Raw genomic sequence first — 56,679 nt, 5'->3', positions numbered from 1 at the left:
GCGGCAGCGCCGCCCAATGCCTGATCCGGAGCACCCCCGCATGTCCTCACTGGAACACAAGCGCCAGAAATCCTCTTTTTGGCTGTCCGCCAGCCGCGACCAGGCCCGGGACACCGGCATGGCCCTGACCCTGGTCGCGCTCATCGTCTTTTTCGTCACCCGGGAAATCCGCTATGTGACCATGGCCACGGCCATCCTGCTGCTGGACATGATCTGGCCTTCCTTTTTCAAACCCCTGGCCAAGGTCTGGTTCGGCCTGTCCCACGTGCTCGGCACGGTCATGTCCAAGGTGATCCTGACCCTGACGTTTTTTGTGGTGCTCACGCCCATGGGCCTGCTGCGTTCCCTGCTCGGCAAGGACCCCATGCAGGTACGCCAGTTCAAGCAGGGCACGGACTCCGTGTTCAGGGTCCGCGACCATACGTTTACGGCCGCCGACGTCGAACAGCCGTTTTAACCATCGGCCGAAGGCCGCTTTGACATCACTCCCGCGCCCCGCGCGGGTCCACCTGGAGGCGATATGGAATTTCTGCGTGAACTCTGGGGCTTTTTGCGTGTGCGCAAAAAATTCTGGCTGCTGCCCATCATCCTGGTGCTGCTGCTTTTTGGCGTGCTGGTGGTCCTGACCAGCGGCTCGGCCGTGGCCCCGTTCATCTATACGCTTTTCTAGAACCGACCCCGTGCCCACAACAGGGGCGTCAGGCTGCCCGCAAAACGCTCCAGGCGCTTTGCCATAACGCGACAATAGCCCCGGGAAGGGCCGCGCGCCGACGCACTCGGCCCTTCCCCGCGTCACTCCCATCCCCCTGGGCCGCCTGGCCGCCCCAGGGGACGCAACCCCGCCAGGACAGCACATGGCCGAATACATCCTGGGTTTATCCGCCTATTACCACGACTCCGCCGCGGCGCTGTTGCGCGACGGCGTGGTGGTCGCCGCCGCCCACGAAGAGCGGTTCACCCGCAAGAAGCACGACGCGGATTTTCCGCGCCAAGCCGCCGGCTACGTGCTGGCCGAGGCCGGCATCGAACTGGCCGACCTCTCGGCCGTGGCCTTTTACGACAAGCCCTATCTCAAGTTCGAGCGCCTGCTCGAAACCTACCACGGCTTTGCCCCAAGCGGCCTGCGCAGCTTTCTTTCGGCCATTCCGGTGTGGATCAAGGAAAAGCTGTTCATGAAAAGGATGCTGCGCGAGGAGCTGGCCAAGCTCGGTCCGGGCAAGCCGCGCATCCTTTTTCCCGAGCATCACCTCTCCCACGCCGCCTCGGCCTACTACCCCTCGCCCTTTGACGAGGCCGCCATCCTCACCATCGACGGCGTGGGCGAATGGTCCACCACCACCATCGGCGTCGGGCGCGGCAAGGACATCACCTTCCTGCGCGAACTCGACTTCCCCCATTCCGTGGGCCTGCTCTATTCCGCCTTCACCTACTACTGCGGCTTCAAGGTCAATTCCGGCGAATATAAGCTCATGGGCCTGGCCCCTTACGGCATCGAAGGCTCGGAGCGGGTCGAGGACTACAAGGCCAAGATTCTCGGCGAGCTGGTGGATCTGCGCGAGGACGGCTCCCTGCTCCTCAACATGGCCTATTTCAACTACGCCACCGGCCTGACCATGTGCCGCGACCGCAAGTGGGAGGCGCTTTTCGGCCTGCCTCGCCGGGCCGCCGAGACCGAACTCGGCCAGGAGCACATGGACATGGCCCTGGCCATCCAGCAGGTCACCGAAGAGGTGGTCCTGCGCCTGGCCAGAACCGCCCGCACGCTCACCGGCTGCGCCAACCTCGTCATGGCCGGCGGCGTGGCGCTCAACTGCGTGGCCAACGGCAAGCTGCTGCGCGAGAACATCTTCGACGACGTCTGGATTCAGCCGGCCGCCGGCGACGCCGGCGGAGCCCTCGGCGCGGCCCTGGCCGCCTGGCACATCCAGGGCGGCCACGAGCGCACGCCGCTGCCGGCCGGCTGCCGCGACCGCATGGAAGGCTCCTACCTCGGGCCGCGGTTCACCCGGGCCGACGCCCTACGCCTGGCCGCCCGCCGCGAAGCGCCCCACACGCTCTACGAGGATTTCGACGCCCTGTGCGTCCGGGTGGCCGACCTGCTGGCCGACGGCAAGGTCGTGGGCTGGTTCCAGGGCCGCATGGAATACGGCCCCCGGGCCCTTGGCGGCCGCTCCATCCTGGGCGATCCGCGCAATCCCGAAATGCAGAAAAAGCTCAACCTCAAGATCAAATACCGCGAAGGTTTCCGGCCCTTTGCCCCGTCGGTGCTGGCCGAGGCCGTGTCCGAATGCTTCATCCAGGACCGGCCCTCGCCCTACATGCTGCTGGTGGCCCCGATAGCGGAGAATCTGCGCCATCCCCTGCCTGACGGCTACTGGCAAAAGCCCATGTTCGACCGGCTCTACGTCAACCGCTCGACCCTGCCGGCCATCACCCACGTGGACTTCTCGGCCCGCATCCAGACCGTGCACAAGGACACCAACCCCCGCTACCACCGCCTCATCGAAACCTTCCGCGACCGCCACGGCTGCCCGGTGGTGGTCAACACCAGCTTCAACGTGCGCGGCGAACCCATCGTCTGCACCCCCGAGGACGCCTACCGCTGCTTTATGCGCACCGAAATGGACTACCTCGTGGTCGGCGACTGCCTGTTTGGCAAGGACGACCAGCCCGAATACGCCGAATCCGGCGACTGGCGCGGGGAATACGAGCTGGATTAAGGCGAGGACGAAGAGATAAAGAGGCCTCCGGCGGCCGGGGGGCTTAGCCCCCCGGACCCCTTGGCTGGACGCGGTCGGTCGGGTGGTGCCGCGTCGGCGGGCGGAAGAATAGGGCGGCTGGAATCAGGCTTGGTCTTGGGGCGGCTTCCGCCCCAAGACCAAGCCTGATTCCAGCCGCCAACTCGCCAAAAATGGCCCCGAAGCGGGGCCATTTTTTTTGGTTATGCCCCCCGTTGAAAGTTTTTGGGGAAGGAGGGGGCGCGGGGGAGGAAACCCCTTTTTGCAAAAAGGGGTTTCCTCCCCCGCATTCACGCGCCTACTTGCACAACCACAGGGCGGCGCGGTCGATGCCGCGCAGGATCTTGAGGCTGGTGGTGGCGAAGATGTGCTCCAGCGACGACGGCTTGTGGCTGGTGCGGCCGATGGCCACGGCGGCGTATTTGCCCTCGTTTGCCTCGGCAAGAATGGTGCGGGCCGGGTTGGCCGACGTCATCACCTTGATGGCAATGCGGCTGTCGTCCACGCCGTTAGCCTTGATCTCGGCCAGGGCGCGGCCGAAGATCTGTTCGGCGTCGATGCAGCGGTCGTCCGAGCAGACATGGAGCAGGGTGATGTTGTGGTCGGGTTCGTTGCGGACCATGAAGCCGGCGTGGTCGGCCACGCGCATGCACTCCTCGGAGCCGTCCACGCACACCAGCACGTTCTTGCGGCCTTTTTCCGGATTGCGGCAGATCCAGATGGGGAAGGTCAGCGATTCCCACAAAATGCGATGGGAGATGGAATCCGTGACCATCTCCTCGAACCAGGACAGGCCGCGCCGGCCGAGCACGGCCGCGTCGTAGAGCCCTTCCTCGGATTCGCGCACGATCTCCTTGACCGTGCCGAGCTTGCCGTTGGAAAATTTCACCGCCACCTGATCATCGCCAAATCCCATGGAGCGCAGCCATTCCTTGGCCTTGGCCATGGCCGGCACGCCGTGGACGGCCTTGTCGTGCTCGATGTGCACAATGGCCTCGGGATTGGCTTCGAGGTCGATGGGGTCAAGTCGCCAATCGGGCTTTCGCGGCACGACATAGAACAGCGTCAGCTTGAGTTCGCTGCGGTTGGTGAAGAAATGGTGCACGAAACGCAGGCTTTGCGACGTGTGGTACTCGTCGCTGACGGTCACCAGCAGATGTTTGTCCATGGCCTGCCCCCCTGGGCGGGATCGTGGGATACGGGTTGCGCCAAAACGGCCGGAGGCGTCCGCCGACGGTGACGAGGGCGAGCGGCTCATGGAATCCCGTCATGATTGCGGCGTGTTGCCTTCCCGTCCCGAAAGCCGTTTCCAGTGTTCCGGTTTGTGCAAAACACACGGGCGGTTATGATTTATGGCATAAAACATCTTGCGCCAGCTTGAAAAGGGGATATTCTACTCTTCGAGGTTGATTATCAACTTCAAGGAGAAGGCTGATGGATACGCTGATTGTTGTCGTGATCGTGGCCGTGGCGGCCTGGTACGTGGTGCGGAAGTTTTTCGGGAAAAAGGGCGGTTCGTGCGGTTGCGGCTGTTCCGGCGGCAACGGTTCCTGCGGCGGCGGGTCGGGGCCGGACAAGCCGTCGTGCTGCGAGCCGGGCAAACGGTTGTAGGTTGCGCCCGAGGATAGCCCCCTTTTTGACAGGGAAGGAGGCCTGAAGCGTTCGGCTCTTGCCTGATGCCGCCTCCTGATCGCCAATCCGAAGGCTGCCCCGGTGAGTCTGGCCTCTTGGCCGAGTCCGGGACAAAAGGCCCCTCTCTTCCCGTTTGGCCCGTTTCGGCGTGCCAGAGGCGCGGCGGTCCTCCCCGTCGTCTGTTACGGCCCGGCCTGAGGTTACGTCAGGCCGGGCCGCGCGTTTAGAAGCTCTCGAAATCGCTGTCCTGGCCCTTGTCGGCCAGTTCGATGCGCGCGCCCTGGGTGGCTTTCTTGCCCGGAGCCAGGGCAGGCTTGCCCCGGCCCGGCATGGCCCGGCGCGACGACGCGGGCGGAGCATGCCGGGGCAGGTCGATCTGGAAAAAGGCGATGGTGGCCCGGAGCTGTTCGGCCTGGCCGGAAAGCTCCTCGGCGGTGGAGGCCAGTTCCTCGGAGGCGCTGGCGTTTTGCTGCACGGTCTGGTCGAGCTGCTGCAAGGCTTTGTTGATCTGCACCACGCCGGAACTTTGCTCCTGGCTGGCGGCGCTGATTTCCTGGACCAGATCGGCGGTGCGTTGGATGTTGGGCACGAGCTGGGCTAAAAGGCCGTTGGCGGCCACGGCCACCTCGGTGCTGTCCTTGGCCAGATTGGTGATTTCCGAGGCGGCCTGCTGGCTGCGTTCGGCCAGCTTGCGCACCTCCGAGGCCACCACGGCGAAGCCGCGCCCATGCTCGCCGGCCCGGGCCGCTTCCACGGCGGCGTTTAAGGCGAGCAAGTCGGTTTGCCGGGCTATTTCCTCGATGATGTTGATCTTGCCGGCGATCTCCTTCATGGCGGCCATGGTCTGGGTCATGGCCTCGCCCGAGGCCTTGGCGTCCCGGGCGGCGGCGGCGGCGATGGCTTCGGTCTGCCGGGCGTTATCGGCGTTTTGCTGGATGCCGGCGCTCATTTCCTCCATGGACGAAGACGACTGTTCCACGGCGGCGGCCTGTTCGGTGGCCCCTTGGGAGATGGCCTCGGCCGAGGCCGAGAGTTCCTCGCTGCCGGCGGCCACGTTGTCGGCCCCGGCTTGGAGGTCCAGGGCGATGCCGGTCAGGGCGTCGATCATTTTGCCGAAGGCTTCAAGCAGGACGTCGTTCTCCGAACGCTTGGCCACGGCCACCCGCAGGTCGCCGTCGGCGATGCGGCCGGCCTGTTCGGCCACTTCCCGTTCCGAGGCGGCCAGTTTGGCCATGGAGATGAGCAGGCTGTCCTTGGGCCCGCGCGGGGAAAGATCAGCCGAGAGGTCGCCCCGGGCCATATGGCCGGCCTGTTCGGCCACTTGCCGTTCGGAGTCGGCCACCAGCCGCAGGGCATCGGCCAGCCGGCCCAGCTCGTCGCGCTGGCGCACCTCCAGGCTTTGTTCCAGATCGCCCTGGGCCAGGGCCTGGGCATAGGCGATGCCGGCGGCCAGGGGCTTGGTGATGCCCCGGGCGGTCAGCACGGAGACGATGAGCGCAAGCACGGTCCCCAGGGCGGTCAGGCCGATCAGCACGCGGGTGGCCATGGCGCGTTCGGCGTCAAAGGCCGCGTCGCCGGCCAGATTTTCCTTGGCCAGGGCTTCGGCGATGCCGGCCAAGGGCTTGAGGGTGGCCTCGCGCAGCTCGTCGGCCTGGTGGTCAAGCTCGCGCACTTCGGCTTCCAGGCTTTCAACAGATTCGTGCTTGACCTGGGCCTGTGCAATGGCTTCCAGTCGCGGCAGCATTTTTTTATCCAAAATATCAATATATTCTTTGTAGCTGTCCGAGAACTGGCTCGCAAGCTCCCGTTCCTCGGCCGTGTCGACCGAAGCCAGGACGGTTCGAATATCAGCCTTGCTTTGTTCCCGGACCCTAGTGAGATGCTTGTGAGTTTCAGCCAAATTGCGGTTGATCTGGGCATCGCCGATGACCGAGTAGAAATTGCTCACCCGCAGGGACACGTCCATGATGGCCTGGCTGTCTTTGGAGCGTCGCGCGCCCTCGTCCTGGATCACGCCCAGGTGTTCCATGGTCAGGGCTTGTTGCAGGGCCAGGGCGATGAAAATGGCGATGACCAGGGCAAAACCGCCGCCTAACTTGTAGCCCACTCTGACGTTTTTAAACATGCCGCCTCCTTTGCGCTGCTTACGGACCGGCTCTGGGAGCCATGAGCGTTTCGGGACAGAATCGAGTGAACAAGAAAAGAAACTGTTTCATAACTGCTATAAGAAACGTGCATCTTATCCAAGCCCTATCCGGTGATGACGGCGAGAATTTTGTGCTTCGTTCCGGTGCGAAAGCCACGGCCTGGCTGGGGCACAATCCGCCGTGGGGAAGCCGTGTTCCTGAAGCCCGCGGACAAACGGCGAAACCAGGGCGAAACCCACGGCAACAGGCGGTCTTTGGCGGGAAAGCCTGAGTCGCGGGCAAGGGGGATGGGGGGAAATCGTCCTGACGGCTGGTCGGGCCAGGTCGTTGGTCTGCAAAACGCCTTTTCCCGCAGGCGGGACCCAAGGCCCAGGCCTAGCAGGCGGTAAAAAACGCACACGCCGCCGGCCGGCCCGGGGCAGGGCCGGCGGCGCGCAGGCTCAGGCGTTGTGGCGGACCCAGGAGACGATGTCGGCGGCGCTTCGCGCTCCAGAGATCCGGGCTTTTTCGCGGCCGCCCTGGAACAGGGCCAGGGTCGGCACGCCCTGGATGCGCATCCGGGAAGCAATGGCCGTCTCGGCCTCGGTGTCGCACTTGGCCAGGATCACCCGGGGGTGGAGCATGGCCGCGGCCTGGTCGAAGGCCGGAGCCATGCCCCGGCAGGGGCCGCACCAGGGGGCCCAGAAATCCACCACCACCGGTAGATCGGACTTGGCCAGGAACACGTCGAAGTTGGCCGAAGTCAGGGTCACGGGATGGGGGGACAGGATGGGCGCGCGGCATTTGCCGCATACCGGCCCGCTGTCCAGGCGGCCGGTCTGCACCCGATTGACGGCCCGGCAGGCCGGGCACACGGCGTGGATGGCGTCGGCTTCAGACATGGCGTCCTCCGGCAGGGGCTTGGGTGTTGGCTTAAGCCCGCGTCCAACCAGACAAATAATGCGGCCGAAAGCGTTAGCAAGAGGCTCGGCGGCCTAATCGCTCATGGCGAAGTCCACGCGGATCTTGAACAGCCGGTCGGCGGGCAGATTGAGGATGGCCACGCCGGTTTGTTCGGTGATGGCGGCCAGGTCCTGGCGGATGGCTTCCCGGGAAGGGCCGATCATGGTGAACCAGATGTTGTAGCCATGGGCGCGCAGGTAGTTGTGGGTGACGCCGGGGTGTTCGTTGACGGCCTTGGTGAAGGCCTCGAACTTGTCCTCGGGCACGGCGGCGGCGCACAGGGTGGATTTGAAGCCGATTTTCGCCGACTGGAAGTTGGCCCCGATGCGGCGGATGATGCCCGAGGCCCGCAGGGCCCGCACCCGGGCCAGGGCTTCGGCTTCGGTCAGGCCCACCTGCTCGCCGATGGCGGCATAGGGGCGCGGGGCAATGGGGAATCCGGTCTGGATGAGGTCGAGAATGCGCTTGTCGGTGGCGTCCATGGTTACCGTACTTCGGTTTGCGGGGGCGCTTCGCGCTCCACCCGGTTGCGTCCGCCGTCCTTGGCCCGGTACAGGGCCGCGTCGGCGCGTTTGAGCAGATCCTCGGGGCTGTCGCCCGGCCGCCAGGCGGCCAGGCCGAAGCTGGCCGTCACCCGGCCGACCCCGGCAAAGGGTTCGTCGGCCACGGCCCGGCGCAGGCGCTCGGCCAGCTCGGCCGCGCCGGCCAGATCGATGCCCGGCGCGGCCACCACGAATTCCTCGCCGCCAAACCGGGCCAGCCGGTCCACCTGACGCAGGCTGGCCGTGAGACGCCGGGCCAGCTCCACCAGCACGGCGTCGCCGGCGTCGTGGCCGTGGCTATCGTTTATGTGCTTGAAGTGGTCGATGTCCAGCAGGGCCAGGGAGAACGGCGTGGCGTAGCGGGCGGCCCGGGCGGTCTCGGCCTCCAGGACGTCGCCGAGCTTGCGCCGGTTAAGGGTGCGGGTCAGGGGATCGCGGTTGGCCAGGTCGAGCAGTTCCCGGCGTTCCAGCTCCAGTTCGGTGACGTCGGCCAGCATGAGCAGGCATCGGCTGCGTCCGGGCAGGCGGCTGACGGCCGCCTGAAAGACGTGGGGCGCGGCGTCGGGCCGGTCGGGATGCACCAGATGCAGACGGTGGTCGCGGTCCAGGGCGTCGTCGGGCAGACGGCCGGCCCAGGCGGCCAGGCCTTCGGCCGGCGGCTCGGCCAGGAAACGTTCCAGGGGCGTCCCCTTGGCCTTGAATTCGCCAAGGCTCCCCACGCCGAGAAAGCGCAGGAAGGCCCGGTTGAGGCCAAGGAGTTCGCCGCCGGCGAAAATGGCCGAAAGATGGGGGATTTCGTCCAAAAGCCGCTTGGCCAGACGCCAGCCGTCCTCGGCGTGGCGGCGGGCAGCGATGTCGGCGGCGGCTTCGTCCAGGGCGGCCTCGGCCAGTCCCGGCGACAGCGGCAGGGGGAGCAGGCGCAGCCCGGGCAGGGCCACGGCGGCCAGGACCGCCGCGATGTCTCCGGGCGTGCCGGCCAGGAACACGGACGGAGGGCTCTCGCCGCCCACCAGGGAGGCCAAAAGCGGGGCCGTGGGGCCGTCTGGCAGCCGCGCGGACACCACGGCCAGATCGGGCCGGCCCAGGGCCAGGGCGGCTTTGGCCTCGGCCAGGGTCCGGGCCGTGACCAGGGCGGACCTGGGGCCAAGGGCCTCGGCCAAAAGCGCGGCCACGGCCGGATCGGCCTCGGCCACCAGGGCCGTGAGACGGCGGGAAGGAGCGCTTGGCGGACTGGGATGATGCGGCATGGGCCGGGCCTCCGTCATGAAACCATATGATGAATTACGCCCCTTGTCATCGCTGCGGGAATGGGACACAGTGGCATGGTCGGCAATGTCCGGCAAGGAGGCGAACCATGCGCGGTCATCGAGCCATTCTGGCGTTTGCCGCCCTGTGCTGTTGCCTGGCTCTCGGTTTGGCGGTCCGCGAGGCCGCGGCCCAACCGCCGCCGGTGGTGGTCTATCCCCCAGGCTACTATCCGCCCTATCCCGGCTATCCTCCCTATCCCCCTGCTCCCTATTATCCGTATCCGCCGCCGGCCGTCGTGCCGGGGCCGGGCATCGTCATCAATCCCTGGCCGTTTATCGTCGGTCCGGGACCGGGCTATGGCCCGCGTCCGGTGGGGCCGCCGCCGGTTCCTCTGCCCGGGCCGGGGTTTGGCCCCGGGCCGCGTCCCGGGCCGGGCATTGGTCCCATTGGCCCCATCGGCCCGGTGGGGCCGGGGCCGCGTCCCTTGGGGCCTGGCATGGGTCCGGGCATGGGGCCTGGACCGGGCCGGCCGGGCCGGTAGACGGCGCATTTCCGGGCGACGTCGCCCTGCCTTGGCCGCGAGGCGGGGCGATGGCCGGCCGGAGACGGGGCAAGAGCCGCCGGTTGGCGGCGAAACGGCGAGGGCACGGCGTCCGCGCCAGACAAGGAGTGTTCATGTTGCGTCTTATCCCGCTTCTTCTGGTCGGACTGCTCCTGGCCGGCTGCGCCGGCAAGGGAACCCAGCGCCCGGAACTGGCCGGCGCGCCCACGGTTTATGCCGATGTGGTCTCGCCGCCAAACCCCGTGCTCGTGGGCTGCTTCATGCGCTCGCGGCCTTCGGAATACACCCGGCCCAACAGCTACCGATATTGTCTGGTGGAGAAAAAGGGCAAGTGGGCCGTGTATTATGATTGGCGCGACGGCAAGTCCGGCGAGGAGCACAAGGGCTGGATGGCTTTCACCATCGAAGGGGATAAACTCATCAGCGGCACGGAACCGAGCAGTTATGTGGTCAAGGACGGCGCGGTCTGGCACAGCTACGGCGGCCGGGACACGTTGCACCGCATGTTGCCGGATTAACGCCCCGGCCGCCCGATTCGTCCAGCCTGGGCCGGCTTGCCGCGTGTTCCGAAGAGGAGGGTTTGATAAAGCCCGTGGGCCAGCCGCCACGCTCTCCTTTTCATGCCGAATCGACCGGCGAACCGTTGCGGCGTGTCGCGGGCGTGTCCCCGTTTCAGGATTTGCCTGGCGCTGAAAGCCCAAAAAACCTTTTCAGCATGTTCTATTTTTATTAATCTCAAGCAGTTTCCAGCCACGGCGTTGCAGGCGGCTGAACAGGCGTCGATGTTTGCAGGGGCGGCGCGGCGGCTACAGGCGGATGCGCGCGTGGCGCGGCGGCCAAGGTCGGGCTTGTGTGACGGCGACATGCAGCTTGGAGGAGAGACGTCATGGCGAACACCACAAAATTTTTCCAACGGGTCAGCGTCAAGCTGTCGATCAGCTACATTGTGCTGGTTGTCGCCCTGATCGCGGTGGGCTTTACCGGCTACTACGCAGCCAAGGTCATCAGCGGCAATCTGGAGACGCTTTTCACGCGGTTGTTGCCAAGCATCGACAAGCTTATCGAAGCGGACCGGGATCTGCATCAACTGCTCGTGGCCGAGCGCTCCATGCTCTTTACGGACACCAGCGACGAGCGCTTCAAGAAACTGCAGAAAGCCTACGCCGACAATCTCAAGCAGACCAAGGAGCGTTTCGGCGTATTCAAGTCCCTCATGACCACGCCCGAGGAAAAGCAGTTCGCCGCTGAGTTCGACCAGGCCCTGGCCAAGTGGGAGGCGACTTCCGCCAAGGTGGTCAAGGCCCGGCTGGCCGACACCGAGGCGTCCACGGCCGAGGCCATGGCCCTGTCCATGGGCCAGGCCGACGAGCAATTCGAATTCATGCGGGAGTTCATCAACAAACTGACCGAACTCAATTTGAATTACGCCGAGGTCCGCAACGCCGAATCCAAGGCGCTGTATGAAAAGACCGAGGTGATCATCGCCTCTCTTACCGGGGCCATGATCCTTTTCGCCGCCATCACCGGCCTGCTCATCACGCGGGGGCTGTTACGCCGTCTTGGCGGCGAGCCTGAGGAGATCGCGGCCATGGCCCGGCAGGTGGCCGTGGGCGACCTGTCCCTGACGTTTCATGACGGGGCGCACCCCCAGAGCATTTACGCGGCCATGCGGGCCATGGTGGCCTCCTCGGCCGAGGTGGCCCAGGCCGTGGCCAAGCTGGCCCAGGGCGACCTGGACGTGAACATCGCGCCGCGCTGCGAGGCCGACGGCCTCATGCGCTCCCTGGCCACGCTGATTGCCGCCGAGAAGGACATCGCCGATCTGGCCGGCAAGCTGGCCCTGGGCGACCTGGACGTGGCCGTGGCCAAACGTTCGGAAAACGACCGCCTGTTGGCCGCCATCGAGCGGCTGGTGGCCGCCGAAAAGGACATCGCCGCCATCATGGGCCGCTTAAGCAAGGGCGAGCTGGCCGTGGCCGTCACGCCGCGCGACCCGGCCGACCGGCTGCTCCATTCCCTACGCGGCATGATCACCCGGGTCAGCGCCGTCATCCGCGAGGTCCAGGACGGCTCGGTGAACGTGGCCTCAGGCAGCGAGCAGCTCTCGGCCTCGTCCTCGGCCCTGTCCCAAGGGTCCACCGAACAGGCCGCCGCCATTGAGGAATCCTCATCGGCCATGGAGCAGATGGCCTCCAGCATCGGCCAGACCGCCGACAACGCCAAACAGACCGAAGCCATCGCCGTCAAGGCCGCCCGGGACGCCAAGGCCTCGGGCGAGGCCGTGGTCCAGACCAAGTCCGCCATGAAGGCCATCACCGGCAAGATTTCCATCATCGAGGAGATCGCCCGGCAAACCGATCTGCTCGCCTTAAACGCCGCCGTGGAAGCGGCCCGGGCCGGCGAACATGGACGCGGCTTCGCCGTGGTGGCCTCGGAGGTGCGCAAGCTCGCCGAGCGCAGCCAGGCCGCCGCCGCCGAGATCACCAATCTGGCCGCCACCTCCACCGACATCGCCGAAACCGCCGGCCAACTGCTGGAAAAGCTCGTGCCCGACATCCAGCGCACGGCCGAGCTGGTCCAGGAAATAAACGCCGCCAGCCAGGAGCAAAGCCAGGGTGCCAGCCAGGTCAACCAGGCCCTGCAGCAGCTCGACCAGGTCATCCAGCAAAACGCCGCCGCCGCCGAGGAAATCGCCTCCACCTCGGAGGAACTCTCGGCCCAGGCCGCCCAGCTCCAGCAGACCAGCGCCTTTTTCCGGGTGGAGCGCGACGAGGACGAGGACAACCTCCGCCCGGCCGCCGCATCGGGCCGACGCGCCTTCATACCGCCGACCACGGCCGGCAAGGCCCTGCCGCGCCCGACCGGCGGCAAGACCGGCGGGTCGCTCATCAGTCTGGACGAGGAGGACCCGGCCGACAGCCGGTTCGAGCGCTACTAGGGGCCGGTTTCAGGGGGCTTCCGAGGCCTGATCATCGGGATAAACAACAAAGGGGCGGCTCACGGGAGCCGCCCCTTTGTTATGGCCAAGGGTCGGGCCACGCAGCGTCTCTCTGAATGCGATAAATCTGCCCGATCAAGAAGACCCCATGGAAAGTGACTTTCATCTTTCCTTTTTTCCGCAGTTGCCTTTATGCTGAAAAATGCTTTTTGAACCGTTGCATCATGGGGCATTCAATAAAGCACCTGTGCACGGTTATCTCGTGTTGAGGCCGTCCTGGCTTTGCTTGGCCTTGCGGGTTTGCGGGCGCAACTGACGGCGGGCCAATGCCGTCGGCGGCCAAGAGCAGGGTGTCCGCTCCCGGCCGCCGCCGTCCCTTCTTTTGATCGTTATGCCGGCGCGACGATGCCTGCCACGGCCTTGGCCAGGCCGTCTTTGCCCGAAACCGCCAGGGTCTGGTAGAGTTCCATCATGGTCGCCTGGGAAAACACGTAGTTGCGAAACGCGTTGAACCGGGACGACTTGTCGTCGGCGATGCCGTAGCGGTCCCGGGCCAGCTCGGCCAGGGCGGCGATGGACCATTTGCCGGCCGGCACGGACAGCACCCAGTCGTGGTCGCCCAGGTGGCAGACAAACCCTTCCATGCGCCGAGGCAGGGGCAACGTGTCGCCCGAAGGGGCGATAAGCCCGGCCTTGGCCGCATCGACTCCGGCCAGGACGGCCGCCGCCTTGAGCCAGGCCACAGGCTCGGCCTCGTCTTTTTCCGAGCCGGGGTGGTTGTGGGCGCAGGCCTGGGCCACCACGACCTCGGCGGGGATGCCGCGCACGATGGATTCGGCCACGCTTAGCACATGGTGTTCGCCCGTGCCGGCCAGGGACTGTTCGGGCCGCGACGCGCCGGCTTCGCTCCAGGCAAAGACCCAGGGCTTGTGCAGATCGTGGAGCATCTGGGAGACGACCACCGTGTCGCGGTCCAGGGCAAAGCCGTAGACGTCCTTGTAGGCGTCAAAAATCGCCAAGGTGATGCGCATGTTGACGGCCACGTGCACGGGCAGGCCGCCGGGATAGGCGTGGTGGCTCTGGTAGCCGCTGCCCGGGGCGCTGCGAAAGGGCTGGGGCGAGGCGGCCGGATCGGCCACGGGCGGCAGCAGGGTGTCGGCGGTCTGGCCCTTGAGCCAGCCCTTGGCGGCCAGCTCCTCGGCCACGGCGGCCCGGTGCTTGGGATCGGCCAGTCTGGCGGCCAGGGTCGGGGCGGGATTGTCGAGGACGGCCTCGACCTTGGCCCGCAGTTCCGGGTTGGCGATGGTTGCGGCCACGTCGCGCAGGTATTGCCAGGAGGCCCCCACCAGCGGCGAGGCGTCGGCCATCTCCAGCGGCGTCATGGCCGCGACGGCGGCAAGAGCCGCGGGGCCGGAAGCGGCGGCCCGAGCCAGGGTCGGAAAAGCGGCCCGGGCCACGGCCACGCCGCCGACGGCCAGACCAAGGCGCAAAAACGCCCGACGGTCAAATGACAGGTCCATGAGCATATCCCTCCAAGTTTTGCAGGGATATGGACCTGCCTCGTGTCCGGCCGGTAGACGCCGGACGACGATTGCGCGACAAGGAGGGCAACGGGTCCGAAACCGCCGGCCCTTAAGCTTGGGCCCAAGCGGCCGAAGGGATGGCAAGAGTCCAAACACCAGCCCGGGAGGGGCGCATGAAACGGCTTTTTCCCATCGTGCTCATGACAGCGCTGGCGCTGGCCGCCCTGCCCGGCCGGGCAGCGGCCTTTGACGAACAGTCCGTCATGATCTGCGCCTTCCGCCAGGCCCTGGCCATGCTCACCTGCAAAACGCCCGACAAGTACAGCTTCCTTGGCGTGCGCGACGGCGTCTTCGTGTTCAACAGCCACTTCGCCAAGGGCTTCGCCGACTTCTACGTGCAGCTAAACGGCGACCTGGCCATCTTTTCCAGCCGCGTCTGGCACGGCCGCATGCCCTCGGGGCGCATCGTCAAGGATTACGCCGCCGGCTGCGTCCAGGTCATCATCGACCCGCTGCCCTGCTCAAGCTTCCACACCGCCCGCTGCTGCGGCAGTCAGTAAGAAAAGAATGCCTCCAGCGGCCGGGGGCCTGAGGCCCCCGGACCCCCCGATGGAAGAAAAGGGTTAGGGCCTGGCCCCTCGTGTGGCGGCCCTTGAAAAATACGAGAGTATTTTTTAAGAAAAATCTATTATTTTAAGGCGTTGTTTAAGAAAAGCCCTCTGCGCGTTTCGTGAACGCGCCCCTAGGCCAGCCCGGCCATGGCCGCTGCTGTCTGGCTGGCGCTGCCGCCCTGGTCGTTGCCGGCCTGCTGCTTGGCCTTGTAATAGGCCGTCTGGGCTTCCAGCAGGGACAGGCGCAGCTCGGCCAGCTTGGCTTCCCGTTCCTCGCGGGGCGCGTCGTCCTCTTCCGTGGCCTTGATCTCCGCCTGAATCCGTTCGATCTGGGCCTTGAGCGCCTGCAAGGTCGCATCACTGTCGTCCTCGGCCTGCTTTTGGGCCTTGGCCGCCTCCGCACCGCCCTGGGCGACCCCGGCGTTGCTGGCCGTGGCGGCGTTGCTGGCCATGGCGGAAGCCTTGGCCAGGGCCTCGGCGGAAAAGGTCACGGTATCGCCCCGGGCGGCTGCAGATGCGTCGGTCCCGGCAGCTGAAGACCCGGACAGGCCGGAACCGCCGGCAGCGGCCGCCCCGGACAGGCCCGGGCTGGCGGCGTTGTCGAGCAGGGAAGGCAGAATGGTATCCATGGCAACCGACCCCCTTGTTTCAAGGTGTATCGGCGGCGCATAGGAAAACTTAATACGGCAAGGTGAAGCGACGGCCGGCCATGGCGCGCCAGCCAACCGCGAGCGTACGCTAGGTCGACGTTTCGCAGCGCGCGCTTTGGGGAAAACGGCTCCGAACGCCTCGCGTCAAACCCTTGGGGCGTAAGGGGCGCGGCCCCGGAGGGCGGCAAGGGCTTGGGCCGCCCGCCCGTTCAAAGCGGACAGCATCATTCGGGCCGGCCGCGGCAGGTTCACGCTCGGGCTTCGTTGCCCCGGCGGCCGGCCTGGGCGTCAGGCGGCCGCCCTCGGGAAACGCGACGGCCTTATGACGCGCCGCCGTAGGCCGTGGAAGCGGTGTTGCCGTTGCTGCTCGACGACGAGCTCGACTCGCTTTGCTCCTGCAGAGCCTGGGCGTACTGGGTCTGCAACTGGGCCAGCTCGTTTTGCAGCTGCATCTTCTTGGTGTCCTTTTCTTCCTCGGAAATGGCCTCGCTTTCGACCTTCTCGATTTCCTGCTGGAGCTGCTGGATCTGCTCCTTGAGGCTTTCCACCAGGTCGTCGGCGTCATCATCGTCGTCCTCTTCGTCGTCGGACGAACCGGAGGAGCCGGCCGAGCCGGCCTGCATGGCCCCGCCGCCGCCCTGGGCCGCGCCGGCGGACTGCGCCTGGCCGCCAGCGGCAGCGGTAGAAGCATCCTCGGTTTCGGTGGTCGCGGCCGCGCCCGTGCTGGCGGCGGTCCCGGCGTTGCTGGCGGTCTGGCCCGAGGCCAGGGCGGCGGCCAGGGACTTGGCCTCGTCGGAAATGGTCACGGTGTCGCCGCTGGCGGTAGTCGATGCGGTCGAAGCGCTGGCGCTCGTTTTCGTCGTGGCGGCAAGGCTCGATCCTGACGCTGTTTGCGTCGTATTGGCATAAAGAGTCAGGCTGGTATCTATGGCGGCCATGACAACCTCCTTGTGTATGCCCACTTATCGGACGCAAAATGCCCAGGTTTAGGCTGCATGGGCATTTATTATAAAATATATTTCAAGAAGAGATTGTATCTTTTGCAAAAGTTTTGCGTCTTCCAACAAGAAGTAATACAAATACACAAGAGCACTACGTCAACATAGCGCCCACATAACATTCGTCTTGCAGAATAAGGAGGATTGTCGCCGTGTCGTTCGGATGCCCCGGAAAGCGGCAGGCTCTTATAAGCTAAGACGCTGGCGCGGCGAAGCCGGTTACAACGACAACCGGTTTTCGAGGCGCGTCGAGGGCTCGCCACGCTGCGGCGGGCGGCGGCCGAACCAGTCGGCTGCGTCCAGGGTCGGGCAACGCGCCCCGGTTCGGCGGGAAGGTGGAGAAAGTAAACAGGCCCGACGCGTCGGCCCATGACCTGACAGGAGGCCACAGGCTCCGGGAGGCTGGGGAGACGGCAAGCAGGCCGCCGAGATCCAGAGCTTGTCCGCCTGGCCGCCAGGCGGCCTCTGGCGACAAGGAAAGGCGCGGGGCGTCTCGGCGTAGCGCGAGGCCTTGGCGCGGCAGGCGTCAGCAGCCCCGGCGCGGCGAACCCCGACAGCCGCAGCCAGGAGCCGGACAGCCTTTGAGGCCGGGGTCAGGCCGGGCCGCAGCCGCAGCCGCCGCCCAGGGCCGCGTGCAGCAGGGCCAGGGCCGCGTCCTTGTCCACCGGGCGCGAGAACATGAAGCCCTGGGCCTTGTCGCAGTCGGCGCTGCGCAGCTTGTCGAGCTGGTCCTGGTGCTCCACGCCCTCGGCGATGACGGTCAGCCCCAGGCTGCGGGCCAGGGCGATGATGGACTTGACGATCTCCTGGCTTTCGCCGTTGACGTCGTCGCCGCTGATGAACGACCGGTCGATCTTGAGGTGGTCGATGGGCAACTGGCGCAGGTAGGACAGGGAGGAATAGCCGGTGCCGAAGTCGTCGATGGCGATCTTGACGCCCAGGGCTTTGAGGCGGCTCAGCTCCCCGGCCGTGTGCTGGGCGTCGTGCATGAGCACGGATTCGGTGATTTCGAGCTTGAGGCAGGCCGGGTCCAGGCCGGTCGTCTCCAACACCCCGGCCACATGGTCCACCAAGCCCTCTTTCACGAACTGGCGGCAGGACACGTTGACGCTCACCGAGAGCTGTTCGGCCTCGGGCAGTTCCAACTGCCACTTGCGCAGCTGGCGGCAGGCCTCGGCGATGACGAACCGCCCGAGCGGCTGGATCAGGCCGGTTTCCTCGGCCAGGGGGATGAACTGCACCGGCGGCACCAGCCCCCGGTCGGGGTGGTCCCAGCGCACCAGGGCCTCGAAGCCCTCGATGCGCCCGGTCTGCACGTCCACGATGGGCTGGTAGTGCAGCAACAGCTCGCCGCGGTCCAGGGCGGCGCGCAGATCGGCCTCCAGGCTGATGGCGTCGAGGATCTCCTGGTGCATCCGCCGGTCGAAGATCATGGAGGGCCGGCCGGACTCCTTGGCCCGGTACATGGCGATGTCGGCGTCGCGCAAAATGTCCTCGGGCGACTGGTAGTCCCGGGTGCGCAGCACGATGCCGACGCTGGCCCCGGGAGTCACCGTCGTGCCGCACAACATGCAGGGCTTGCCAAGCGCCGCGCCGATGCGGTCCACCACGGCCATGACTTCCTTTTTCGACTTGAGCTCTTCAAGGATCACGGCGAATTCGTCTCCGCCAAGCCGGGCCACGGTGTCCATGGAGCGCACGCAGGCCATAAGCCGCCGCGACACCTCGACCAGGAGCTGGTCCCCGGCCTGGTGTCCCAGGGTGTCGTTTATGCCCTTGAACTTGTTGAGGTCGATCATGAGCACGGCGTACTGGTAGTCGCCGCGCCGCCGGGCGCGGGTCAGCGCCCGGTCCAGGCGGTCGGCGAAAAGGCTGCGGTTGGGCAGCCCGGTCAGGGCGTCGTGGAAGGCCTGGTGGGTGATCTGCTCCTCGAAGGCCTTGCGCTCGGAAATGTCCTGATAAATGTAGACGATGCCCTGGGGCTGGCCGCCGAATTCGATGGGGAAGCCGATCATGGAGACCGGGAGGAGGCGGCCGTCGCGGTGCTGGCGGAAGGTTTCGCGCACCATGGGCTTGCCGGACAGGATGGCCCCGCGCGTGCTCTCGCATTCCCCGAGCAGGTGCTTGGGCACGATGTAGGCGCGCATGCCGTAGCCCTTGATCTCGGCCGCCTTGAAGCCGAACAGGTCCTCGAAGGCGTGGTTGACGTCCACGATGTTGCGCCGCATGTCGATAAGCGCGATGGCCTGGGGCGAATTGGCGAAAAGCTGGTCGAAATAGGCGCGCTGGGCGGCGAGCTGCTCCTCGGCCCGCTTGCGGTCGGTGATGTCCACCACCGTGCCTTCGTAGTAGGCCACGGCCCCGTCGGCGTCGCGCACGACCCGGGCGTTTTCGGAAATCCAGATGACGCTGCCGTCTTTTTTGTGGATGGCCGACTCGAAGTTGCGGACCTGGTCGTGGGCCGAGAGCTCGCGCACGAAGTCGTCGCGGCGCTTGGGCTCGACATACAGCTGGTTTTTGATGTCCCGGAAGTGCTCGGTCATCTCGTCCACGGAATCAAAGCCGTAGATGCGGGCCAGGGTGCGGTTGACTTCCAGGTAGCGGCCGCCGGGGGTGGTCTGGAAGATGCCTTCCACGGCGTTTTCGAAAATCGCCCGGTATTTGCGTTCGGCCGCGTCGAGTTGTTCCTCGGCCCGGCGTCGCCCGGAGATGTCGCGGAAGATGACGCAGGACACGGGCTTGCCGTCCACCTGCCCCGCCGGAAACTGGCAGGGGCTGGCGTCCACGGTGGCCCCGTCGCCGGCCGTCCAGCGGGTGCGCCGGGAAAAGGCCGCGCCGCCAAGGCTCCAGTCGTTGCCGGCTGTTTCGCCGTCGTCCGCCGGCCGCACCACCTGGCGCAGGTCGCGGCCCACGACCTCGGCCGCGTCCAGGCCGAAAAGCGCCTCGAAGGAGGCGTTGACGGCCAGCACCAGGCCGCCGGCGTCGCGCACCAGGGCCGCGTTGGGGGAGCTCTCGAAGATGCGCCGGTAGACGTCTTCCGGAAGCGCGGCAGACGAATGTGTCATGACGACCGCCTTAGGCAAAAGTGACGGGCATGTAGCAAAAGCGGTTCCAAGGTGTCAATACTTCGGAATGCTTAATGATTCGCAGGGCAACGACCACAATGAGCCGACATTTTTGGCAACAATACGACATTTTTGCAGCCGAACCACGCCGCCGACGCCATTTGACCCTTTTCCCCTTTTTGCCTATTTTTCCGGTTTCTCGCGGCCACGCCGCCATCCAACGCAAACGAGGTTCCGCCATGACCGCACCCGACGCGGAAGTTCCGGCCAAGTCCGGCCCGGCTCCTGCCCGTGATTTCATTCGCCAGATCGTCGATGAGGACAACCGCGTCGGCAAATGGGGCGGCCGCGTCCACACCCGCTTCCCGCCCGAACCCAACGGCTACCTGCACATCGGCCACGCCAAGTCCATCTGCCTCAACTTCGGCCTGGCCAAGGAGTTCGGCGGGCTGTGCAACCTGCGCTTCGACGACACCAACCCGGCCAAGGAAGAGGTGGAATACGTCGACGCCATCAAGGAAGACGTGCGCTGGCTCGGCTTTTCCTGGGACGACCGGCTTTTTTACGCCTCGGACTACTTTGAAAAGCTCTACGCCTTTGCCGAACAGCTCATCGAAAAAGGCCTGGCCTACGTCGATGACCTGAGCCAGGAAGAGATCCGGGCCTACCGGGGGACGCTCACCGAACCCGGCAAGGACAGCCCCTACCGCGACCGCTCGCCCGAGGAAAACCTCGACCTGTTTAGGCGGATGCGGGCCGGCGAATTCCCGGACGGGGCCAAGGTGCTGCGGCTTAGGATCGACATGCAAAGCCCCAACGTGGTGTTGCGCGATCCGGTCATCTACCGCATCAAGCACGTCGAGCACCACCGTACGGGCAACGCCTGGTGCATCTACCCGATGTACGACTACACCCACTGCATTTCCGACGCCCTGGAAGGCATCACCCACTCCATCTGCTCCCTGGAGTTCGAGAACAACCGGCCGCTCTACGACTGGGTTCTCGACCGCCTGCCCGTGCCCGGCCATCCCCAGCAGATCGAGTTTGCCCGCTTGAACCTGTCCTACACGGTGCTGAGCAAGCGCAAGCTCATCCAGCTCGTCACCGAAAAAGTCGTCTCGGGCTGGGACGATCCGCGCCTGCCGACCCTAAGCGGCATCCGCCGCCGGGGCTACACCCCCGAGGCCATGCGCGATTTCTGCGAACGCATCGGCGTGTCCAAGGCCGACAGCCAGGTGGACATGGCCCTGCTCGAACACTGCCTGCGCGAGGACCTAAACGCCCGGGCCAAGCGCCTCATGGGCGTGCTGCGGCCGCTTAAGCTCGTTATTACGAATTATCCCGAAGGCCAGGTGGAAGACATCAACTTCCCCTACCATCCCGAGGACACGGCCATGGGCGCGCGCAAAGTGCCCTTCACCCGGGAACTCTACGTCGAGCGCGACGATTTCATGGAAGTGCCGGCCAAGAAGTGGTTCCGCCTCGCCCCGGGGGCCGAGGTGCGGCTGCGCCACGCCTACTACGTCACCTGCACCGAGGTCGTGAAAGACCCGGCCACGGGCGAGGTAGTCGAGCTGCATTGCGTCCACGATCCGGCCACCAAGGGCGGCTGGTCCAGCGACGGCCGCAAGGTCAAGGGCACCATCCACTGGGTGTCCGCTGCCCATGCCCTGCCGGCCGAAGTGCGCCTTTACGACCGCCTCTTCACCAAGGAGAACCCGACCGAGGGCAAGGGCGATTTCATGGATCACCTGAACCCCCACTCCCTGGAAGTGATCGAAAACGCGCTGATCGAACCGGCCCTGGCCGACATCCCCGTGGGCGAGAACGTCCAGTTCGAACGCCTGGGCTACTTCTGCGTGGACAAGGACTCGACGCCCCAAAAACGTGTCTTCAACCGCTCGGTGGCCCTTAAGGACTCCTGGGCCAAGGCCGCGCGGTAGCGGGAATACGGGAAGATGCCTCCGGCGGCTGGGGGCCTGAGGCCCCCAGGCCCCCCACCTGAAGACAAAGGGTAGAGGGGGCCGCCCGGCGGCGAGACGGTCGGCGAGATGGCCGGAAGCCGAAGCCGGAAACCCAAAAATTGTACGGCGCGCGTCCGCGGACGCGCGCCGTTTGTTTTGGGCAGGACAGAGGGAGTCAAGGAATTTGAACGCTGCTCAAAGAGGCGGCCCCAGCCGGTTGCCGCCGGCTGGGGCCGCGCAAAGCCGCAAGGGCTGGGCGTGCCGTTATTCAGACGCGCCAAATGAAAAAGGACTTCCGGGTCGCCATCCCTGAAGTCCTTTTTCTAAAATTCCGTTCTTGGAGGAAGGATGAAAATAATATAGCAACTGTCGTGCCAACACGCCGAGACGCTTCCGGCGAACTGCCATGGCCTTGAAATAACGTCCCATTCTCTTCGTTCCAGCCTCCTGCAACAACTGCCATGCCGCGCCAAGGGGGTACAGGATCTTGTACCCGGCCTGGTAAGCGGCGGCAGGTTGGTACAAAATTTTTCACGCCACCCCGGACAATGCGGCCCAACCCTTTGCAAAGCCTTGTGCTGCGGTGTATTTGTGCTGGGCAGTGGGCGATTTCGCCCGGCCGATCCACCCTTTTCCCAGGAGAAGACCCATGCGCTTGTTTCTCCTTGCCGGCCTTGGCCTGGCCCTGGCCGCCCTTGGCGCGGCCTGCACCCCCAAACCCGTCACCGATACGGAGTTCCGGGGATTTTGCTACACCTCCGGCGGCGGCCGCCATGCCTCCTGCGACTCCATTTCCCTGTGCAACGTTTTCGATTCCTCGGTCCTGTCCGTCAAGCACGCCTCGCGGGAGGACTGCTCCAAGGCCTGCGACGCCGTGGCCGACACCCTCACCGCCGACAACCAGTTCAACGGCTGCATGCCGGTGGTGGCCAGCGGCGCGAGCTGGTGCCGCCGCTACTGCCTGGGCAACTATCCCCAATGACCCCGAAAGGCGTCTTGACTGTTTGACGGGCGGCGATGCAGGACTGCATTTTATGCGAAAATGCAACGCCGCGTTGGCGCCATGGCTCTGCCGCAAGGGCTTTTCTCAAGGCTAATTGATTGAAAATAATGTATTTTTCTAAAAAAACCCAGGCACTGCTCTTGGCCGGCACGACCCATGCAAGGTTTTCGCCCGTTTTTTTCGGGAGGAAACCGCCATGTCCCTGGAAAGCGCCCAGGCCTTTGTGGCCAGACTGCGAGAGGATGCCCAGTTTCGTTGGTCTCTTGGCGAATGCCGCGATCAGTGGGAACGCCGCCGTTTCGTCGTGTTGCAGGGTTACCGCTTCAGCCCGGCCGAACTCGTCTGCGCCACAAGCCCCGCCGGCCGCGCTTCGCCCGAACGGGCAGCCATCATCGACCGGGTGCGCCGCCAGCACGGCGATGGCTCCTACGCCTTCATGTAGCCCCCTCGCCCGGAGGCCTGCCCCATGACGCGCGCCGTCCTGCGGCTGGGCCTCGTGTTGGCCGTGCTGGCCCTGGGCCAGCCGGCCTGGGCCAGGGAACCGGCTCCGCCCCTGCCGCGTCCGGCCCTGACCGAGGCCGAGCAGGCCTATCTGGCTGCTCGCCCGGAGCTGCGAGTGGGCGTCGGCCAAGGCCAGATACCCTTTCAGGACGTGGTCACCTCGCCCCAGGGGCATCCGCGCTATGTGGGGCTGGCCGCCGATTATCTCGAAACCCTCTCCGCCATGCTTGGCGTCGCCCTGGAGCCAAGCTTCGGCATCTCCTACGCCCGGGCCTTGGAACTGGCCCAGACCGGCGGCATCGACCTTTTTGCCTGCATCACCGACACGCCGGCCCGGCGGGCCTATCTGCACATGACCACCCCCTACGCCAGCCAGCCCTATGCCATGATCACCCGGGCCGGCTCGGACGCCGTGTGGAGCGTGCCCGATCTGGCCGGCCGGGTCGTGGCCGTATCCCCCTCGTTTGTCGCCTACGAGCGCCTGCAGCAGGAATACCCCGATCTGCGCGCCCGTTTCGAATTCAAGCGCAACGCCCCGGAAACCTTGCAGGCCGTGGCCGAGGGCCAGGCCGACGCCTGTTTCCTCAATGTCGTCGCCGCCACGAGCATCATCCGGGAATACGGCCTGACCAACCTGCGCATAACAGCCGTCATGGCCTGGCCGGACAACGCCTTGTGCATGGCCTCGCCCGACCCGGTCCTGGCCGGCATCATCCAAAAGGCCCTGGACGCCATCCCGGTGGACCGCAGGATCGCCCTGGCCGCCCGCTGGTATGACGCCGGATCCCTGCCGGCCAAAAGTTACGTCCGGCCGGTCCAGCTGTGGCTCGCCGCAGGCGCGGTCGCCCTGGTCGCCCTGTCCGTCTGGTGGTGGCGGCGGCTACGCCGGGAGGTTGCCCGCCGCGAGGCCACCGAACGCGATCTCTGCCGGCATCGGGAAACCCTGGAGGCCGTGCTCAACGCCACCACCGACGCCATTTTGGTCCTCGACGAAGCCTATCACGTGGTCATGGTCAACCGCACCGGAGCCGAGCGCTTCGGCCTGGCCGTGGAAGCCATGCTTGGCCAGGGCATCCTGGAGCTCACCGACGCGCCCGTGGCCGCCAGCCGACGCCAGCATTACCGCCAGGCCCAGGCCACCGGCCGTCCGGTGCGCTTTGCCGACAAGCGCGCCGGCCGCGTCTACGAAAACACCATCTATCCCATACCGGCCTTGGCCGGAGACCGGCCAAGGCTGGCCATCTACGCCCGCGACGTCACCGAGCAGATCGCCGCCGACCAGGCCGTGCGCCAAAGCCAGGAGCGCCTGGCCAACATCTTCCGCCTCTCCCCGGTGGTCGTCACCGTCACCACCCTGCCCGACGGCCGTCTCCTCGACGTCAACGAGGCGTTTAGCGCCTACTCGGGTTTTTCCCGGGAAGAGGTCATCGACCGCAGCCCGGCCGAACTGGGACTGTGGGTCCACCCCGGCGACCGCGACCGCATCTTCCGGGCCGTGGAACGCGACGGCCAGGTGCGCAACCTCGAGCTGTCCATGCGCATGCGCAACGGCCGGCTGACCACCTTCCTGCTGTCCTGCACGCCCATGGAAGCCTACGGCCGGCATTGCCTGCTCTCGGTCCTGGTGGACATCAGCGGTCGCAAGACCATGGAAGAGGCCCTGCGCCTGGCCAAGGAGTCGGCCGAAGCCGCCAACAAGGCCAAAAGCCGCTTCCTGTCCACCATGAGCCACGAAATCCGCACGCCCATGAACACCATCCTCGGCATGGTGGACGTGCTGCGCGGCACCGAGCTCTCCAGCCGGCAGCAGGAATTCCTGCGCACCCTGGAAGTGGCCGGCGAATCCCTCATGGCCCTGTTGACCGACATTCTGGAACTGTCGAAAATCGAATCCGGCGTGCTGGAACTGGCCGAAACGGCCTACGACCCCCTGGAGCTGGCCGGCCAGGTCGTGGCCCTGCTTTCGCCCCAGGCCCAGGCCAAGGGCCTTACGCTCCGCCTGGAGGCCGCCAAGGACGCCCCCAGGCAGGCCGTGGGCGATCCCGACCGTATCCGCCAGATCCTGATCAATCTCGTGGGCAACGCCATCAAGTTCACGGCCGCGGGCGAAGTGGCCCTCAAGCTGTCCCTGCTGCCGGCCCGGCTGTCCCGCGAGGAGCTGCTCTTTGCCGTGTCCGACACCGGCATCGGCATCCCGCCCGAGAAGCGCGAGGCTATTTTCAAGCCCTTCACCCAGGTGGATTCCTCCACCACCCGGGCCTACGGCGGCATCGGACTTGGCCTGGCCATCTGCGCGCTGCTGGTGGACGGCATGAACGGCCGGCTGTGGCTGGAATCCGAACCCGGCGCGGGCAGCATTTTTTATTGCGCCCTGCCGCGCGACGCCGGCATCGCCCGCCCGACGCCCGCCCCGGCCCCGGCCCCGGCCCGGGCCGTCCAGGCCCGGCCTCCCGCCGGCCGTCGGCTGCTCATCGTCGAGGACAGCGAACCCAACCGCCAGATCTACGAGGCCTTTCTCGAAGACCTGCCCCTGGCCGTCACCTATGCCCACACCGGAACCCAGGCCCTGGAACGCGTCGAACGCGGCATGTACGACGCCATAGTCATGGACATTCAGCTCCCGGACATCGACGGGCTGACCGTCATTCAGGAGATCCGCCGCCGCGAAGCCGCCGCCGGCCGGCCGCCTTGTCCCATCCTCGTGGTCACGGCCTTCGCCTTCCGCGAGGAAAGCGGCCGGGCCGCCGAAGCCGGCGCGTCGGACCTGCTCACCAAACCCATCCAAAAGAACGTCTTCCTGGCCGCGGTGGCCCGACTGCTGGGCGAAGGCTCCCTGGCAACAGCCGCGCCGTCCCAGGCATGGACAGCGTCCGACGATTCGGGCTACATTGGGCACTGATTCCCAAACTTCGCCAAGGAGACGCCGTATGGCCGCCCGCTCCTCTCACAACGACGCCATGGCCGCCGAACTACGTGAAATCATCCGCCACGCCGGCGCTTTGGTGGACGCCACCGCCGACGAAGCCGATGAACGGGTCCAAAAGGTCCGCGAGCTGCTGGAAAAACGCCTGGACGCCGCCAAAAGCAAGTACGCCGACCTTGATGACCTCCTGGACCGCAAGATCGAGGCCGCCGACCGTCTCGTCCACGACAAGCCCTACCATGCCGTGGGCGGCTCCTTTCTGTTGGGGCTGCTGCTGGGGTGGTTCATGAGCCGCAAGTAGTGGCCGACACCTTTGCCGCCTTGTCGGAGCTCCTGGCCGCCGCCGGCCGCATGGCCGGGCTGGCCCTGGACATCGTGGTCGACCGGCTGGAACTGCTGGGCCTGGAGGCCCGCGAGGCCAAGGTCCGGCTGGTCCAGCTGCTCCTGCTGGCGGTTGTCGGCGCGGCGCTGTTCCTGATGGGTCTGGCCCTGGCCGTGGTGGCCCTGTTTTTGGCCCTGCCGCCCCAGTGGAGGCTGTGGCTGGCCGCCGGCGGCGGGGCGCTGCTGCTGCTGCTTGGAGCCTGCGCCCTTCTCGTCCTGCGCCGCCGGCTGGCCCGGTTGCCTTTGGCCTTTTCTCAGTCCGTGGCCGAACTCAAAAAGGACCGGGCATGTTTCTAGACGGCAAGCTGCGCGAACTGGCCCGAGCGCGCCAGGACCTGGGCCTGCGCATCGAACTCTCCCGCCGCCTGGTGCGGCTGGAATCGGCCATGGCCCGCGACGGTCTGCGCCGGGGCTTTGGCGATGTGCGGCTGGGCATTGGCCTGGCCAGATGGTTTTTCTCCCGCCTCGCCGGACGCTGAGCTGACGCCCGGGGCGGCAAGGAGCGGCATGTGCGACTGTTTTCCAGCCTGTCGATCCGCAGCGGCCTGGTGCTGACCGCCCTGCTGGCCGTGCTGCCGGCCCTGGCCCTGCAACTGGTCACGGGGTTGGAGCATCGCCGCCATCTGGAAACCGAGGCCAAGGCCGAGGTCTCCCGGGCCGCCGCCGCCATGGCCGAAGTCCAGGAACGCATCACCGACAGCACACGCCTGCTGCTCACCGCCCTGGCCGCCATGCCTGAACTGCGCGCCAGGGACGCCGCCGCCTGTTCCGCCCTGTTCGCCACGCTCCTGGACAAAAATCCTCTCTATACCAATGTGCTGGCCGCAGACGCAAACGGCGACATGTTCGCCTCCGGCCTGCCGTTTGCCCTTCTCAACTTCAGTGACCGCAAATATTTTCGTGACGCCATGGCCACCCGCCAGTTCGTGGCCGGCGAATATGTCGTCAGCCGAACCACCGGCACGCCGTCCTTCCCCTTCGCCCTACCCATTCTCGACGAGACCGGACAGGCCGTCGGCGTGTTGATCGCCGCCGTCAAGCTCGATTCCTTCGACGCCGTCTTCGCCAGGTTGCACATGCCTGGCGCAGCCAACCTGGGGCTGGCCGACCGCAACGGCATCCGGCTCTTCTACCGGCCGGTCAATCCGGCCAACCCCGTGGGCAGCCCCATCCGGCCGGCAGTCTTCGACGCCATCCAGGCCGGCGGCGACGAGGGCCTGACCTTGCAGCCCGGCTCCGACGGCGTCCTGCGCTATTACGCCTTTCGCAAGCTGCGCCTGTCCCCGACCGCGCCGCCCTACATGAGCCTTGTCGTCGGGCTGCCCGAGAACGTTATCCTGGCCCCGGCCAACCGGGCGCTGGCCGAGAACCTCGGCCTGCTGGCCGCTGCCGCCGCCCTGGCCCTGGGCGTGGCCTGGGTTGTCGGCGGCCCCATCCTCGCCCGGCGGCTGGCGCGCATCGCCGACACCGCCGCCCGCATCGGCCAGGGCGACCGGCAAGCCCGCACCGGCGTTCCCCACGATGCCTCGGGCATCGGCACGGTCGCCGCCAGCCTCGACGCCATGGCCGACCAGCTCGCCGCCAGCGACGCCGAGCGCGACCGGGCGCTGGCCGCCCTGCGGGCCAGCCAACAACGTCTGGCCCATATCACCGCTTCCATGCCCGACTGGATCTGGGAGACCGACGCCAACGGGCGCTACGTCTATATGGGCGAAAAGGTGAAGGATGCCCTGGGCTATGAGCCGGCCTCGCTGATTGGGCGCAGCGTGTACGACGGCCTGGCTCCGGGCGAGGACGAAACCATGCGCCAGATCGTGGGCAAGGCCCTGGAAGCCTGTCTGCCCATCCGCGACCTCATCAACTGGCGCATCGCGGCCGACGGTTCGCGCCGCTGCCTCATGTGCAACGCCGTGCCCTGGCATGACGAGGACGGCACGTTTCGCGGCTACCGGGGCGTGTCCAAGGACGTCACCAAGTGGGTCGAAGCAGACCGGGCCGTGCGCGCCTCGTTGGCCGAAAAGGAAATCCTGCTCAAGGAAGTCCACCATAGGGTCAAAAACAACCTCCAGATCATCTCCAGCCTGCTCTATCTCCAGGCCGAGCAGGTGGACGATCCCGTGGCCCTGGAGAGCTTTCGCGTCAGCCGCAACCGCATCGCCTCCATGGCCCTGGTCCACGAGGAGATCTACCGCTCCGCCGATCTGGCCCGCATCCGCCTCGACAACTACATCCGGGATCTTTTGCCCAAAATTTTCGGTCAGGTCGGCCAGGGCGCGCCCGTTGCCGTGGACTGCCGCCTCGATGCGGTCACCGTGCCCATCGAACAGGCCGTGCCGGCCGGCCTTGTGGTCAACGAACTGCTCACCAACGCCCACAAGCACGCCTTTCGGGACAACGAGCAAGCCCGCCTCGACGTGACCCTGGCCGTGCGGGACGGGTTCGTGGAAATCGACGTGGCCGACAACGGTCCCGGCCTGGCCCCGGATTTCGCCGTGGAAAGCACCGGCACCCTGGGCATGCAGCTTGTGGGCAACCTCGCCCGCCAGCTCGGCGGCCAGGTCACGGCCCGAAACGACCACGGCGCGGTCTTCAGCCTCACCTTCCCGACTGCCGGCAGGACTTGACGCCGCCGGCCGCCGCCCCCAAACTGCCTCCATGCCTGAACGCCCCGAAGCCAAACAGCCCGCCTCGGGCGTTGCCGACGCCCGACCGTCCCGCGACCCTGCTCCCGATGTCCGGCCCGACGGCCGCCCAGGCCCGATCAGCGCCCCCCCCCGGCCCGACGCCTGCGCCGTGATCCTGGCCGCCGGCCTGTCCTCGCGCATGGCCGGGCCGCTCAAGCCCGTGCTCCCCCTGGCCGGCAAAACGCCGCTTTCCCGGCTGGCCGACACCTTTCGCCAGGCCGGCCTCACCGACATCCTCGTGGCCGGCGGCCATCGTCAGGCCGAGGTCGCGGCCGAGGCCGAGCGCCTGGGCCTGCGCTTCATCCATAATCCCTATTACGCGACCGGCATGTTCTCCACGGTCAAGGCCGCCCTGGCCGCCGTGCCCGAAAGCTGCCGCCGGCTCATCCTCACCCCGGCCGATATTCCGCTGTTCCGCCCGGCCACGGTGGCCCGGCTGCTGGCCCGGGCCGAGGCCCCGGACGCGCCCCCCGTGCTCTATCCGACCTTTGGCGGGGAGCGCGGCCATCCCCTCTGCCTCGACGCGGCGCTGTTGCCGGCCGTTTTGGCCTACGGCGGCGACGACGGCCTGCGCGCCGCCCTGGCCCCGTTTCCCCAGGTCGGGGTCGCCGTGCCCGACGAACTGGTCCTGGCCGACATGGACACCCCGGCCGACCACGCCCGACTGGACGCCCGGGCCGCACGGCTGGGCATCCCCACAGTGGCCGAGGCCGAGGCCCTTCTTGCCACCCAGGCCGTGCCGCCCCAGGGCTTGGCCCATGCCCGGGGCGTGGCCGCCGTGGCCCTGGGCCTGGCCAGGAGCCTCAATGATGCCGGCGCGGCCCTGGACCTTGAGCTTGTCGAAGCCGCCGCCCTGCTCCACGACGTGGCCAAGGGCCGGCCCCACCACGAACAGGCCGGCGGCGAACTGCTCTTTTCTCTCGGGTTCGATCAAGCCGCCGCCATCGTCGCCGCCCACCGCGACATCGAACTGTCCCCCCACCAGCCCGTCACCGAACGCGAGATCGTCTATCTGGCCGACAAGTTCGTCCACGGCCGCCAGCTTGTGCCCGTGGCCGTGCGTTTCGGCCAAAAGCTCGACCTGTTCGCCCACGACCCGCAGGCCCTGGCCGCCATCACCCGCCGCCGGCAAAACGCGCTGACGGTCCTGGCCCGGGTCGAGGCCGGTCTGTCCCGGCCGCTCCCCGACATCCTGGCCGACACGGGCCTGACCTGGGAGGTCCTTCCATGAGTACGCTCTATCTCATGCGCCACGGGGCCATCGTCCAAAGCCACCCCCGCCGGTTCGTCGGCCAGACCGACCATCCCCTCACCGACGAAGGCCGGGCCCAGGCCGCCCTGTGGCGCGATGCCCTGGCCGACGTGCCGTTCACCGCCGCCGTCTGCTCCGACCTCGCCCGCTGCCGCGAAACCGCCTCTATCGTCCTTGGCGGCCGCGACCTCATGGTGCGCCCCGAACCGCGCCTGCGCGAAATCGCCCTGGGCGCTTTCGAAGGCCTCACCGTGGACGAAGTGCGCGAGCGTTTCCCCGGAGCCTACGAACGCCGGGGCTGCGACATCGCCGGATTTACCCCCCAAGGCGGCGAAAGCTTCGCCGACGTCCAAAAACGGGCCGTGGCCGCACTGGCCGAGCTGGCCCCCCTGTGCGGCAACGTCCTGGTCGTGGCCCACGGCGGCGTCAACCGCACCATCCTGTGCCACGCCCTGGGCCTGGACCTGACGCGGCTGTTCCGCCTGGGCCAGGACTACTGTCGCCTCAACCTCCTCGACCTCTCCCCGGACTGCTGGCGCGTCGATGCCGTCAACCTCGCCCCGACGCTGCCGTGGAAGTTTTTGGGGCCTTGATGAAGAGGAAGATGCCTCCGGCGGCCAAAGGGGCTGAGCCCCTTTGGAAACCCCACCTGGGGAGGGGTGGAAGGGGACGAAGGAACGCGGGGCATGGGAGCAGCGACGCTGTATTTGTATTTCCCATGGCCTTGCTATGAAACGCCTCGCAGCAGGACGCGGCAATACATCGGCAAAACCAAAAACCGCCGTTGACAAGCGTTCCAGGCGATGCAATGCACTGGATCATGCGAAATTTGCTTGTCCTTTCCTGCGTCATGGCCGCCGTTCTGGTCGGGTGTTCCGGCGAAAAACCGCCCAGAAAGGCCGAAGGCCGCACGGTCGACGTGCCTGTTCGCGTCGCCGCCCGGGCCGACGCGGTGGAATGCCGCTCGTTTCCGGCCCAGGTGGAATCCGAACAAAGCGTCACCCTGTCCAGCAAGGCCACCGGCACCGTGGTGGCCGTCATGGCCGAGGAAGGCCAGAAGCTCACGGCCGGCGCGCCCATCCTGCGCCTGGACGAGCGCGAGCTGGCCGGCCAGGAACAGGCGCTTTTCGCCGAACGTGACCAGGCCCGGCGCGAAAAGGAAGCCCTGGCCGCACGGGCCGCCCTGGCCCGGACCACCATGGAGCGCATGGGCCGGCTGCTCGGCCAGAAGGCCGTGAGCCAGGAGGACTACGACAAGGCCCGGGCCGAGGCCGACGCCCTGGCCCGCCAGAGCGAGGCCGCCGGGGCCAAGGAACAAGCCGTGGCCTCCAGGCTTTCCGAACTGGCCGTGCTTCGCGGTTATGCCACGGTTACCGCCCCCTTCGAGGGCATCCTGGCCCGGCGCTACGTCGACAAGGGGGCCTTCGTGGCCGCCGGCGCGCCCCTGGCCCTGCTCGACGCCACCACCGGCCGTTTCGATCTGGCCGCCCAGGTGGACGAAACCTTGCTCCCGGCCCTGCGCCAGGGCCAGACCATCCTGGCCGCCGTGCCGGGGCTGGCCCCAAAACCGTTCCCCGTCACCGTGGCCGCCGTGGTCGGCCGCATCGACCCGGCCAGCCGGTCGTTCAAGATCAAGTGCGCCCTGCCCGAGGCCGTGCCCGACGCCGCCGGCCCGCCCCGGGCCGGCATGTTCGGCCGAGTCTACGTGCCGGCCCGCACCGCCCAAAAACTCCTGCTGCCGGCTTCCTGCCTGAGCCTTCGCGGCGACCTGCCCATGGCCGCCGTGGCCGGGCCGGACGGGACGCTAGGCCTGCGCGTGGTCAAGACCGGCGGCAGCTTCGCCGCCGTGGCCTTTGCCGGAGCCACCTATCTGACCGATTCCGAAGCCTTCGAGGGCCAGGCCGGCGACGACCGGTTCGTGGAGATCATAAGCGGTCTGGCCGACGGCGACCGGGTGGCCTGCCCGGCCGGGGCGACCCTGCGCGACGGCGACCGGCTGGCCTCCGGAGCCGGCCAGTGAGCGGGCAGGAACATCCGGGCCGCCACGGCGACTGGCTGCACCGGCTGACGGCCCATTTCGTCGATGCCAAGCTCGCGCCGTTGATCATCGTCGCCGCCCTGTGCGCCGGCGTCCTGGCCGTCTGGGCCACGCCCAGCGAAGAGGAACCGCAGATCGTCGTGCCCATGATCGACGTCCACGTGTCCATGCCCGGGGCCACGCCCAAGGAGATGGAGAACCGGGTCATCGCGCCCATGGAGCGCATTCTCTGGGAAATCCCGGGCGTGGAGTACCTCTATTCCACGGCCGGCGACGGCGAGGCGCTCACCGTCGTGCGTTTCAAGGTCGGCTCCGACGTGGAACGCAGCGTGGTTTCCGCCTATGCCCGGCTCTACCAGCACTTGGACTGGATTCCCCCGGGCTGCGAGCGGCCCATATTGAAGCCGCGCTCCATCGACGACGTGCCGGTGCTGGCCGTCACCTTCTGGGGCGGCCCCTACGACGGCCGCCAGCTGCGGGCCATGGCCAACGCCGTCAACGACGAGGTGCGCCGCATCCCGGGCGTGGGCGAAACGGTCGTGGCCGGCGGGCGCAAGCGGGCGGTCATGGTGGAGCCCGACCCCGACCGGCTGCGCGCCCGGGGTCTGGACATGGCCGATGTGCTGGACGCCCTGGGCCGGCAGAACACCGCCCGGGCCGTGGGCGAAACCTACGAGGCCGGCGCGGCCGTGGCCGTGCGGCTGGACAATTTCTTTCGCAGCCAAAAGGAACTGGAGCGGGCCGTGGTGGCCGTGCGCGACGGCCGGCCGGTCTATCTGGCCGATGTGGCCGCCGTGCGCGACGGAGCCGACGACCCGGACGACTACGTCTTTTTCGTGCCCGGCCCGGCCATGGAGACGGCTCCCGGCCGGGAAGCGCCCCGGCCCGGCGAGGCCCATCCGGCCGTGACGCTCTCCGTAGCCAAGCGCCTGGGCGAAAACGCCTCGCGCATCGCTGATGCGGCGCTATCACGCATCGAAGGCCTTCGCGGCTACGTGCTGCCGGCCGACCTGGAAACCACCGTCACCCGCAACCTCGGGGCCACGGCCCGGCACAAGGTGGACGAGCTGCTCGAACACCTTGTCCTGGCCGCCGTCACCGTGGGCGGGGTGGTGGCGCTGTTTCTCGGGCTTCGGGCCAGCCTGGTGGTCATGGTGGCCGTGCCCGTGACCCTGGCCGTCACGCTGGCCACCTACTGGCTCATGGGCTACACCCTCAACCGCGTGACGCTGTTTGCGCTGATATTCTGCATCGGCATCCTGGTCGATGACCCCATCGTGGACGTGGAAAACATCGTGCGCCGCCTGGGGCTGCCTGACGCCAAGGGGCGGCGGCTGTCCGACATCATTGTCGATGCCGTCAGCGAAGTGCGCGCGCCGCTCGTCCTGGCCACTTTCACGGTCATCGCCGCCATCGCGCCCATGGCCTACGTGGGCGGCCTCATGGGCCCCTACATGCGGCCCATGCCGATTGGCGCGTCGGTGGCCATGCTGCTGTCCATGGTGGTGGCCTTTCTCATCACCCCCTGGACGGCCAAGCGGACGCTTACGCCCGAGCCGGCCGCCCACGCCGAAATTCCCGATGACGTCGGCACGAGGCTGTATCTCTGGCTCATGGACCGGCTGCTGACCCGCCCGGTCTGGCGCTGGGGGTTTCTTGCCCTGGTCGGGGCGCTGTTTCTCGGGGCCTGCGCGCTGTTTCCGGCCAAGGCCGTGCTGGTCAAGATGCTGCCCTTTGACAACAAAAGCGAATTTTCCGTTGTCCTGGACATGCCGCGCGGCACGACCCTGGAGCGCACCGCCGCCGTGGCCCGGGAGTTGGCCGGGGCGGCGCTCACCCGGCCCGAAGCCACCGACGCCGTCATCTACGCCGGCACGGCCGCGCCCATGACCTTTAACGGCCTTATCCGGCACTACTACCTGCGAAGCGGCCAGAACGAAGCCGAGATCGCCGTGAACCTCCTGCCCAAGGGCGAGCGCAAGCTCCAAAGCCACGCCATCGCCAAGGCCGTGCGCGAGACGCTCACCCCCATCGCCGCCCGACACGGGGCGCGCATCAAGGTGGCCGAGGCCCCGCCCGGGCCGCCGGTGCTGCAGACGCTGGTGGCCGAACTCTACGGCCCAACCGACGCCTCGCGTCTGGCCCTGGCGACCCAGGTGCGCGACGTCATGCTGGCCACCCCCGACGTGGTGGACGTGGACTGGTACGTGGACGACCCGCGCCCCGAGCGCGTCATCCGCATCGAGCGCGACAAGGCCCTGGCCGCCGGCATCGACCCGGCCCGGGCCTTGGCTGACGTGGCCGCCGCCTTTGACGGCACGGTGGCCGGGCTGCTCCACGACGCCGCCGCCCGGGAGGACGCGCCCATCGTGGTGCGGCTGCCAGCCGCCTTCCGGCCCGACGCGGCCAGCCTTGAGGCCGTGGCCGTGGCCGGCGACGGCGGCAGGCTCGTGTCCCTGGCCCAGATCGCTTCCATTGAGACCGTCACCCAGCCCAGCCGGCTCTATCACAAAAATCTGCTGCCCGTGGTCTACGTCACAGCCGACGTGGCCGGGCGCGAGGAAAGCCCGATCTACGCCATCAACCGGATAAACGATTCCCTGGCTTCCCTGGGGGCGGCGGGCAAGGGGGCCTGGAACGCGGCCGGACAGCAGACCCTGCCCATCCTGTGGAACGGCACGCCCGACCAGACGTTTGATTTGAGCCTCAAATGGGACGGCGAATGGCAGATCACCTACGAAGTGTTCCGCGACATGGGCCTGGCCTTTGCCGTGGTCATGGGGCTTATTTATCTGCTGACCGTGGGCTGGTTCGGTTCCTACACCGTGCCCATCGCGATCATGGCCCCCATTCCGCTGTCGCTGATCGGCATCGTGCCGGCCCACGCCATGGCCGGGGCCTTTTTCACGGCCACGTCCATGATCGGGTTCATCGCCGGGGCGGGAATTGTTGTGCGCAACTCGATTATCCTGGTGGATTTTATCGAGATGCGCCGAGCCGAGGGCATTCCCCTGGCCAAGGCCGTGGAGGAGGCCGGGGCGGTGCGGTTTCGGCCCATGCTTTTGACGGCCGTCAGCGTGGTCGGCGGGGCCTTCGTGATCCTGTTCGACCCCATCTTCCAGGGGCTGGCCATTTCGCTTATGGCCGGCGAGGTGGCGGCCACCATATTCTCGCGCATGGTGGTGCCGGTGCTGTATTACCTCGACGCCCGGCGCGGCGAAGCCCGGACGACCGGCTGATTCCACCCACCAAACGACAAAGGCGGCCGGGCCCCCAGTTCCGGCCGCCTTCACATGCGCGCATCGCGCCCTTCATAAATAACACCGGCTCCCCCCTTTAACCCCTTCCCCATTCGGGGGGCCGGGGTGGCGGTCGGCCCCCGGCCGCCGGAGGCATTCATAATCTTCTTCCTCAAACCCCAATTTCCGCATCCGTTTTGGCAGCAACAACTCGGCCGCCTCGGCCTGGGGCAGCAGACCCACGGCGTCGAGGTGGGCGGCCAGGGAGCGGCCGGCGGCACGGGCTTCATCCATGAGCCGGGCCACGGTCTCGTAGCCCAGCGCCGGCACCAGCACCGTGGCCAGGGCCTGGCTTTTTTCCACCAGCTCCCGGCAGCGCGTCTCGTCGGCATCGATGCCGGCCACGCATTTGTCGGCGAAAAGAGTCGAGGCGTCGCGCAGCAGGCGGATGGATTCCAGAAGCTTATGGGCCAGAAGCGGCAGATATTGGTTGATTTCGAGCTGCCCCAGGCCGGCGACCAGGGTCACGGTCTGATGGTTGCCCATGACCGTCAGCGCCGCCTGGCCCACGCACTCCGGGATGACCGGATTGACCTTGCCGGGCATGATGGACGACCCGGCCTGCAAGGCCGGCAGGCGGATTTCGCCCAGGCCCGTATGCGGGCCGCTGGCCAGAAGCCGCAGGTCCGAGGCGATTTTCAGCAGATTGGCGGCAAACGCCGACAAGATGCCTGAAACCTCGACGAAACAGTCGGCGTTGGCCGTGGCGTCCACGAGGTTTTCCGCCCGCGACACCGGCAGCCCCGTCAGATGGCGCAGGTGTTCGGCCGCCTTGAAGATAAACGCGCGCGGCGCGCCCAGGCCCGTGCCCACGGCCGTGCCGCCAAGCGGCACCTGCTTGATGCGCTCGCGGCATTTGAAGATGCGCCACCGGTCCCGGGCCACGGCCTCGGCGAACGCGCCAAAGGTCATGCCAAGGGTCATGGGCACGGCGTCCATGAGTTCGGTGCGGCCCACCTTCACGATGTGGGCAAAGGCCGTTTCCTTGGCCTGCAAGGCGTCCTGCAGGCGCGAGGCGGCCGTCTCCAGGTCTTTGAGCAGCGTGAGCGCCGCCACCCGAAGCGCTGTCGGATACGTGTCGTTGGTGGACTGGTGCAGATTGACGTGCCCCAAGGGCGAGAGAAATTCGGAGTCGCCAGGCTGGCGGCCCATGAGCTGCAAGGCGCGGTTGGCCACGACCTCGTTGACGTTCATGTTGGTGGAGGTGCCGGCCCCGCCCTGCAAGGCATCGACAGGAAATTGCTCGGCATGCCGCCCGGCGGCGATTTCGCGGCAGGCGGCCACGATGGCCGCGGTTCGCGGCGCGTCGAGATGGCCGCCATCCTGATTGGCCAGGGCGCAGGCCGCCTTGACCCAGGCATAGGCGATGAGCAGCTCCGGGGCCACGACCTGGCCCGAAACCGGAAAATTGGCCACGGCCCGGGCCGTATGCACGCCGTAAAGGCTGCCCTCGGGGAGCGCCGTCGCTCCAAGGGCATCAGTGTCCTGTCGCATGGAGCACGCTCCCCGAAAGGCAACCAGTGCGGCAGGCCGATCCCCGGACCATCCGGTTGGCGACCCCCGCTGCGGCGGCTTGGGTAACACGAATCCTGTTAAAGATCATCCAGGGCTGGCGCTGCCCTGCACCCGCCGGGCGCTGCCCGGACCCGCCGGGCGCTGCCCGGACCCGCCGGGCGCTGCCCGGACCCGCACGGGCGCTGCCCGTGACCCGCACGGGCGCTGCCCGTGACCCGCACGGGCGCTGCCCGGACCCGCACGGGCGCTGCCCGTGACCCGCACGGGCGCTGCCCGTGACCCGCACGGGCGCTGCCCGTGACCCGCACGGGCGCTGCCCGTGACCCGCCGGGGGGATAATCCCCCCGGACCCCCTAGCCGTCTGTGGCGGGCGGGGGAGCCACAAGCGGGGCGGCGAGGTGCGGGCGCGGGAAGCTTGGAATACAAAGAACGAGTGGCGAGACGTGCCGCCTCGCCGGACTCCCTGGCGGTCCGCGGCGGACTCGCCGCCGCGGACCGGCTGGAACGCGGAACTGGCAGGTTCCGCCCGGCTCCCGCCAGGAAGCGAAATTTTTCCGAAGTCCCCGGCAGCCCGCGACGGCTGGAGGTGTTTGTTTACCGTCGCGGGCCAACCAGGGCAGCGGCAATCATCAAGGAACAATCACCCCCCTTTCGAGGGGGGCCGGGGGGATCATCCCCCCCGGCGGAGAGGTCTGGAGAGGCAGCGCCTCTCCAGTCTTCGTCTTTCTCTTTACTCCCCTACTACAGGCGCTGGCGCTTGAAGTAGTGGGTGTGCAGCAGGTGGTGCGACTTCTCGGACAGCGGCTTGCCCAGGAACTTTTCGTACAGCTCGATGATGTACGGGTTCTGGTGCGACTTGCGCAGCGGCTTGCCGGCGTCTTCGGCATAGAGCACCTTGGTGCGCAGCTTGAGCAGCTCGATGTCGCCGTGGTGGTAGGGCTGTCCGCCGCCGCCGATGCAGCCGCCCGGGCAGGCCATGACCTCGATGGCGTGGAAGGTTTCGCCTTCGCGTACCCGGTTAAGGAGCTTGCGGGCGTTGCCCAGGCCATGAGCGATGCCGATGCGCAGCTCGTGGGGGCCGACCTGGACCGTGGCCACCTTGACGCCGTCCATGCCGCGCACGTCCTCGAAGTCCACCTTCTGGAGGGTTTCGCCGGTGGCCAGCTCGTAGGCGGTGCGCAGGGCGGCCTCTATGACGCCGCCGGTGACGCCAAATATCGGGGCCGCGCCGGTGGACTCGCCCAGGGGCGCGTCGAAGTCTTCGTCAGGCAGGCTGGCGAAGTCGATGTTCATGCGCTTGATCAGCCGGGCCAGCTCACGGGTGGAGATGACGATGTCCACGTCCGGGTTGCCGTCCACGGAGAACTCCGGCCGGGCGCGTTCGTACTTCTTGGCCAGGCAGGGCATGACCGAGACCACGACCAGCTTGTCGCGGGGAATGCCCAGCATGTCGGCGTAGTAGGTCTTGGCGATGGCCCCGAACATCTGCTGGGGCGACTTGGCGGTCGAAGGCACGTCGAGCATGTCCTGGAAGTTGTGCTCGAAGAACTTGACCCAACCGGGGCAGCAGGAGGTCAGGATGGGCAGCTTGGCCGTCTGGTCGCCGTTTAAGTAACGGGTCAGGCGGTCGAGGAACTCCGAGCCTTCCTCCATGATGGTCAGGTCGGCGGCGAAGTCGGTGTCGAAGATGTGGTCAAAGCCCAGGCGGCGCAGGGCGGCGGCCATCTTGCCGGTGACCGAGGTACCCGGGGCGATGCCCAGGTCTTCGCCCAGGGCGGCGCGCACGGCCGGAGCGGTCTGGACGATGACCACCTTGTCCGGGTCGGCCAGGGCGTCGACGACGTCCCAGCTGTTGTCGTTTTCCACAAGCGCCCCGACGGGGCACACGGCCACGCACTGGCCGCAGTTGGTGCACACGGTGTCGGCCAGGTTCATCTCGAAGGCCGGGGCGACCACGGCGGTGAAGCCGCGGTTGACGCCCGACAGCACGCCGCAGGTCTGGACGTCGTTGCACATGGTCTCGCAGCGGCGGCACATGATGCACTTGTCCATGTCGCGGATGATGGAGGGCGAGACGTCCTTGCGGTAGTGGGACATTTCGCCGCCGTCATAGGGCGACTCGCGGATGCCGAACTTCTCGGCCAGGTCCTGCAGCTCGCATTCGCCGGATTTGGCGCACACCAGGCAGTCCTTGGGGTGGTCGGAGAGCAGCAGCTCCAGCACGGTCTTGCGGGCGTTAAGGACGCGCAGGGTGTTGGACTTGACCACCATGCCGTCGGTGGCCGGGGTGGCGCAGGCCGGGGCCAGGTTGCGCCGGCCCTCGACCTCCACCACGCAGATGCGGCAGGAGGCGGCCTTGTTGTTGACCTTGAGATCCTCAAGATTGAGGTAGCACAGGGTCGGGATGTCGATATCCAGTTTGCGGGCGGCGTCCAGGATGGTGCCGCCGGCCGGGATGGTGGTGGTCTTGCCGTCTATATGCACTGTCAGCATGGACATGTGGGGCCTCCTTGATCCTTACATCTTGATGATGGAGTCGAACTTGCACTTGTCGTAGCAGGCCCCGCACTTGATGCACTTGGAGGCGTCGATGACGTGGGGCTGCTTCTTCGTGCCGGAGATGCACTCCACCGGGCAGACCTTGGTGCACAGCGTACAGCCGGTGCACTTGGCCGGATTGATGGTGTAGGTCAGCATGGCCGTACAGACGTGGGCCGGACACTTCTTCTGGGTGACGTGGGCCTCGTATTCGTGCCCGAAGGTGTCCATGGTGGACAGGATCGGGTTGGGCATGGTCTGGCCCAGGCCGCACAGAGCGGTGTCCTTGATGCTGTCCGACAGCGACTTGAGCCGGGCCAGGTCGGCCTTGGTGCCGTGGCCCTTGGTGATCTTGTCGAGGATCTCGTAGAGGCGCTTGGAGCCGATGCGACACGGCGTGCACTTGCCGCAGGTCTCGTCCATGGTGAAGTCGAGGAAGAACTTGGCCACCGAGACCATGCAGTCGTCCTCGTCCATGACCACCATGCCGCCGGAGCCCATCATGGACTTGCGGGCAATAAGCGACTCGTAGTCAATGGCCACGTCGAGGTCCTTGTTGGCCAGGGCGCCGCCGGACGGGCCGCCGGTCTGGACGGCCTTGAACTCCTTGCCGTCCGGGCAGCCGCCGCCGATGTCGAAGATGACTTCGCGCAGGGTGGTGCCCATGGGCACTTCGATAAGGCCCACGTTGACGATCTTGCCGGCCAGGGCGAACACCTTGGTGCCCTTGGAGGTGGCGGTGCCGATCCCGGCGAACCAGTCCGCGCCCTTGATGATGATGGCCGGGACGTTGGCGAAGGTTTCGACGTTGTTGACGATGGTGGGCTTGGCCCAATACCCGGACTGGGCCGGGAAGGGCGGCTTGCTCACCGGTTCGCCGCGATGGCCTTCCATGGATTTGATCAGCGCGGTTTCTTCGCCGCACACGAAGGCGCCGGCCCCGTACTTGATCTCGATGTCGAAATCAAAGCCCGAACCGAAGATGTTCTTGCCTAAAAGCCCCATGGCCCGGGCGTCGTCGATGGCCTTGCGCAGGCGCTTGATGGCCAGGGGATACTCGGCCCGGATGTAGACCGCGCCCAGGGTGGCCCCGATGGCGTAGCCGCCAATGGCCATGGCCTCGACCACGGAATGGGGGTCGCCTTCCAGCACGGCGCGGTCCATGAAAGCGCCCGGGTCGCCTTCGTCGGCGTTGCACACGATGTATTTCTGGTCGGCCGCGTTGGACAGGGCGATGCCCCATTTGACGCCGGTGGGGAAGCCGCCGCCGCCGCGGCCGCGCAGGCCGGCGACTTTGATGATTTCCACGACTTCGGCCGGGGTCATGGTCAGGGCCTTGGCCAGGGCCTCGTAGCCGCGCACGGCAATGTAGTCGTCGAGGCTCTCGGGATCGATGAAACCGCAGTTGCGGGTGGCTATCCGAAGCTGCTTGATGTCGGTTGTGGCTGCCATGTCTGCGTCTCCTGGCGTCTTAAAGGACCACGCGTTCGTAGGTCACGGGAATGATGCCTTCCACCGGTTCGCCCTTCATGACGTACTCGGTGACGAGTTCGCGGGCCTTGGCCTCGTCCACGCCGCCAAAAACCACCGGGGCCTTGCCCGGCAGGGTGATCTCCACGGTGGGTTCGGCGTAGCAGAAGGTCATGCAGCCGGACTGCATGAATTCGACGTTGGCGATGCCGTTTAAGGCGACTTCGTCCTGCATGGCCTCCAGGGCGACCTTGCCGCCGGCGGCGATGGAGCAGGTGGCCAGGGAAACGTTGATGACGATCTTGCCGTTGCGCGCCTTTTGGCGGGCGAGGATGTCCTCGCGCCGGGCCCGCAGGGCGTCGAGACTGGCGATGGTGCTCATATGGGGCGCTCCTTGCGTGTGTGGGTGAGGATCGGGGCTAGAAGTCGGCCAGGATCTTTTTCACCTGTCCCGGAGTGACGTTGCCGTAGACCTTCTCGCCGACCATGACGATGGGGGCCAGGGCGCAGCCGCCGACGCAACGCAGGGTGTCGATGGAGAACTTGCCGTCCGGGGTGACGTCGCCGATGTCGATCTTGAGCTGTTCCTTGAAGGCGTGGACCACCTTGTCGGCCCCCTTCACGAAGCAGGCCGTGCCCATGCAGATGGAAATGGGATGCTTGCCCTTGGGCACCATGGTGAAGAAGGTGTAAAAGCTCACCACGCCGTAGACCTGGGCCAGGGGCACTTCCATGTGGTCGGCCACGAACTGCTGCACTTCGATGGGCAGATAGCCAAACACGCTCTGGGCCTTGTGCAGCACGGTGACGAGATGGCCCTCTTTCTGGGGCAGCGCGTCAATGAACTGGACGACTTCCCGGTAGAGCGGCTGGGGCAACACGGCGTGCTCCGGCATCCGGCATTCGCCAATCGCCTGACATGTTGAAGTTTGCATACGCGAGCACCTCTCCTTAACGGGTTTTGCGGGTCGAGTGCCTGTGGGCCTGCATGCGGCGCCGGGACGTCGGCCGGCAGCCGGGGCGGCCCCCTTGTGTTTCGTTGCCTTAATTTGTGATTATTTTCACAAATTAAGGGGGTTTGCGACAGCCGGCCATGCTCCTGGGGCGTCCCCCCGCGAAGGTCGGCTGCACGCGCAGTCGGCCTCTACTGAGCAAAAAGCAGGCCACTTTGGAAAACGATGAAATTTCAGTGTCTTGGGGAAAAACCCTGATCGAGTGGCTGCCGCAGGTGGGAAGCCTTGGGGGAACCGGAAGAGGAGGGAAAAGGAGACAGACGTTGTAAAAAATATCAAAAATCAAACAAACCAGACTGTTACGTCCGGAAAGACAAAGTGCGCTAGCCTTCGGCGAAAAATGGGTCAAAATGCCACCCCTGCACGCCTGCTGCTGGCCCACTCGACTTTGGGCCGCTCTTTGGGAGATTGGGACAAGCGTAGCACGTTTTAAAAGGGAGTGCACCCCCCTTTCCGCCGTGGCGGTCTGGATGGCCGGCCCGCGGGCAAGAAGGAGAGAGCCTTGCGGCGGCCCAAAGGGGCTAAGCCCCTTGGAAACCCCGTCGGGGAGAAAGGGTCAAGAAGCCGTGGGCGACGGCGGGGGCGGTCAGCCGAGGTCGCGGCCGGAGCAGGTTCCCGGGACGGCTGACGCGGCCGGGGTTTCCTCGGCCAGCATGTCGTCGGTCAGGCGCGTGAGGCGCTCGGCCTGGTCGGACAGACGGCTTACCGCCGCGTCGGCCGTGGCCATGGCCTCGGCCGTTTCTTGGGAGATGGCGCTGATCCCTTCCAGGGCCCGGCCGATCTCGTCGATGATGCCCGACTGCTCCTCGCAGGAGTCGGCAATGGCTTTCACCTGATGCGTGGCGTCGGCCACCAGCTCCACGATCCCGGAAAGCGCCTCGCCAGACCGGCCGGCCAGCTCCGAAGCCGCGCCAATGGCGGCCACGGCCTTTTGCACGCTGCCCACATGGTCCCTGGCCCCGGCCTGGATGCCGGTGACGGCCCGCTCCACGTCCTTGGTGGCGGTCATGGTCTTTTCGGCCAGCTTGCGCACCTCATCGGCCACCACGGCGAAGCCCCGCCCGGCGTCGCCGGCCCGGGCCGCTTCAATGGCGGCATTAAGGGCCAGCAGGTTGGTCTGGTCGGCGATGTCGGAAATGACCGTGATGATCGCCCCGATGCCCTCGGCCTCCCGCCCCAGGGCCAGGATGTCCCGGCGCAGGGTCTCGGCCAGGGCGCGCAGGCCCTCGATGCAGGCGGAGAGCTCCCGCACGGCCTCAGCCCCAAGGCCGGCCCGGTCCCGGGCCTGGCCCGAAACGGCGGCGGCCTTGCCGGCCGTGGCCACGGCCTCGGCGGCCACGCTCTGCATGACGCCGATGGCGGCGCAGGTCTCCTGGGCCGCGTCTTTCTGGGTGCGCGCGCCGGAATCGGCCCGGGCCACGGCCTCGGCCAAGGCCACCGAAGCTTCGCTTAAATGGTCCACCACGGCCTCCAGGGTCCGGGCCGCCGCCGTGGAGCCTTCGCGCCGGGCGCTGGCCGCCGCTTCCCGGGCGGCCTCGGCCTCGGCCAGGCAGACTCCGGCCCGGTCGGCCTGACAGGCGGCTTCCCGGGTCTTGTCGTCGGCCTCGGCGATCTTGGCTCGCAGATTGTCCACCAGGTCGCACAGGGATTCGCCAAGGACGGTGATCTCGTCGGCGGCGTTTCTGGACCGACGTCGGGCGTTGCGGTCGGCCACGGCCCGGCAGGCCTCCATGTCGCCACCGGCGATTTGCTGGCTCACCCCGGCCAGGAAGGCCAGGCGGTCGATGATGGCGCGCTTCATGAAAAAGAGCAGCCCGGCCACCAATCCGGCCAGTCCGGCCAGGGACAAAAAGCCCGTGCGCAGCTGGTTGTCGGCCAGGGCGGCCATGTCGGGGCTGACGTCGGCCACGGTGACCAGCGCCCCCAGGACGGCCCGGGAAGCGCCGTGGCAATGGTGGCACTCGGCGGCGTTGGTCACGGCCCGCACCGTGGCGTAGCCGGTGCGGCCGCCGGCCGTTTCCAGGCCGTCGCCGTCGCGGCCCTGCTCCAGGGCCGCCCGGAGCAGGCCGGCCAGGGCCGGGCCGGGCATGGCCTCGGTGAGCGGCCGGCGCAGGCTGGCGGCGTCGGTGGCGTAAGTGACCTGGCCTCGGAAGTCGGCCAGGGCCACGGACAGGCGCGAGCCGCCCGAGGCGATCTTGGCGAACTGGGCGGTGGTGGCGGCGTTGTCGCCCACGCGCATGGGTTCATCGACAATAAGCCGCACCAGTTCGGCCTCGGCCGCCCCGGCCTGGCGGATGCGCTCAAGCGCGGTCTGGCGCTGCCAAGCGGCGTTGGCCCAAAAAAGCCCGCCCAGCGCCAGGGCGGCGATGAGGCTGACCAGGGCCAGGGCCTTGACGCGAATGGAGCGAACGGGGCGGCGCATGGCGGTTCTCCGGCGCGCCGACTGGACGGGCGCGATTCATAAGGTGGCGGCGTCAGTGGGCTCCGGCCTGGAGCAGGGGCTTGTAGCCAAAGGAGCGCACTCGGGGATCGTCGTGGCAGGGGGCGCAGTCGGCCACGGTGAGCTTGCCCTTGATGGCGGCCGGGTCGCTGGTGGCGACATGCTCCGCGCCCGGGCCGTGGCAGACTTCACAGCCGGCGTCGGCCAGCTCCGGGGTGGCGGCAAAGTCGGTGAATCCCCCGGGTTTGCCGTAACCGGTGGTGTGGCAGCCGTAGCAGGAGGCCAGTTCCTCGGGCGTCAGCCCCTTGGCCATGAGCTTGACGCCCCGGGAGGAATGGGCCTTTTTGGAATACTGCCGGTAGCGTTCGTACTGGCCGGGATGGCAGCCGGCGCATACGGCCGAACCAACGTAGCGCGGGGCTTCGGCCCAAGCCGACGGCTCCCAGGCGGCGAGCAGCGCCAGGACGACCAGCATGGCCGGGAGGCGCGAACGCGACATTGCCCTTCCCATTACGGACTCCTTGCCTGAGCCAGGCGCAGGGCTGGGGCTTTTCGACCCGGAAAACGCCGGATCATGGCCCCGACCCGCTCGTGCCAAACGCCGCGCGTCGCCGGCAAACCGGCTGGCCCGGCCGCTAACCGCCGTCGCCCCAACCGAAACCGGTCACACGCCGTGAAAGTGCTTTCGTGACCTACAGCAAGTTGCATACCGGACAGGCGAGAGAAACGGCAGCCCAGGGAGACCAAGGCCGCCCGGGAAATGTTGCCTCAACCAATCGTTATTACTGGAACTTTTAGACGGGAAAAGACTGCGCCCGGCAGGAAGGCAACCAGGCCTCGGCCAGGGCTGGGACAGGATGCGCCAGGGGCGGCGCGTTTTTACTCAATCCCGGGCGGAGCAAGGCCCGGCCGGATCCGCAAAGCAGGCGTGATAAAGCACGTCAGCGGCCAGCATGTGCACCATGACCAGATCGTGGACGATGAAGCGGATGATGGCGTCGGCCGGGGAGACGCCCTCTTTGCACTCCCGGGCCAGAGCCAGCCCTTGTTGCAACAGGCGCTCGTGTTCGGCGGCGTGTTCGTCCAGGCCGGCAAAGCCGGCTTCGCGCAGCAGGCGTTCCTCGTCGCGGAAGTGCTCGGCGACATGGAAGAAGGCGTCGTCCACGGCGGCGGCCAGGGTTTCGCAGTCAGCAGCTTGGGTGGTCAGCAGCAGCAGCAGATCGTTGCCCTTAGCGATAAGCAGCTGGTGCTGGCGGTCGATGGCCGGGTTGCCGCTTTCAAAGGCTTCATCCCAAAAAAGGCGGACAATGCCTTTCTCCGGGCCGCCGCTTTGGGCCGGCGGGCCATCGCCCCCGGCTTCAACCCGGTTGCGGCCGTGGTCCTTGGCTTTATACAGCAGGGCATCGACCTGCCTGAAGAGGTCGCCGGGGTCGGCGTCGGGGGGACAGGCGGCGGTCAGGGCGCCGATGCTGACGGTGACCACGGCCGCGGCCGAGGAATGGGCGTGGGGGATGGCCAGGGCGGCCACGGCCTCGCGGATGGTTTCGGCCACGGCCCGGGCGCCCTGGGAGCTGGTGTCGGGCAGCAGGCAGATGAATTCTTCGCCGCCGTAGCGGGCGGCCAGGTCGCCCGGCCGGTGGAGACAGCCGGCCATGGCCCGGGCCACGGCGGCCAGGCAGGCGTCGCCCTGGGCGTGGCCGTAGGCGTCGTTGAACTTTTTGAAATGGTCGATGTCGAGCATGACCAGGGACAGGGGCGCGCCGGTGCGGGCATGGCGGGCGTATTCGCCGGCCAGGGCCTCATCGAAACGGCGGCGGTTGGCGATGCCGGTGAGCGGATCGGTGGCGCTTAAGGCTTCGAGCTTGCGGTTGGACTCGGCCAGGGCGATTTCCATGAGCTTTCGGGCGGTGATGTCCTCGTGGGCCACCACCACCCGGGACGGGCCGTCGCCGGGAAAAGGCGTGACCCGGCCCACGAACCAGCGCCGTTCGTGGGGGGCGTGGCAGGGATATTCCATGGCGAATTGTTGCAGTTCGCCGGCCAGAACCTTGCGGATGCCGTTGGCAAAGGAGTCGGCCTCGGGGGCGTTGCGGCAGGCGGCGTTGTCGCAGGCGCAGAGGTAGTTGGTCCCTTCGCTGACCAGTGCCGGGTCCAGGCCGTTTTGCCGGGCGAAGTCGCGCCAGGCCCTGTTGACCAGAAGGATGCCGCCGTCGGCGTCGATGAGCGCGATGTGGGCGGTGAGGCTGTCCAGGACCGATTGCAAGAACAGCTTGGAGGTCCGCACGCGTTCATGGCTTTTCCGGTTTTCGGCGGCGAGCTTCTGGTTGCCAAGAACGATGAGCCCGATGCTGCCGAGGGGGCCGGCCACCAGGAGAACGAGAAAGGTCAGGGTCATGGGCAGAGGGGGCGAAAGCTGCGGAAGTCCCAGGGGGGGCAGGGCGGGGACGGCGGCCAGGGCGGCCAGGGCCAGGCCGTTTGCCGTAAAAAGGGCGGCCACGGCGCGCGCGCCGACGGCGATGTCCGGGGTGTTGTACCGCAGCAGAGCCCGGCTGGAGGCGAAGCAGAGCAAGGCGTAGAGGACCGAGCCGCAGACGCGGCGGGCGACGATGTCGTCGTGGACGGTGGTGAAGGTCAGGGCGGCGGCGGCGGCCAGGCCGGCCAGGACCCAAAGGGGGCCGCGTCGCTCCCTGCGCCCAAGGAAGCGTAGGATGCCGACGTAGACAAGGAGTTGCCCGCCGATAAGGGACAGATTGTAGGCGACGACGGACGCGGTTTGGATGCTGGGGAAGTCGCGCAGGAAATTGACGACCAATCCGACGCAGCCCAGGGCGCTGGCCACGGTCCAGCACCCCGGCCCCGGCCGGGCCGGGTCGATGCGGTACTGGATGAAAAAAGCGACGAACTGCAGGAGATTGACAATCCCCAGGCAGATGGCCAGCGTGACGACGTCAATGCTCGAGATCATGGCGGCAACTCTCGGGTACGGCTTGGAGAGAGGTTGGCCGCTTGCGCAAGCGGCGGCGACGGTTGCCTCGGCCAGATGCCTTTACAGGGGTTCGCTCGCCTACATGATATTATATTCTCGGATCTTGCGATAGAGCGTCTTTCGAGAAATGCCCAACGCCGTGGCGGCCAGGGTCCGATTGTTGCCGAAGCAGGCCAGCACCTTGGCGATATGCTCCCGTTCGACGGCGTCAAGGGACAGAAAATCGCTTTCGCCCTCGGCCTTGACCGACAACTCCCGGGGCAAGGCGTTTTCGGTGATGACCCCGGCTTCGGACAGGATCACCCCGCGCTCGATGACGTTGCGCAGCTCGCGGATGTTGCCCGGCCAGTGGTAGTTGATGAGACACCCCATGGCCTTGTCCGAGACGCGATACGCCCCGCCGCCTTCGATGCGGCCGAGGAAATATTCCACCAAAAGCGGGATGTCTTCCTTGCGTTCGCGAAGGGGCGGCAGCTCGATGTTAAAGACGTTGATGCGGTGATACAGCGCCTCGTGGAACCGCCCGGCCTCCACTTCCTTGGCCAGGTTGCGGTTGGTGGCGAAGATAAGGCGGATGTCGGCCGTGCGCTCGTCCTTGTCGCCCACGCGGCGGTAGGTCTTGTTCTCGAGTGTGCGCAGCAGCGAGGCCTGGACCTCCAGGGGCAGCTCACCGATCTCGTCGAGAAACAGCGTGCCCTTGTTGGCGAAGGTCATAAGCCCTTCGCGGTTCTCGGTGGCCCCGGTGAACGACCCCTTGACGTAGCCGAAGAGTTCCGAGCGGGCCAGTTCCTTTTGCAGGGTGGCGCAGTTCTTGATGACGTAGGGTTTCTCGGCCCGTTTGCTGCGGGCCTGGATGGCCGTGGCCGCCACTTCCTTGCCGGCCCCGGATTCGCCGGTAATGAGCACGGGCACGTCGGTTGGGGCCACCTTGTCGATCAAAAACCGGATCTGCTTGACCGGGGCCGAGTTGCCGACGATCTGCTGGGGCTGGGCCTGTTTCTGGGCATGGCGCAGCTGGCGGTTTTCAAAACGCAGGCAGGCCCGCTGGTAGGCCCGCTCCACCACCAGTTCGAGTTCTTCGAGATTAAACGGTTTGGTGATGTAGTCGTAGGCCCCGAGCTTCATGGCCTCCACGGCGCTGTCGATGTTGCCGTGGCCGGTGATGATGATGACTTCGATGTCCGGGGAGTGCTGGCGCAGCTCCACAAGCACGTCGAGGCCGTCGGCGTCGGGCAGGCGCAGGTCGAGCACGGCCACTTCGTAGGTGTTGCGCCGCAGCGCCTCCCGGGCCTGGTGGGCGGTCTCGGCCGTGGACACCAGACGCGAGGGCGTGGACAACTCTTTTTTGAGCAGCTTGCCGATGGACGGTTCGTCGTCCACCACGAGTACGGAGTAAGGGCTGGTCACGTGGTCTTTTCCGGGTTGACGGGCAGGCTCACGGTGAAGATCGCCCCCTGGCCGGGGGTGCTCTTCAGGGTGATGTCGCCCTGGTGTTTTTTCACGATGGACATGCAGGTGGAAAGCCCGATGCCGATGCCCTTGCCGGAACGCTTGGTGGTGAAAAAGGGTTCGAAGAGCTTGTCCACGTTCTCCGGCGGCACGCCGCAGCCGGAATCTTCCACGGACAGGCACACCGCCCCCTTGGACGACTGGTAGGTGGTGATGACGATGCGGCCCGGTCCGGTGATGGCGTCCATGGCGTTGACGAGCAAATTGAGCATGACCTGCTTGATTTGATGTTCGTCGCCGTGGACCATGGGCAGGTTTTCGCTCAAATCCACCCGCACGGTGATTTTCGCCTGGTTGCGCTGCTTGAGGTGGCTGCGCAGGAGCTTGAGGGTGTCGTTGACCACGGCGTTTAAGCTCACGGCCGAGAAGCTGACGGTCTTTTGGCGACTAAACGTCAACAGCGTGGTGACGATGTCCTGACAACGCCGGCATTCGCGCAAGATGGTGGCGACATAGTCCTCCACATCCTCCATGACCCGGGGATCGACCTTTTCCTTGAGCGCCGGCAGGCGGCGGCGCAGGCCCTCGGCAAAGCCGAAGATGGCGGTGAGCGGATTGTTGACCTCATGGGCCACGCCCGTGGCCAGCATGCCGATGGTGGCCATCTTCTCGGCCTGGTAGAACTTGGCCTGGTATTCCTTTTCCCGGCTGACGTCGCGCTTGAAGACCAGGATGTGGCGTTCCGGGGCGTCGGGACGATTGATGGGCGAGGCCACCATCTCGAACTGGGCGTTTCGGCCGCCGATCTTGAAGATGGCCGTCTCGCGGCAGATGTCGCCGGCGGCAAACGAGGCGCTGGCCGGGCAGCCGGGGCAGGGCGCGTCCTCGCCGCGAAAGATCTGGTGGCAGAACATGCCCTCTGGCCGGGGCACGTCGGGGAAGGTCTGGCGAAAGACGTGGTTGACCGAGAGGATGCGCAGGTCACTTGTGAGCACCATCATGATGTCGGTGATGCCGTCGAGAATGGCGGCGATCTCCCGGCGTCGCTGGGCCGACTGGGCGTTGGCGTCCTTGAGCGCCTCGATGGTCTGGCGCAGCTCCTGGAAAAACCCCAGCTTGCTGTGCTCGATGCCGATGAGGTCTTCCAGGGAAGGCCCCTTCCCGGGCATCACCAAGCCTCCTGGCACACGCCAAGCAGCGATTCCCAGCTGACCGGGCGGGGATTGGTCAGGGTGCAGGCGTCGTTGACCGCCGCTTTGGCGATGGTTTCCAGGCAGTTGCTGTCGGGCAGGATGTCGCGCAGCCGCACGGGCACGCGCAGATCGGCGAAAAAGTGTTCCAGCCAGGCGATGCCGGCCTGGGCCAGATACTCGTTGGAACACATGCGCGGTCCGCACAGGATGCGGCCGATGTTGGCGAGCTTGTCCACGCTCACAGCCAAGTTGAAGCGCATGACCGGCGGCAAGAGGATCGGGTGGACCAGACCGTGGAGCACGTCGAACATGCCGCCCAGGCTGTGGGCCAGGGAGTGGCCGATGCCCAGGCCGGCGTTGGAAAAGGACATGCCGGCGCAGGTGGAGGCGATGCTTAAATTTTCCAGGGCCTCGATGGAGCGGCTCTCCAGGGCCGGGCGGATGTTGCGGGCGATGAGCCGGATGGCTTTTAAGGCCTGGTGCTCGGTGAAGGGCGAGGACAGAAGCGACAGATAGGATTCCACGGCATGGGCAAAGGCGTCCACGGCCGAGGAAATGATGAGTTCCTCGCTCTTGGTCAAGAGGACCAGCGGATCGATGATGGAGACGTTGGGCACCAGCGACCGGCTGATGATGGACATCTTCACCTGTCGGGCCACGTCGGTGATGATGCAAAACTGGGAGATGTCCGAGCTTGAGCCGGCGGTGGTGGGCAGGAAGATCATGGGCGGCAGGGGCCGCATGATGCGGTTGGCCCCTTCGTAGTCGCTGATGCTGCCGCCGTTGCCGACGATGGTGCCGATGCCCTTGGCCGCGTCCATGGGGCTGCCGCCGCCCACGGCGATGATGACGTCGGCCCGCTCGCGCACGTAGATGTCGGCCCCTTCGTGAATCTGGTGGTCGCGGGGGTTGGAGTTGACGGCATCGAAGTAGACCCACTCCAGGCCGTTGTCGCGCAGGATTTCCTGGATGCGGTCAACCCAGCCGGCCTTGGCCAGGCCGCTGTCGCTGACGAAGAGCACGCGGCGCGCGCCCACGCGTTTGGCGCAGGAAGCCAGATGGACGATGCTGCCCCGGCCGAAGATGATTTCGGGAATGGCGAACTTGCTGATCCGCATGAGGCTCCTTGGCGCGCGCCCGGGGGCGGCCGCGCGCGACGCGGGCCGAAACCGCCGGCCCGCCGCGCGGCCCTGGGCCGCATGCCGGCCGGCCGCGCCTGGGGAAGCCCTGGCGCTTTCAGGATATCGTTTTTGAAAGTAGCCCGCCGCCCGGCAAAAGGTCAAGCCGAGGGGAAGGCTACGGCATTGCGGGCGAATTTTGTCTCGCTCGCTGGGGCTGTGGAGCTTTTTGACCCAAGTGACCCAAGGAGTGTTTCGTTTTTGGGGTAGCTTCACAACTCGTTATAATATTTAAAGTAACATAGCGCACAGAGGCTTTTGGCCCATTTCGGGATCGCCCGCACGGTCACGATGGGACGCGGCACACACGCCGCGTTTTCCACATTCAAACATTAACACATTGTATTTCATTGATATTGTCGGCGTGGAGTGATACTTGCTAGTTTTAACACAAACGTGTCCGTCCAGTCCCTGCGTTTCGGTCAAGGCCGTATGCCGCCAAGGCTCTCCCGTGGGGTCGGCGGCGGGCGATGGGGCGACACGAAGCGTTTCGTTGCCGTGTGGCATGCAAGGCCGGTTGGGCCAAGAAAACACCATGGTTGGAGGGTATAATGCCAAAGTTCATTCGTATCGACATGGGCGCGAAAGCGGTGAAGATCGAGGAATGCCCCGAAAAGTACGCTGGCCTGGCCGGCCGCGGGCTGACCTCCATTTTCGTCGCCGATGAAGTGAAGCCGACCTGCCATCCGCTGGGCAAGAACAACAAGCTGATCTTCGCCCCCGGCTACCTGACCGGCACCAGCGCCGCCAACTCCGGCCGCCTGTCCTGCGGGGCCAAGAGCCCGCTCACCGGCGGCATCAAGGAAAGCAACACCGGCGGCACCTTCGCCCAGCGCATGTCCAAAATGGACATCAAGGCCCTGGTCTTTGAAGGCCTGCCCGAGGGCGACGGCTTTTACGTCGTCAAGGTCACCATGGACGGCGCGACCATTGAAGAGGCCCCGGCCGAAATCATCGGCATGGGCAACTACGAAGCCATCAAGGTGCTGCAAGCCAAGTACGGCCCCAAGGTCGGCGTGGCCATCATCGGACCGGCCGGCGAAATGCGCCTGACCGCCGCCAACATCTCGTTTGCCGATCCCCAGAGCAACATCCGCAGCGCCGGCCGGGGCGGCCTTGGCGCGGTCATGGGCGCGAAAAAGATCAAAGCCGTGGTCATCGACGACACCGGCGCGCCCGGCGTGACCATCGCCAATCCCGAGGCCTTCAAGGATGCGTCCAAGCGCTTCACCAACGCCCTGACCACCCACCCGGTCACCGGCCAGGCCCTGCCCAAGTACGGCACCAACATCCTCATCAACATCCTTAACGAAGCCGGCGGCCTGCCCACCAAGAACTTCCGCACCGGACGCAACGAGTGGGCCAACAACGTCGGCGGCGAAACCATGGCCGCCGTCATCGAGTCCCGCAAGGGCAAGACCACCCACGGCTGCCATGCCGGCTGCATCATCCGCTGCTCCCAGCACTACAACGACAAGGACGAGAAGTACCTGACCAGCGGTTTCGAGTATGAGACCATCTGGGCCCTTGGCGCCAACGCCTGCGTGGACGACCTCGACGCCATCGCCTACGCCGACCGCGAGTTCGACGATGTGGGCGTGGACTCCATCGAGACCGCCGTCACCGTGGGCGTGGCCATGGAAGCCGGCATCATCCCCTGGGGCGACGCCAAGGCCATGCTGAACCTCATCCTGGAAATCCGCAAAGGCACCCCCCTTGGCCGCATCCTGGGCAGCGGCGCCGGCGCGCTGGGCCAGATGTATGGCTTAAGCCGCGTGCCCACGGTGAAAAACCAGGCCATCCCGGCCTACGATCCGCGCGCCGTCAAGGGCGTTGGCCTGACCTACGCCACCACCCCCATGGGCGCCGACCACACCGCCGGCTACGCCGTGGCCACCAACATCCTCAAGGTCGGCGGCTTCGTCGATCCGCTGGGCAAGGAAGGCCAGGTCGAGCTGTCGCGCAACCTGCAGATCGCCACCGCCGCCGTGGACAGCACCGGCATGTGCCTGTTTATTGCCTTTGCCATCCTGGACATCGCCGACGGCTTCAACGCCCTGGTGGAGATGATCAACGCCCGCTACAACCTGTCGCTTACCGGCGACGACGTCGTGGCCCTGGGCAAGACCATCCTCAAGGCCGAACGCGGCTTCAACGAGCGCGCCGGCTTCACCAAGGCCCACGACCGGCTGCCGGAGTTCTTCGAGGAGCCCTGCGCCCCGCACAATGTGACCTGGGACTTCACCGACGAAGAGATCGACGAGGTCTTCAACTTCTAGGGCGTCGCCGCAAGGCTTCGCTGCTCCGCCCGGGAGGGACGGCCCCTGCCGTCCCTCCCGGGACCTGGACATCCCCTTGCCGCGTCGAGCCAAGGCCTCGCCAGGACAAGGGGATTTTTGTTATCCTCGCCAGAATTGCCTACGACCAAACCTGCCGTTGGAGGAACCGTCCATGGCGAAGTCCATTGAATTGCGTGGTTTTATGGAACTTTCCGAGCTATTCCGGGAACGGGGCTGGAACACGCCCCACGAGGTCGCTGTCCCGGACACGATGACCGGGCCGGAGTTGCTGGCCCTGCTTGACGTCGGGCGGGAGCGGGTCGAGGTGATTTTCGTCAACGGCAAGGCGACGAGCCCCGAGGCGGCGGTGGTCGCCGACGGCGACCGGGTCGCCCTGGCTCCGCCGGGCGTGCCCGGACCGTACCGCGTGCTGCTGGGTTTCAAGAAGATGGGCTGACGGGACGGGCCAGCGGCCGCGCGCCGCGTTCAACCGCTCCCGCTCCGCCGCCTGCCTGCCGGCCCGGTTTCGTCCGGCTCCGACTGTGGGCGCGCGGTGTTTGATCCTTCGCGGTGTTTGATCCTTCAAGGTGCTACGCCATTGCCGCTGCCGGCCGGCCCTTGGCCGCCGGGACAACGGGCGTGGCTCCCGGCCTGCGCATCGAAACGCCCCGGCCGACGACGGCTTTGGGTCAAAATGCGCCACGTTCTCCGCCTCGCCGCCGCTGACGACGGACAGCACGCCGGGCCGCAGCATCTCCCGCCCCGCCCGTTAAACTCGGCCTAGCCTGGGTTTGCGGCCGCCGCCCGGCCTTGGCGCGACGTGCGGCGTTATTTCCTACGCGATTGCTCCGCTTTTTGCATGGCCTAGACGGCAACCGCCCCTGCGGCCACGACCTCGGCGTAAACCGCGCCCAGGGCGGCCAGGAAGGCGGCCTGGACATCGGCCGGGGCCACGGTCCGGCCGCCGTAAGCCAGCTCGCGGGTGGCGCAGGCGTCGGCGGCCACGGTGACGGCGTAGCCCAGGTCAAAGGCCGCCCGGACCGTGGCGTCCACGCACATGTGGGTCATCATGCCGGCCACCGCCAGGCGCTTGGCGCCGCTGGCCTCAAGGGCCGCGCCCAGGCCGGTGTCGCGGAAGCTGTTGGGCCAGTGCTTGAGGATGACGGTCTCGCCGGGCAGCGGGGCCACACAGGCATGGATGTCGGCCCCGGGCGTGCCGGGCAGGAAAAACGTGGCCCCGGGATGGGCGGCCTCGTGGCGGATGTGGAAGACCGGCCGGCCGGCGGCCCGGAACCGGGCCAGCAGGGCGGCGGCGTTGCGGCCGGCGGCCTCGGGTTCGGCCAGGGCCATGGCCCCGCCCGGAAAATAGTCGTTTTGGATGTCGATTAGGACAAGGGCGCTTGTTTGCGCCGTTTGGGAGCTGGTCGGCATGGCCGCCTCCGGGGCTGGCCGGGCCTTGGCCCGGGTTTGCGGACGGGCCTTGACGCGCGTCCGGTTCCTTTGGCAAGTGGTATCATCGAATTGATCGGTTTAATCGACTATCGCCCCCAATCCAGGGGCCGGTCGCTTTATGGAGAACGAGCCCATGGCCGTCGTCAATAGCGTATGTTTGAGCCTCAAAAAAGGAGAACGCAAGACCGCCGTGCGCCAGGCGACCCTGGTCGCCGACCACGGCATCGACGGCGACGCCCATGCCGGCTCGCCCCGACAGGTGAGCCTTTTATCCCTGGATGCGCTCACCCGGATGCGCCAAAAGCTCGACTGGCTGGCCCCCGGGGATTTTGCCGAGAACCTCAACGTGGACGGCCTGGAAACCCTCGACATCGCCGTGGGGCGGCGCCTGCGGGTCGGCGCGGACGTGGTGCTGGAAGTCACGGCCATCGGCAAGGTCTGCCACGACGCTGGCTGCGCCATCAAAAAAGCGGCCGGAACCTGCGTCATGCCCCGGGAAGGCGTGTTCGCCAAGGTGCTCGTCGGCGGCGAAGTCACGGCCGGCGACGTAGTGGCGGTGGTGGAGGGGGAGTAGGAGACAAGAGGGAAGAGGCCTCCGGCGGCCAAAGGGGCTGAGCCCCTTTGGAAACCCCACATGGGGAGGGACGGGGGCGATTGGGCAACGTGAATTGCGCCCTCTGGGCGGCGAGGAGACAGACGTGGCCGTGACCCAGAAATGCCAATACGCCCTGCGCGCCCTGCTCGAACTGGCCCTGCGCGAGGGAACCGGGGCAGCCCCGGCCGGCGAGATCGCCGACCGCCAGGCCATCCCCAAACGCTTCCTGGAAGTGATCCTCAACCAGCTGCGCCAGGGCGGCTTCGTGGCCTCCCAACGCGGCAAGGAAGGCGGCTTCTACCTGGCCCGGCCGGCCTCGGAAGTGACCGTCGGCGCGGTGATCCGCTTCATGGACGGCCCCATCAGCCCGGTGGACTGCCACCGGGAGCGCCCGGGCCACGACTGCCCCCTGCAAGGGGGCTGCGTCTTTCGGGGACTCTGGGACGAGGCCCGCGACGCCCTGGAGCGGGTCTACGACACCCGCAGCCTGGCCGACCTCGTGGCCGAGGACCGGCGCATGCGCCGGGCGGCCAAGACCGCCGACTACGTCATCTGATAAACGTTCCCTACGGCCGAAACATGTCCGCCGCCCAGGCCAGGGCCTCGAAATAGGCGGCCGAGGCGTCGCTGGGGGCCACGCCGTAGGCGCGAAGCGCCGCCATGACCCTCTCGCCGCCGGCGTCGTAGCAGCCGGCCAGGGCCAGGCAGGGCGAACAGGAACTTGTCCCGCCAAGCAGCGCCGTCCGGGTGCCCTCGTCGATGGACAGCCCGGCCAGGGCCTGGACCATGGGCATCCCGAGCATGGCGTCGAGCAGCGACAACAACCCGGTCAGGCAGATGCTTTGGCCGTCGTGGCAGGTCGCGCGGCCCGGAATGCGGCGGCCGTCGGCCAAGGCCAGAAACCGGCCGCGCACGGCCGAGGCAAAGGCC

46 protein-coding genes (1 of these 46 only partly in view) are annotated in these 56,679 nt (G+C 66.8%); 24 read left to right on the top strand and 22 right to left on the bottom strand.

The features are described 5' to 3' along the window. Window positions 1-40: 40 nt before the first annotated feature. The 3 genes from C3Y92_RS00990 to C3Y92_RS00985 all read left to right on the top strand — a co-directional run bounded on the left by C3Y92_RS00990 (window position 41) and on the right by C3Y92_RS00985 (window position 2,720). The gene (locus C3Y92_RS00990) at window positions 41-457 is read left to right on the top strand and encodes an SxtJ family membrane protein (RefSeq protein ID WP_129348637.1); all 417 of its coding nucleotides are present in this window, start codon (window positions 41-43) and stop codon (window positions 455-457) included. 63 nt (window positions 458-520) lie between these two features. After that, window positions 521-670 carry a DUF5989 family protein gene (locus C3Y92_RS21025; RefSeq protein WP_006922045.1) on the top strand — a complete coding sequence of 50 codons (150 nt, stop codon included), beginning with the start codon at window positions 521-523 and terminating at the stop codon, window positions 668-670. A gap of 184 nt (window positions 671-854) precedes the next feature. Continuing rightward, window positions 855-2,720, top strand: a complete 1,866-nt coding sequence (locus C3Y92_RS00985) for a carbamoyltransferase family protein (protein WP_129348635.1) — start codon at window positions 855-857, stop codon at window positions 2,718-2,720. Window positions 2,721-3,036: 316 nt separating this feature from the next. On the opposite strand, the gene C3Y92_RS00980 is transcribed toward C3Y92_RS00985, so the two are convergent. Continuing rightward, window positions 3,037-3,906 (bottom strand): universal stress protein, encoded by an 870-nt coding sequence (locus tag C3Y92_RS00980; RefSeq protein WP_129348633.1) that lies wholly within the window; start codon window positions 3,904-3,906, stop codon window positions 3,037-3,039. A gap of 266 nt (window positions 3,907-4,172) precedes the next feature. Between C3Y92_RS00980 and C3Y92_RS00975 the strand changes: the two genes are divergently transcribed. Beyond that, window positions 4,173-4,349, top strand: coding sequence for a FeoB-associated Cys-rich membrane protein (locus tag C3Y92_RS00975; RefSeq protein WP_129348631.1), 177 nt, complete (start codon window positions 4,173-4,175; stop codon window positions 4,347-4,349). A 244-nt stretch (window positions 4,350-4,593) separates the two neighbouring features. Here C3Y92_RS00975 and C3Y92_RS00970 read toward each other — a convergent pair whose 3' ends face one another. The 4 genes from C3Y92_RS00970 to C3Y92_RS00955 form a co-directional block, all read right to left on the bottom strand. Beyond that, on the bottom strand, window positions 4,594-6,495 hold the full coding sequence (locus C3Y92_RS00970) for a methyl-accepting chemotaxis protein (RefSeq protein WP_129348629.1): 1,902 nt from the start codon (window positions 6,493-6,495) through the stop codon (window positions 4,594-4,596). 462 nt (window positions 6,496-6,957) lie between these two features. Further along, window positions 6,958-7,398, bottom strand: coding sequence for a thioredoxin TrxC (trxC, locus tag C3Y92_RS00965; RefSeq protein ID WP_129348627.1), 441 nt, complete (start codon window positions 7,396-7,398; stop codon window positions 6,958-6,960). 93 nt (window positions 7,399-7,491) lie between these two features. Then, complete coding sequence (ahbA, locus tag C3Y92_RS00960; protein WP_129348625.1) at window positions 7,492-7,941, bottom strand: siroheme decarboxylase subunit alpha; 450 nt, start codon at window positions 7,939-7,941, stop codon at window positions 7,492-7,494. Between the two features lie 2 nt (window positions 7,942-7,943). Then, window positions 7,944-9,248: a GGDEF domain-containing protein gene (locus C3Y92_RS00955; protein ID WP_129348623.1), complete on the bottom strand. Its 1,305-nt coding sequence runs from the start codon at window positions 9,246-9,248 to the stop codon at window positions 7,944-7,946. Window positions 9,249-9,355: 107 nt separating this feature from the next. Between C3Y92_RS00955 and C3Y92_RS21020 the strand changes: the two genes are divergently transcribed. The 3 genes from C3Y92_RS21020 to C3Y92_RS21750 all read left to right on the top strand — a co-directional run bounded on the left by C3Y92_RS21020 (window position 9,356) and on the right by C3Y92_RS21750 (window position 12,749). After that, complete coding sequence (locus C3Y92_RS21020) at window positions 9,356-9,790, top strand: hypothetical protein (RefSeq protein ID WP_165352038.1); 435 nt, start codon at window positions 9,356-9,358, stop codon at window positions 9,788-9,790. 134 nt (window positions 9,791-9,924) lie between these two features. Next, on the top strand, window positions 9,925-10,329 hold the full coding sequence (locus tag C3Y92_RS00945; RefSeq protein ID WP_129348619.1) for a hypothetical protein: 405 nt from the start codon (window positions 9,925-9,927) through the stop codon (window positions 10,327-10,329). Between the two features lie 368 nt (window positions 10,330-10,697). Then, complete coding sequence (locus C3Y92_RS21750) at window positions 10,698-12,749, top strand: HAMP domain-containing methyl-accepting chemotaxis protein (protein ID WP_328591056.1); 2,052 nt, start codon at window positions 10,698-10,700, stop codon at window positions 12,747-12,749. A gap of 389 nt (window positions 12,750-13,138) precedes the next feature. Here C3Y92_RS21750 and C3Y92_RS00935 read toward each other — a convergent pair whose 3' ends face one another. After that, complete coding sequence (locus C3Y92_RS00935) at window positions 13,139-14,269, bottom strand: metal-dependent phosphohydrolase (RefSeq protein ID WP_235669566.1); 1,131 nt, start codon at window positions 14,267-14,269, stop codon at window positions 13,139-13,141. A gap of 176 nt (window positions 14,270-14,445) precedes the next feature. On the opposite strand from C3Y92_RS00935, the gene C3Y92_RS00930 reads away from it, so the two are divergent. Continuing rightward, window positions 14,446-14,832 (top strand): hypothetical protein, encoded by a 387-nt coding sequence (locus tag C3Y92_RS00930; RefSeq protein ID WP_129348615.1) that lies wholly within the window; start codon window positions 14,446-14,448, stop codon window positions 14,830-14,832. A 182-nt stretch (window positions 14,833-15,014) separates the two neighbouring features. Here C3Y92_RS00930 and C3Y92_RS00925 read toward each other — a convergent pair whose 3' ends face one another. From C3Y92_RS00925 to C3Y92_RS00915, 3 genes are all read right to left on the bottom strand, one after another. Then, window positions 15,015-15,512: a hypothetical protein gene (locus C3Y92_RS00925; RefSeq protein WP_129348613.1), complete on the bottom strand. Its 498-nt coding sequence runs from the start codon at window positions 15,510-15,512 to the stop codon at window positions 15,015-15,017. Window positions 15,513-15,853: 341 nt separating this feature from the next. Then, entirely contained in the window at window positions 15,854-16,471 is a 618-nt protein-coding gene (locus tag C3Y92_RS00920) for a FlxA-like family protein (protein WP_129348611.1), read from the bottom strand. 653 nt (window positions 16,472-17,124) lie between these two features. Beyond that, the gene (locus C3Y92_RS00915) at window positions 17,125-19,596 is read right to left on the bottom strand and encodes a sensor domain-containing protein (RefSeq protein ID WP_129348610.1); all 2,472 of its coding nucleotides are present in this window, start codon (window positions 19,594-19,596) and stop codon (window positions 17,125-17,127) included. Window positions 19,597-19,835: 239 nt separating this feature from the next. On the opposite strand from C3Y92_RS00915, the gene C3Y92_RS00910 reads away from it, so the two are divergent. From C3Y92_RS00910 to C3Y92_RS00855, 12 genes are all read left to right on the top strand, one after another. Next, window positions 19,836-21,539, top strand: a complete 1,704-nt coding sequence (locus C3Y92_RS00910; protein WP_129348608.1) for a glutamine--tRNA ligase/YqeY domain fusion protein — start codon at window positions 19,836-19,838, stop codon at window positions 21,537-21,539. A 670-nt stretch (window positions 21,540-22,209) separates the two neighbouring features. After that, on the top strand, window positions 22,210-22,542 hold the full coding sequence (locus C3Y92_RS00905; protein WP_129348606.1) for a hypothetical protein: 333 nt from the start codon (window positions 22,210-22,212) through the stop codon (window positions 22,540-22,542). A 217-nt stretch (window positions 22,543-22,759) separates the two neighbouring features. Continuing rightward, a complete protein-coding gene (locus C3Y92_RS00900; RefSeq protein ID WP_129348604.1) occupies window positions 22,760-23,005 on the top strand; it encodes a Nif11-like leader peptide family natural product precursor in 246 nt (81 codons plus the stop codon). Window positions 23,006-23,029: 24 nt separating this feature from the next. Beyond that, a complete protein-coding gene (locus C3Y92_RS00895; protein ID WP_129348602.1) occupies window positions 23,030-25,963 on the top strand; it encodes an ATP-binding protein in 2,934 nt (977 codons plus the stop codon). A 28-nt stretch (window positions 25,964-25,991) separates the two neighbouring features. Then, window positions 25,992-26,288 (top strand): DUF883 family protein, encoded by a 297-nt coding sequence (locus C3Y92_RS00890; protein WP_015863063.1) that lies wholly within the window; start codon window positions 25,992-25,994, stop codon window positions 26,286-26,288. Beyond that, entirely contained in the window at window positions 26,288-26,665 is a 378-nt protein-coding gene (locus C3Y92_RS00885) for a phage holin family protein (RefSeq protein ID WP_129348600.1), read from the top strand. Before C3Y92_RS00890 ends, C3Y92_RS00885 begins: the two co-directional genes overlap by 1 nt. Further along, window positions 26,656-26,847, top strand: a complete 192-nt coding sequence (locus C3Y92_RS00880; protein WP_129348598.1) for a hypothetical protein — start codon at window positions 26,656-26,658, stop codon at window positions 26,845-26,847. Before C3Y92_RS00885 ends, C3Y92_RS00880 begins: the two co-directional genes overlap by 10 nt. 30 nt (window positions 26,848-26,877) lie before the next feature. Next, a complete protein-coding gene (locus C3Y92_RS00875) occupies window positions 26,878-28,992 on the top strand; it encodes a histidine kinase dimerization/phosphoacceptor domain -containing protein (protein WP_129348596.1) in 2,115 nt (704 codons plus the stop codon). A gap of 31 nt (window positions 28,993-29,023) precedes the next feature. After that, the gene (locus C3Y92_RS00870) at window positions 29,024-30,283 is read left to right on the top strand and encodes a DVU_1551 family NTP transferase (RefSeq protein ID WP_129348594.1); all 1,260 of its coding nucleotides are present in this window, start codon (window positions 29,024-29,026) and stop codon (window positions 30,281-30,283) included. After that, complete coding sequence (locus C3Y92_RS00865) at window positions 30,280-30,897, top strand: histidine phosphatase family protein (protein WP_129348592.1); 618 nt, start codon at window positions 30,280-30,282, stop codon at window positions 30,895-30,897. Before C3Y92_RS00870 ends, C3Y92_RS00865 begins: the two co-directional genes overlap by 4 nt. Window positions 30,898-31,124: 227 nt before the next feature. Further along, complete coding sequence (locus C3Y92_RS00860; RefSeq protein WP_129348590.1) at window positions 31,125-32,324, top strand: efflux RND transporter periplasmic adaptor subunit; 1,200 nt, start codon at window positions 31,125-31,127, stop codon at window positions 32,322-32,324. Then, window positions 32,321-35,581 (top strand): efflux RND transporter permease subunit, encoded by a 3,261-nt coding sequence (locus tag C3Y92_RS00855; RefSeq protein ID WP_129348588.1) that lies wholly within the window; start codon window positions 32,321-32,323, stop codon window positions 35,579-35,581. The genes C3Y92_RS00860 and C3Y92_RS00855 overlap by 4 nt, the downstream gene beginning before the upstream one ends. A 72-nt stretch (window positions 35,582-35,653) precedes the next feature. Here the strand turns inward: C3Y92_RS00855 and C3Y92_RS00850 are convergent, their stop codons facing one another. From C3Y92_RS00850 to C3Y92_RS00800, 11 genes are all read right to left on the bottom strand, one after another. Beyond that, complete coding sequence (locus C3Y92_RS00850; protein WP_129348586.1) at window positions 35,654-37,135, bottom strand: aspartate ammonia-lyase; 1,482 nt, start codon at window positions 37,133-37,135, stop codon at window positions 35,654-35,656. A 762-nt stretch (window positions 37,136-37,897) separates the two neighbouring features. Continuing rightward, a complete protein-coding gene (locus tag C3Y92_RS00845; protein WP_129348584.1) occupies window positions 37,898-39,655 on the bottom strand; it encodes an NADH-dependent [FeFe] hydrogenase, group A6 in 1,758 nt (585 codons plus the stop codon). An 18-nt stretch (window positions 39,656-39,673) separates the two neighbouring features. Continuing rightward, window positions 39,674-41,146, bottom strand: a complete 1,473-nt coding sequence (locus C3Y92_RS00840) for an NADH-ubiquinone oxidoreductase-F iron-sulfur binding region domain-containing protein (protein ID WP_129348582.1) — start codon at window positions 41,144-41,146, stop codon at window positions 39,674-39,676. 19 nt (window positions 41,147-41,165) lie between these two features. Beyond that, complete coding sequence (locus C3Y92_RS00835) at window positions 41,166-41,546, bottom strand: (2Fe-2S) ferredoxin domain-containing protein (protein WP_012749826.1); 381 nt, start codon at window positions 41,544-41,546, stop codon at window positions 41,166-41,168. A gap of 37 nt (window positions 41,547-41,583) precedes the next feature. Then, window positions 41,584-42,099 carry an NADP-reducing hydrogenase subunit HndA gene (hndA, locus tag C3Y92_RS00830; protein WP_043574505.1) on the bottom strand — a complete coding sequence of 172 codons (516 nt, stop codon included), beginning with the start codon at window positions 42,097-42,099 and terminating at the stop codon, window positions 41,584-41,586. Between the two features lie 664 nt (window positions 42,100-42,763). After that, window positions 42,764-44,599, bottom strand: a complete 1,836-nt coding sequence (locus tag C3Y92_RS00825; protein ID WP_129348580.1) for a methyl-accepting chemotaxis protein — start codon at window positions 44,597-44,599, stop codon at window positions 42,764-42,766. 52 nt (window positions 44,600-44,651) lie between these two features. Beyond that, window positions 44,652-45,092 (bottom strand): cytochrome c family protein, encoded by a 441-nt coding sequence (locus C3Y92_RS00820; RefSeq protein WP_235669721.1) that lies wholly within the window; start codon window positions 45,090-45,092, stop codon window positions 44,652-44,654. A 408-nt stretch (window positions 45,093-45,500) separates the two neighbouring features. Then, the gene (locus C3Y92_RS00815) at window positions 45,501-47,582 is read right to left on the bottom strand and encodes a diguanylate cyclase domain-containing protein (RefSeq protein ID WP_129348576.1); all 2,082 of its coding nucleotides are present in this window, start codon (window positions 47,580-47,582) and stop codon (window positions 45,501-45,503) included. A gap of 99 nt (window positions 47,583-47,681) precedes the next feature. After that, window positions 47,682-49,010 (bottom strand): sigma-54-dependent transcriptional regulator, encoded by a 1,329-nt coding sequence (locus tag C3Y92_RS00810; RefSeq protein ID WP_012749820.1) that lies wholly within the window; start codon window positions 49,008-49,010, stop codon window positions 47,682-47,684. Then, entirely contained in the window at window positions 49,007-50,221 is a 1,215-nt protein-coding gene (locus C3Y92_RS00805; RefSeq protein ID WP_129348574.1) for a two-component system sensor histidine kinase NtrB, read from the bottom strand. Before C3Y92_RS00805 ends, C3Y92_RS00810 begins: the two co-directional genes overlap by 4 nt. Beyond that, entirely contained in the window at window positions 50,221-51,363 is a 1,143-nt protein-coding gene (locus tag C3Y92_RS00800; protein ID WP_129348572.1) for an iron-containing alcohol dehydrogenase, read from the bottom strand. Before C3Y92_RS00800 ends, C3Y92_RS00805 begins: the two co-directional genes overlap by 1 nt. A 611-nt stretch (window positions 51,364-51,974) precedes the next feature. On the opposite strand from C3Y92_RS00800, the gene C3Y92_RS00795 reads away from it, so the two are divergent. Continuing rightward, entirely contained in the window at window positions 51,975-53,702 is a 1,728-nt protein-coding gene (locus tag C3Y92_RS00795) for an aldehyde ferredoxin oxidoreductase family protein (protein WP_012749817.1), read from the top strand. Between the two features lie 172 nt (window positions 53,703-53,874). Next, entirely contained in the window at window positions 53,875-54,159 is a 285-nt protein-coding gene (locus tag C3Y92_RS00790) for a MoaD/ThiS family protein (RefSeq protein WP_129348570.1), read from the top strand. 407 nt (window positions 54,160-54,566) lie between these two features. Here C3Y92_RS00790 and C3Y92_RS00785 read toward each other — a convergent pair whose 3' ends face one another. Continuing rightward, complete coding sequence (locus C3Y92_RS00785; RefSeq protein WP_129348568.1) at window positions 54,567-55,133, bottom strand: cysteine hydrolase family protein; 567 nt, start codon at window positions 55,131-55,133, stop codon at window positions 54,567-54,569. Window positions 55,134-55,287: 154 nt separating this feature from the next. Here C3Y92_RS00785 and C3Y92_RS00780 point away from each other — a divergent pair, with 154 nt between their 5' ends. Beyond that, window positions 55,288-55,728 (top strand): MOSC domain-containing protein, encoded by a 441-nt coding sequence (locus C3Y92_RS00780; RefSeq protein WP_129348566.1) that lies wholly within the window; start codon window positions 55,288-55,290, stop codon window positions 55,726-55,728. Window positions 55,729-55,852: 124 nt separating this feature from the next. Continuing rightward, complete coding sequence (locus tag C3Y92_RS00775) at window positions 55,853-56,305, top strand: RrF2 family transcriptional regulator (protein ID WP_129348564.1); 453 nt, start codon at window positions 55,853-55,855, stop codon at window positions 56,303-56,305. Between the two features lie 10 nt (window positions 56,306-56,315). Here the strand turns inward: C3Y92_RS00775 and C3Y92_RS00770 are convergent, their stop codons facing one another. Beyond that, window positions 56,316-56,679, bottom strand: partial view of an EAL and HDOD domain-containing protein gene (locus C3Y92_RS00770; RefSeq protein WP_129348562.1) — the end only. The gene runs 884 nt beyond the window's last position; only the last 364 of its 1,248 coding nucleotides appear in the window; its start codon lies off the right edge, out of view — the gene reads right to left on this strand; its stop codon occupies window positions 56,316-56,318.

The organism is Solidesulfovibrio carbinolicus (genome assembly GCF_004135975.1).
Classification (GTDB): Bacteria; Desulfobacterota; Desulfovibrionia; order Desulfovibrionales; family Desulfovibrionaceae; genus Solidesulfovibrio; species Solidesulfovibrio carbinolicus.
Note: the sequence above shows the minus strand (reverse complement) of the source record. Positions and strands in the feature narration are given on the sequence as shown.

What these genes read in the sequence shown, in the direction of transcription:
- C3Y92_RS00925 (WP_129348613.1), bottom strand. Translation starts at nt 15,512, where the DNA reads ATGGATACCATTCTGCCTTCCCTGCTCGACAACGCCGCCAGCCCGGGC.
- C3Y92_RS00870 (WP_129348594.1), top strand. Translation starts at nt 29,024, where the DNA reads ATGCCTGAACGCCCCGAAGCCAAACAGCCCGCCTCGGGCGTTGCCGAC.
- C3Y92_RS00915 (WP_129348610.1), bottom strand. Translation starts at nt 19,596, where the DNA reads ATGACACATTCGTCTGCCGCGCTTCCGGAAGACGTCTACCGGCGCATC.
- C3Y92_RS21025 (WP_006922045.1), top strand. Translation starts at nt 521, where the DNA reads ATGGAATTTCTGCGTGAACTCTGGGGCTTTTTGCGTGTGCGCAAAAAA.
- C3Y92_RS00785 (WP_129348568.1), bottom strand. Translation starts at nt 55,133, where the DNA reads ATGCCGACCAGCTCCCAAACGGCGCAAACAAGCGCCCTTGTCCTAATC.
- C3Y92_RS00900 (WP_129348604.1), top strand. Translation starts at nt 22,760, where the DNA reads ATGTCCCTGGAAAGCGCCCAGGCCTTTGTGGCCAGACTGCGAGAGGAT.
- C3Y92_RS00860 (WP_129348590.1), top strand. Translation starts at nt 31,125, where the DNA reads ATGCGAAATTTGCTTGTCCTTTCCTGCGTCATGGCCGCCGTTCTGGTC.
- ahbA (WP_129348625.1), bottom strand. Translation starts at nt 7,941, where the DNA reads ATGGACGCCACCGACAAGCGCATTCTCGACCTCATCCAGACCGGATTC.
- C3Y92_RS00985 (WP_129348635.1), top strand. Translation starts at nt 855, where the DNA reads ATGGCCGAATACATCCTGGGTTTATCCGCCTATTACCACGACTCCGCC.
- C3Y92_RS00980 (WP_129348633.1), bottom strand. Translation starts at nt 3,906, where the DNA reads ATGGACAAACATCTGCTGGTGACCGTCAGCGACGAGTACCACACGTCG.
- C3Y92_RS00795 (WP_012749817.1), top strand. Translation starts at nt 51,975, where the DNA reads ATGCCAAAGTTCATTCGTATCGACATGGGCGCGAAAGCGGTGAAGATC.
- C3Y92_RS00945 (WP_129348619.1), top strand. Translation starts at nt 9,925, where the DNA reads ATGTTGCGTCTTATCCCGCTTCTTCTGGTCGGACTGCTCCTGGCCGGC.
- C3Y92_RS00935 (WP_235669566.1), bottom strand. Translation starts at nt 14,269, where the DNA reads ATGGACCTGTCATTTGACCGTCGGGCGTTTTTGCGCCTTGGTCTGGCC.
- C3Y92_RS00895 (WP_129348602.1), top strand. Translation starts at nt 23,030, where the DNA reads ATGACGCGCGCCGTCCTGCGGCTGGGCCTCGTGTTGGCCGTGCTGGCC.
- C3Y92_RS00920 (WP_129348611.1), bottom strand. Translation starts at nt 16,471, where the DNA reads ATGGCCGCCATAGATACCAGCCTGACTCTTTATGCCAATACGACGCAA.
- C3Y92_RS21020 (WP_165352038.1), top strand. Translation starts at nt 9,356, where the DNA reads ATGCGCGGTCATCGAGCCATTCTGGCGTTTGCCGCCCTGTGCTGTTGC.
- C3Y92_RS00815 (WP_129348576.1), bottom strand. Translation starts at nt 47,582, where the DNA reads ATGATCTCGAGCATTGACGTCGTCACGCTGGCCATCTGCCTGGGGATT.
- C3Y92_RS00990 (WP_129348637.1), top strand. Translation starts at nt 41, where the DNA reads ATGTCCTCACTGGAACACAAGCGCCAGAAATCCTCTTTTTGGCTGTCC.
- C3Y92_RS00850 (WP_129348586.1), bottom strand. Translation starts at nt 37,135, where the DNA reads ATGCGACAGGACACTGATGCCCTTGGAGCGACGGCGCTCCCCGAGGGC.
- C3Y92_RS00975 (WP_129348631.1), top strand. Translation starts at nt 4,173, where the DNA reads ATGGATACGCTGATTGTTGTCGTGATCGTGGCCGTGGCGGCCTGGTAC.
- trxC (WP_129348627.1), bottom strand. Translation starts at nt 7,398, where the DNA reads ATGTCTGAAGCCGACGCCATCCACGCCGTGTGCCCGGCCTGCCGGGCC.
- C3Y92_RS00845 (WP_129348584.1), bottom strand. Translation starts at nt 39,655, where the DNA reads ATGTCCATGCTGACAGTGCATATAGACGGCAAGACCACCACCATCCCG.
- C3Y92_RS00970 (WP_129348629.1), bottom strand. Translation starts at nt 6,495, where the DNA reads ATGTTTAAAAACGTCAGAGTGGGCTACAAGTTAGGCGGCGGTTTTGCC.
- C3Y92_RS00865 (WP_129348592.1), top strand. Translation starts at nt 30,280, where the DNA reads ATGAGTACGCTCTATCTCATGCGCCACGGGGCCATCGTCCAAAGCCAC.
- C3Y92_RS00840 (WP_129348582.1), bottom strand. Translation starts at nt 41,146, where the DNA reads ATGGCAGCCACAACCGACATCAAGCAGCTTCGGATAGCCACCCGCAAC.
- C3Y92_RS00930 (WP_129348615.1), top strand. Translation starts at nt 14,446, where the DNA reads ATGAAACGGCTTTTTCCCATCGTGCTCATGACAGCGCTGGCGCTGGCC.
- C3Y92_RS00780 (WP_129348566.1), top strand. Translation starts at nt 55,288, where the DNA reads ATGGCCGTCGTCAATAGCGTATGTTTGAGCCTCAAAAAAGGAGAACGC.
- C3Y92_RS00805 (WP_129348574.1), bottom strand. Translation starts at nt 50,221, where the DNA reads ATGCCCGGGAAGGGGCCTTCCCTGGAAGACCTCATCGGCATCGAGCAC.
- C3Y92_RS00800 (WP_129348572.1), bottom strand. Translation starts at nt 51,363, where the DNA reads ATGCGGATCAGCAAGTTCGCCATTCCCGAAATCATCTTCGGCCGGGGC.
- C3Y92_RS00955 (WP_129348623.1), bottom strand. Translation starts at nt 9,248, where the DNA reads ATGCCGCATCATCCCAGTCCGCCAAGCGCTCCTTCCCGCCGTCTCACG.
- C3Y92_RS00790 (WP_129348570.1), top strand. Translation starts at nt 53,875, where the DNA reads ATGGCGAAGTCCATTGAATTGCGTGGTTTTATGGAACTTTCCGAGCTA.
- C3Y92_RS00880 (WP_129348598.1), top strand. Translation starts at nt 26,656, where the DNA reads ATGTTTCTAGACGGCAAGCTGCGCGAACTGGCCCGAGCGCGCCAGGAC.
- C3Y92_RS00820 (WP_235669721.1), bottom strand. Translation starts at nt 45,092, where the DNA reads ATGCTGGTCGTCCTGGCGCTGCTCGCCGCCTGGGAGCCGTCGGCTTGG.
- C3Y92_RS00890 (WP_015863063.1), top strand. Translation starts at nt 25,992, where the DNA reads ATGGCCGCCCGCTCCTCTCACAACGACGCCATGGCCGCCGAACTACGT.
- C3Y92_RS00825 (WP_129348580.1), bottom strand. Translation starts at nt 44,599, where the DNA reads ATGCGCCGCCCCGTTCGCTCCATTCGCGTCAAGGCCCTGGCCCTGGTC.
- C3Y92_RS00910 (WP_129348608.1), top strand. Translation starts at nt 19,836, where the DNA reads ATGACCGCACCCGACGCGGAAGTTCCGGCCAAGTCCGGCCCGGCTCCT.
- C3Y92_RS00905 (WP_129348606.1), top strand. Translation starts at nt 22,210, where the DNA reads ATGCGCTTGTTTCTCCTTGCCGGCCTTGGCCTGGCCCTGGCCGCCCTT.
- C3Y92_RS00835 (WP_012749826.1), bottom strand. Translation starts at nt 41,546, where the DNA reads ATGAGCACCATCGCCAGTCTCGACGCCCTGCGGGCCCGGCGCGAGGAC.
- C3Y92_RS21750 (WP_328591056.1), top strand. Translation starts at nt 10,698, where the DNA reads ATGGCGAACACCACAAAATTTTTCCAACGGGTCAGCGTCAAGCTGTCG.
- hndA (WP_043574505.1), bottom strand. Translation starts at nt 42,099, where the DNA reads ATGCAAACTTCAACATGTCAGGCGATTGGCGAATGCCGGATGCCGGAG.